Origin of the sequence: Shimia litoralis (genome assembly GCF_005518135.1) — a bacterium.
In the GTDB taxonomy this organism is placed as follows: domain Bacteria; phylum Pseudomonadota; class Alphaproteobacteria; order Rhodobacterales; family Rhodobacteraceae; genus Shimia_E; species Shimia_E litoralis.
Window position 1 is genome coordinate 57,511 of record NZ_SULI01000009.1, and the last position, 54,135, is coordinate 111,645.

Genomic DNA, 54,135 nt, shown 5'->3' on the forward strand with positions numbered 1-54,135 from the left:
GACAGGTTGGCAGCAGCGATCCAAAACATGCCAATTCCCAGACTGATCAAAAGCGGGCGGCGCATGGCGTCCCAATCTGGATCATGCGGATGTTTGATCGCGCCCCAGACGGAACTAGAAACGAGCCAAACGTAAATCACTCCCCAGATGCCGAACGTCCAACCTACGGGCTGGGCTGGCCAGAAATCGACAACGACGGGAAATTGCTCGGGCTTGAACCCTGCAAAATCACGTGTGAGCAGGGGGCTCACAGCGAAAAGGAGAGCCGTCACCGCAACCGCTGACGCAAGATATGGGAAACGGGCCATCATTTTTCCTGATCCCCGCCAACTGTATCCGGCCGCATGGTGGCGACAAGCTCTGCGACTTTAATGCCGAACATTCGCATTTCTGATTTGTTCATGATCACGCCGTTTTCGGTCAGATACATCCAATCGGTGGCATTCAGTGTATATCCGCCCGCATCCTTTGGCAGGGTAATTTTATAGCTCAGACTCGCGGTTGATCCAGAGATCACCCCCCGCGCAACGCCGACGATATCGTCCGCCGTTGCGGTAAAGGTGCTGTTTGGTCCGGCGGTCAGGAACCATTTACGATTTTGTTCCACACCATTGGAATAGCGAAACTTTTCGGTCAGCGTACCCGTATTTCCATCCCATGCGCCGGTCATCTGGGCGACAAAGCTATTTGTGACTTTGCCAGTTGGGCCATAGATCACGCCTTCGGACAGGATGGAGCCCGAGAGGTGCTCTTGGAGGACAAAAAGCGGGCCAGTCTCGGCATAGTCGTGGGCGGATTGGGCGCGAAAGCTAAAAAATATCGACTTTATGAAGATCGCGACAAGTATGAGGATCAGCAAAACGGAGAGGATTTTCATCTGGAACATTCCTGTGTGGGAAGCGTCAGGACAAGGCCCAAGGCAATAAGTTTGAGGAAACATGGGAGGACGGCATACGCCAAAACAAGCGTTGCCAGGGCCTCGGGACTATTGGGCTGACCGGGCACGAAACCTGCGCGGTCGAGCAGTGGTAGCGCCGTGAAGGCGGCAATCGCTAACCCCAGCTTGCCAGCAAATGACCACATGCCAAACGCGGTCGAGGCGTTTAGTCCGGCTTTGGTCAAGGCGACCGAGAACATGGCAGGAAGCACCACCATATCGGCGCCCAATGCGGCCCCGGATGCGACGCAGATGGCTGCGAACCCTACAAAGTTTCCCGAAGCCAGAAAACCAGCGCCCACAAAGCCCAGTATAGAAAGCGGCATGGCACACAGAAGGGTACGTTTGGCCCCAATGCGTCGGCTTGTCCACACCCAGAGAGGAATGCTCGCCCCCGCACAAAGAAAGAACAGAACAAGCAGTAGGCCCGCTTTGCCCGTAAGCTGTAGATGGTCTTCGACGAAAAACAAAAACAGAGTCGAGGTCAATGCGACCGGCAGGCTGTTCACCAGCGCCAAAAGTAACAACCTGAATGCGCCGGCTCTGGCAAGCCCCTTTGAAGACAGTGCGTCACTTGCGATGGGCGGCTTGCGCCACATCGGGCGCGTGATGACTGCGGTGAAAATGGCCAAAGCGCCCAGAACTAGACCAAACATCGGATAGCCTTGGTTGGGCGCACCCAAACCGACAAGCACGGCAGGGACTATCGCTGCGATCACTACTCCGGCCAGCATGCCACCTTCTCGGAACGCTGCGAGTGTCATCAATTCGCGCGCGTCGGGTCGTCGTGCCAATGTGGCGCTGCGTCCATACAGCAATATCATCCCAAGACTGTACGCAGAAAACAGCAGAACCAGAATTACGGTCAGTTCTGCAATTATGTGCGGGCCGGATCGCAGCATGAACAACAGTGGAAACCCAATGGCGAGCCCGCCCGCGGCTGACATTGCAAACAGGCCTTGCGCACGCGGCCAGCGATCGATGGCCCATCCGATGAGAGGATCCTGCACCAGATCAACCATCCGAATGGCCAGCAAAATTGTGCCAATTGTCCCCAATCCGATCCCAAGGTTTACGGACGCAAATCGCGGCAAATGGATGTAAAGCGGGATACCAGCAGCGGCCAGCATCAACGCATAGAGGCTGACGCGTGGATAGATCATCACACCCCCTGCAATCGCCGCGCAAAGCGGGCAGAGCGCGCATTGTCACCCAAAAAGATCGACATGAAATTTCGTGTGATCCGCGGCCCCGCCAAAGTACAGGCGCGCTGGCCATTCCGATAGAAATGGATTTTGCTCGGACCATCTGAGACAGCCAGATAAGTATCGCCGCGGGTGACATCATCAAAGCAAGCTGTGAGCTGGCTTTCTGAGGGTAAGGGCGCGCCAATGCGGTTCATCTCGCGCATCGTTCCTTCGACCAAATCAAATTGCGTGAGGGCGCGTAAATAGGTCAGTTCAAGCCCGAAATCCGTATTCCAGTCAAACGCCGCGCCACCTTTGGTCAATAATCGCGCTTCATAAATCGGCTGGCCAAGAAATCGAAACGTCGCTTCGCCACGCGTTTGAGCGTCAGGAAGGACTGACTCGACCGAAGAGGCGGTTGCGGCGAACGGGCTGAGGCACAGCGCAAGAACAAATGTGATGTTACGCATGGGCCAGCTCGACCTGAACGACATTGGTGTGGCCAATCGCGAAAGATGCCGCGCAAATTTCAAGGTAATACTGCCAATTGCGAAAAAAGGCTTCGCCATGGCCCAGCTCGTTGATTTTACGTTTTTGGGCTGTCAGGCGCTCGGCCCAAATCCGACAGGTTTTCGCGTAATCTTGCCCAAACGCAAAGCTGTCCTGTACTTTTAGGCCGGCCAATTTTGCTTGATCTGCAATGATCTGATCCGAAAGCAACATCCCACCAGGGAATACATATTGGCGGATATAGTCGGAGGATGTCTTGTAACGCTCAAAGAAACTGTCTTTGACGGTGATGGCCTGTAACAACACACGTCCGCCGCTGGATAGATTGCGTTTGAGCGTGTCAAAATAGCTGGGCCAGTAGCGCTCGCCGACGGCTTCGATCATCTCGATAGAAACAATATTGTCATACTGGCCGTCCAGATCACGATAGTCGCGCAACTGAATATCTGCGCGCCCATCCAGACGGCATTCGGCATAGCTGTGTTGGGACCGCGAAATCGTCACACCGGTGACGTCACGCCCTTCAGACGTGGCGTGGTCTGCGAAACCACCCCAACCACAGCCGATTTCAAGCACACGCTCTCCGCTGCCCAATCGTGACAGCGCACGGGCATTCTTGCGCGTCTGGGCTTGGGCCAGATCCTCGTCGCTTCCATCAAACAGGCCTGAAGAATAGGTCATGCCTTCGTCCAGCCAAAGCCCATAAAATTCGTTGCCGACATCATAATGCGCACGGATGTTTTTGCGGGACCCGCGTCGTGAATTCGCCCGCAACACGGTATCGAACATTCGAAACTTGGCTTTGTTAAACTTGCTGGCTTGATCATAGGCGCCAAGGTGGTCGCGGTTTTTCATGGCCAGAGACATCAATCCTTCGACCGATGGGGTGTCCCACATCCCCTGGACATATGTTTCTCCGAGCCCCACCTGACCATGAGCAGCCATTGCAGACACGGCGGCCCAATCATGGATCACCATCTCGGCTTGAGGGCCGGAACTGCCAAAATTATACTGCTCACCCTCGGGCGTGCGCAGGGTCAATTGGCCTTCGCGAAGACGTTCACAGGTCGACAGAAATTCGGTCTTCAGAGCTTTGTTTGTCAGTCGCAAAATATGTTCCTTTTTTGTGAGCAGGGTCGTTGATCATGCGGGTGATGCGCATGGCGCTGGCTATGCCGTCTTCGTGAAAACCGTGCCTGTTCCATGCTCCGGCAAACCATGTATGATGCTGACCTTGCATCGCACGGATGCGTTTTTGCGCATCAAGCGCGGCTTTATCAAACACCGGGTGGGCAAATGACACTTCGTCATAAATCTTGTCACTGGGGATCGGGCGTGACGGATTGAGCGTCACAAACAGCGGGTCCTCTTCGGGGATGCTTTGCAGTTTGTTCATCCAATAGGTCACGCCGATATCACCATCCTGCGATCTGTAGGCCCAGCTTGACCAGCAGGCCTTGCGTTTGGGCATCTGGCTTTCGTCACAATGTAAAACTGCGCGGTTGGGTTGATATCGGATGGCGCCAAGGGCGCTTTGTTCGGCGTCTGTCGCGTCACTGCCCAGAATGCCAAGTGCCTGATCCGAATGGCAGGCAAAGATCACGTCGTCGAAACGCTGTGCTTCGTGACCGGCGACATGAACGGTCACGTCCGATGCGGATCGGGTGACGCCCGTCACCTGTGCGCCGGTGCGCAGCGTGCAACCCCGCGCGATCAAGGCCGTCTCGAGGCGTCGCACGTATTCAATGCTGCCGCCTTTGACGGTCCACCATTGATGTTGCCCGCTGCCTGCCAAAAGCGCGTGATTGCGGAAAAACTGGACCAACGATTTGGCCGGAAAACCGTCGACATCTGAAACTGGGGTGGACCATATCGCGCCACACATCGGCATCAGGTAGTTGGTGCGAAACCAATCCCCAAGGCCCAGTTCATCGACCAATTCGCCAATCGTTTTGTCGTCATCTGTTGCTGCGGCTTCGGCCCTTTTGCCGAACCGCACGATATCGGCAATCATTTTGTAATATTGCGGCCGCAACAGATTGCGTTTCTGGGCCACAATCGCCTTAAGAGAATTCAACCCATATTCAAGGCGACCCTCATCGATGCTCGCGCCAAAACTCATCTCGGCCTTGATGACGGGCACATCGAGATCGCGAAAGAGCCGTGTCAGATACGGGTAAGTCACATAGTTGAAAACGATAAATCCGGTATCCACCGGTTGATCGCCGTTTTTTCCCGCAATGACGGTTCGCGCGTGCCCACCCAGCCGGTGAGCTGACTCAAATAGGGTGACGTCTTGATACGCAGATAGATAATAAGCAGCCGACAGGCCGGAAATGCCGCCCCCGACGATGGCGATCTTCTTTCGCGGGCCTTGGGTCTGATCCAACATGCTATCCTCATATTCTGTGTTATGAAGCGAATACGCGTGTCGGTTTCGTCTGGATCAGAAAAAGATTGAAAAATGTCGAGCGTTGGGTGATCCGACCCCGTGGTCCGCACGTAATACCTCTATGATGATGCAACACATCCAAGCCCAAACCTTTCACGCCCGACGCGGCAGCCTTAAGAACTCCTTTCGGTATGGGGTGGACTATGTCCTGACCGATCTGCGAGATGATGGGCCGCGTCTGATGTCGCGCAACCGATGGAATTTATGGTCCATCTGGGATCACAAACATGGCGGGCCGCGCGGGGCAGGGCACGGCCTTGAATGGTTTGCTAACGTTCTCAGCGAACGTGGCTTTGCTACCGATGGGGCAGACCTCTTGCTGCTGACGCAGCCGAGTTTTCTTGGTTTGCATTTTAATCCGGTGAGTTTCTGGATCGCTACGCGCGATGGGTTGCCGTGTGCGATTGTGGCTGAGGTGAATAACACTTTTGGCCACCGCCACTGCTATTTCTGTGCGCTTCCGGAGTTCGCACCGATGACCCAATCGGCGCAGATCACGGCAGAGAAACTGATGCATGTATCGCCGTTTCAAACGGTTGATGGCGAATACCGGTTTGTTTTTGATGTGACCCAAGAGGCCGTCAACATTCGGATATCGTATGAAAACGGTGATCAAGGTGTGTTGGCGACGCTGACGGGGCGGCGACAGACGGCGACCAACAGATCCCTGATTTGGGCCGCCATTCGACGCCCATTTGGGGCTGCGCGCGTCGTGACGCTGATCTATTGGCAGGCCCTGAAATTGTATCTCAAACGTGCGCCGTTTCGTAAAAAGCCGTCGCCGCCAGAAATGTTGATTTCAGACAGTATACCCAACAGCATATCCGCAGGTGACATATCCAATGATTGACATGACGGGCAAAACCTANCAGCATATCCGCAGGTGACATATCCAATGATTGACATGACGGGCAAAACCTACTGGTTGGTGGGCGCAAGCGAGGGCATGGGGCGCGCATTGGCCCACGAGTTGAACGACGCTGGTGCCCGCCTGATCTTGTCCGCGCGAAATCGGGATCGGTTGACCAGCCTGTGTTCTGAACTAAGAAACGCGCAGGCTGTCCCTTTGGATGTGACCGATTTGGAGGCAGTGCGCGATGCGGCACGTCAACTGGGCCACATTGACGGTGTGATTTATAATGCGGGGGCATATGATCCAATGCCGGCCCAAGAGTGGGACAGCGATGCGGCCCTCCAAATGGTGGACGTGAACTTTGTTGGGGCGATGCGCGTTTTGGGAGAGATCGTGCCAAGGTTCGTCCAGCAGGGCTATGGTGATATTACGCTGGTTGGATCTCTAGCAGGATACCACGGCCTGCCAGCTGCAGTCGGATATGGGGCCAGCAAGGCCGCGCTGCTCAGTCTTGCAGAAACCATGCGGTTTGACCTCAGAGAGAGCGGCGTTGTGGTGCGCATCGTCAATCCGGGCTTTATCAAAACGCGTCTGACCGAAAAGAACGATTTCAAGATGCCGATGCTGATGTCGCCTGAAACAGCTGCCCACCGTGTGTTCAAGGCGATGCGGTCACGCAGGTTTCGCACCGATTTTCCCGCACCGTTTTCATGGGGTATCAGAATTGTTGGGCTCATCCCCGACTGGCTGCTGTATCGCGGCAGTTAGCGCTTTGAGCAGATGTGGATCGCCATCCCCATGAGAGTAATCACCTTGGTCAAACGCGGATATCTACATGAAGAATGTCACTTAAATAACTGAAAAAATGTCAAATATAGGCGTCCGCCTGTTCAGCATATGCCGAGTGAGGATGCCGGTTTTCAGATTCGGAAAAACGGCTGTAACAGGCGTGGTAAAAGCGCGTTAAAACGCAATGGTGCGTCGGTTGCCGCCAGACATATGCAAGGTGCACCCGCACTCGCAACGGGTGTATGTTCCAGATGTTCGTCGCCGATCTCGATATCGCCGACGCCGAAACGGCCTGTTTCATCTTTGAAACTTCCCTGAAGCACCAAAGTGAGCTCCAATCCACCATGACCATGATCAGGCATGGCCTGTCCCGGTGGGATCGACAGCAAGCGAATGCTGCCCTCATCCCCAGATGATAAAACACACTGGCGCACGCCCATACCAACAGACTTCCAGCGTGGTGGCGTGCCCTTCAACGCCTCCATGACGGGCGCAGGATACGCACCAAACCGTTTATACACAGGTGCTGGTGTGAAGGGATCATCCAGCATGTCCAACACATTCGATTTTAAACGATCTGAGACGGTCTTGGTTTCGATGCGGTCCAGCAGAATGCCGCCCACAGCTTCATGGGCGGCTAATGCGCCGCGACATTCCGCACAGAGAGACACATGGCTGGCCACAACCATCGCGAACGGATGTGCAAGAGTTCCCGCAGCATAAGCTGCTAGCATGGCATCCGGAATATGGTGGGTGATTGCCGTCATCTAGCGCAGTCCCTTCAACTCGTGTCTCAAACGTTCCAGCCCCAGCCGGATACGTGATTTGATGGTTCCAAGTGGCTGGCCGATCTGGCTGCTGATCTCTTGGTGGGTCAGCTCGCCAAGGTATGCTTTTTCTATAATCTCGCGCTGGTTTTCATTGAGACGCGCCAAAGCGTGTTTCAATTGTTCCGTTTCTTGGTCCATCGCCAATATCTGAGGTGCATCCGGCTCTGTGGGGGAAACCTCGATCAGAATTTCGGGCACGGGGCGCGACTCCTTTCGGACGACATCTATCTGCCTGTTGCGGGCGATCTGATATATCCAAGCGGAAACCTGCGCCCGATGCGGATCAAACAGTGAGGCCTTGCGCCAAGCCGTCAGCAACACGTCTTGTACGATCTCTTCGGCATGTGCCGTAGAGGTGCCACTACGCATGATGAATCCTTTGAGCCGAGGTGCAAAATAGTCAACCAACTTGGCAAACGCTTTGCGATCCTGCCGGTCGCGTACCGCGATCATCCAGACTGTTTGTTCTGAAAGCTCAGGCAAGCGGTTCTTCACACACGGCGTCCACTCGCTCGAGCACTTAACCGGGCGGGTCGTTTCTTGGGAGCGTTCCAGCGTTTCTATCATCATACATTGTGTACGATCCGTTTTAAAATTTGGATCACCCAAGCCAATTGTTTTTTTCCAAGACGGTAGTGAATCAGTTTTCGGAGTTACAAAGGTCGTAATCACGTTCTGATATGGCAATACGCAGAGCCAAATAGTGGCGCCTGCCAGGTGAAGACCGCGACTGCTGTATTGGCTTTGGGCAACAGAAAAATCCCGCCCGATTTCTCGGAGCGGGATTTTTATTTTCAATCAATACCTTGCGGTGTGATTGGCTCCGGCGGTAGGGATCGAACCTACGACCAATTGATTAACAGTCAACTGCTCTACCGCTGAGCTACGCCGGAATATGTGGCAGGATATAGCGGTGGTTTTTTGGGACGTCCAGAGGCTTTTGTCACATTTTTTTAGTTTTTCGCATTTTTTTCAGATGCGCTCGAAAATTGCTTCGGATTCCAGCTCGTTTTGAGGGCGCACTTTGTTTTTCCCCAATAAATCAATCAGATGCGCAAAGACGTTCCGTGTTGCGGCACCCATGAGGGCCGTTGGCGTTTCTGTGTATATTTGTCGAGCGATATCATAGGCGCGTGCTGGCCCCTTGTTTAATGTGTCAAGAATTTCACGCTCGCGGCCCAGACGATGCTGCACCAGCCAATCAAGCCGTTCGGCGGGGGCCGTAATCGGCGCGCCGTGCCCGGCGTGAAAGACCCGCCATGTTTTTTGGCGCAAGCGTTCACATGATGACATAAAGTCTGTCAAATCCCCATCGGGGGGCGATACCAGTGAACTGGCCCACCCCATGACGTGATCTCCGGTAAAGCACACATCACCCCAACCAAACGCAATGTGGTTCCCAAAATGGCCGGGTGTGCGAATGGTTGTCAGGTCCCAACCGTCGCCATGAATCACTTGGCGGTCCTCAAGACAGACATCAGGCACAAAGCTGCTGTCGATTCCTTCTCCGCCGCCCGCAAGCCCTTTCGCGGCCAATTCGATCATGATGTCGCTGCGTCCGGCAAAGGCATCGCCAAATGCCCAAATCTTGGCCCCAGTCTGTTGCGACAAACGCGCGGCAAGGGGCGAATGGTCCAAATGGGCATGGGTGACCAAAATATGGGTGATGGATTGATCCGGTGCCACGGCAGCCAGAATCGCCGCGAGATGTGCGTCATCGTCTGGACCGGGATCGATAACCGCGAGCCCACCTGTGCCCAACAGATACGTGTTGGTGCCGCGAAAGGTCATCGGTGACGGATTCGGAGCCACAAGCCTGCGCAAGCCGGGCTCGAGCTGTTCCGGGACTCCGATGACGGGGTCAAATTGCAGGATTTCGGGGTCCATGGGCTTTCCTTCCGCTAACTCTCAAGGCATTGTTTAGCCCATGTTCTTTCAATGGCTCAAATGGTATATGCCGCGCAGCCTGTATGGTCGCGCAGCCCTTATCCTTATTCTTCCTGTCATCACGCTTCAGCTTGTGGTGTCCGTCGCCTTTATCCAAAGGCATTTTGAGGGCGTGACCGAGCAAATGACCCAAACGGTTTCTCGTGAAATGGTGTTGTTGATCGACATCTACGAAGATCAAATTGGTCCTGAAACTCTGGGGCTGTCACAAGGAGACCTGTTGGACCGGTTGGGATATACATTGTCTTTCCCCGATGCCGCGATGCCCGACGATCAGATTCGCTGGTATGATTTTTCCGGTTTCGTGGTGTCGCGCACACTTAAGACCTTTGTGCCACAGGTTGTCTCGGTAGACTTACCCGACAGCCGTCAGGTCACAGTTCATATCGACACGACGCGTGGTCCGGTCGCTCTGGAATTGGATCGGTATCGCCTGTCAGCATCAAACCCGCACCAATTGCTGGTCAGTATGGTGTTTTTCGGCGGATTGATGACGCTGATTGCCTATTTCTATCTGAGAAATCAACTTCGGCCCATCACACGTCTTGCGGCGGCAGCCGAGGCCTTTGGTCGGGGACGACATGTGCCGTATTCCCCTGGGGGTGCCATCGAGGTGCGTGCAGCCGGAAGCGCCTTTTTGGACATGCGGGCCCGTATTGAGCGCCAGATCGAACAGCGAACGATGATGCTTTCTGGGGTAAGCCATGATTTGCGCACGCCGTTGACGCGGCTCAAACTGGGTTTATCTTTGCTGGATAGTGAAGACAGCGCGCCGCTTGAACGCGACGTCGAAGATATGCAGCGCTTGCTTGATGAGTTTCTGAGCTTTGCCAAAGGGGCCGCCGAGGGGGAACCGGAAAAGGTTCAACCCTATGATTTTGTGGCACAGATCGTGCAAGACAGTGCGCGCGGCGGCAAAGATGTGACCCTTGCGCCGCAAGATGGCAACGACGAGGTGGCCTTGCATTTGGTTGGGATGCGGCGGGCCCTAGAAAACCTGATTGGAAATGCGGTGCGATACGGCACCAAAGCGCGCGTTTCTGTGCGGCGCACGGACAAATCCCTTCGTATTCGGATCGAGGATGATGGACCGGGCATTCAGGCGGATGTCCGTGATGAGGCGCTCAAGCCGTTTGTGCGTTTGGATCCGGCACGCAACCAAAACAAAGGGACAGGCGTCGGGTTGGGGTTATCCATTGCGGCGGATGTTGCGCGCGCCCATGGCGGAGTCTTGCGATTGGGGGAAAGCGAGGACTTGGGCGGACTGTGCGCGGATATCGTCATTGCGTGTTAAGCTGCGCGCATGCGCCTTGGAAGAGCGCGATCTACCGCTGTGATACGTGAAATGTTTTCAAAGAGTTGTGTAATTCCTAGGGGATGAGGGACTTGAACCCCCAGCCAAAGCGTTATGAGCGCTCTGCTCTAACCAATTGAGCTAATCCCCCAGGAATACCCGATCCCTACATCAAGTTTTCAGCGACGCCAAGTACCGTCCGACATCAAATTTATCCTGTGCATCGCAAAATTATCCGGTGCCACAATCCAAGCCCGCGTCACGGCAGACCGTTGCCTCCTGAGCCGGTTTGGGCTAGTGCCTGCGCAAAGCTTGATGGAGACGGTTATGAGCGACGGCAAAAACGGCATTACCTATGCAGATGCGGGCGTAGACATTGATGCAGGCAATGCACTGGTAGACAGAATTAAACCAGCGGCAAAGCGCACAGCACGATCAGGTGTGATGGCTGGCCTTGGCGGGTTTGGGGCCTTGTTTGATCTGAAAGATGCTGGCTATGTCGATCCGATCCTTGTGGCCGCGACAGATGGCGTGGGAACCAAGCTTCGGATTGCGATTGATACAGGCAACGTCGATGGCGTGGGCATTGATCTTGTGGCGATGTGTGTGAATGACCTTGTCTGCCAAGGCGCTGAACCGCTGTTTTTCCTCGACTACTTCGCAACTGGCAAACTCGAGACAGAGCAGGCCGCACGCATCATCGAGGGCATTGCCGCAGGGTGTTATCAATCTGGCTGTGCGTTGATTGGTGGTGAAACGGCTGAAATGCCCGGCATGTACGAAGCTGGCGATTTCGATTTGGCCGGATTTGCTGTGGGTGCCATGGAACGCGGGGCAGATTTGCCCGCTGGCGTCGCCGAAGGTGACATTCTTTTGGGGCTTGCATCGAATGGTGTGCATTCGAACGGATACAGCCTTGTGCGCAAGCTGGTCGAGGTGTCCGGCCTTAAGTGGGACGATGCATGTCCTTGGGGGGACGACACCTTGGGGGCTGCGCTGCTTGCGCCGACGCGTCTGTATGTCAAACAAGCCTTGGCCGCTGTGCGGGCAGGGGGCGTGCACGCGCTGGCTCATATCACCGGTGGTGGCCTGACAGAAAACTTGCCGCGGGTTCTGCCCGACGATCTTGGGGCTGATATCGATCTGGATGCGTGGCCATTGCTGCCAGTGTTCCAATGGTTGGCCCAAACCGGCGGAATGGATCAGGCAGAGATGCTCAAGACATTCAACTGTGGACTTGGCATGATCTTGTCAGTGTCCCCAGACGAAGTCGACGCACTGGAAACGCTTTTGCAGACCCAAGGTGAATCTGTGTATCGCATTGGCTCTGTTACCAAGGGCGCTGGTGTACGTTATACCGGACGTCTCCTGTGACCAAACGCGTCGCGATTTTTATTTCCGGAGGCGGGTCAAATATGGTCCGCCTTTTGGAAGACATGGTTGGCGACCATCCTGCCCGTGCCGTTTTGGTTCTGGCGAATGATGCCAATGCAGGTGGTCTGAAAAAGGCTGCTGATCTGGGTATTGAAACGGCTGTGGTGGATCATCGCCCGTTCAACGGGGATCGCGCGGCGTTTGAAGCCGCCCTTCAGGCCAAGCTTGATACAGTCGATCCTGACATCCTGTGTCTGGCCGGATTTATGCGCGTCTTGACCGAAGGGTTCGTTGCCCCGTGGGAAGGGCGTATGCTCAATATTCACCCGTCTCTGTTGCCTAAATACAAAGGGCTCCATACCCACGCACGCGCGCTTGCGGCGGGGGATTCAGAACACGGCTGTACCGTGCATCTGGTGACGCCTGCACTTGATGACGGGCCAATTTTGGGACAAGCCAAAGTCGCGGTCCAAAGCGACGACACGCCCGAAACCCTTGCCGCGCGTGTACTGACCAAAGAACACCTGCTTTACCCCGCAGTGCTGCGCCGTTTTGCGGCTGGTGACCCCACGCCTGTGATGCTCTGAAGCCCTTGTGCCCTGGGTTGTTTGCAATTCCGCAAAATTCACCGTAAGTCTGTGGAAAGGGCACCATAAAAACGAATGAAGAAACCCGACGAATGAAAACACTTACCACGACTGAGGACCTCGCGCAGTTTTGCGAAATGGCGCGCACCAAACCTTATGTCACGATCGACACTGAATTCCTGCGCGAGCGTACATATTATTCAAAACTCTGCCTGATTCAGATGGCCGTTCCTGATCATGACGGCGACGACGCTGTTTTGGTCGATCCGTTGGTCGATGATCTATCGCTGGAACCTCTGTACGAGTTGTTCCGTGATACATCGGTGGTCAAAGTGTTTCACGCAGCACGGCAAGACCTTGAGATTTTCTTTGTCGAAGCTGGCGTGTTTCCTGATCCGTTGTTTGATACGCAAGTGGCCGCAATGGTCTGCGGATTTGGCGAACAGGCCGGGTATGAAACGCTGGTGCGTAAGATCGCAAAGCAAGGCATTGATAAAACAAGCCGTTTTACCGATTGGTCACGCCGTCCTTTGACCGACGCCCAACAAAAATATGCCATCGAAGATGTCACGCATTTGCGCAAAGTGTACGAATTCCTTGCTGCCAAGCTTGATGAAACTGATCGCGAGCATTGGGTGCAGGAAGAGCTGCGTATTCTGACGCATCCGGGCACCTATGTGATCCAGCCTGAAGATGCCTGGAAACGTGTGAAAATTCGGACGACGACGCCCAAGTTTTTGGCAATCGTGCGCGAATTGGCCCGTTTCCGCGAGGGATATGCCCAAAGCCGGAACGTGCCGCGCAATCGTGTGTTCAAAGATGATGCGCTGGTCGAACTGGCATCAACCAAGCCTAAGACCATGCAGGATCTTGGCCGATCCCGTTTGTTGTTGCGCGAGGCACGCAAAGGGGAAATCGCTGACGGTATTCTGGCAGCTGTGGCAACTGGGCTTGCGTGCAAACCCGATGACATGCCAAAAGCCGATCGCACGCGCGAAAAGCTTCAGGTCAATCCAGCGCTCGCGGATCTTCTGCGTGTTCTGCTCAAGGCCAAGACAGAAAGCTCTGGCGTGGCACCAAAGTTGATCGCGCCAGCGGCTGATCTTGATGCCATCGCCGCAGGAGAGCGTGACGTTCCGGCCCTGACTGGGTGGCGTCAAGAAGTGTTTGGGGCCGATGCCCTGCGGCTTTGCGATGGTGAAATCGCGCTGGCCGCCAAGGGCAACTCGGTAAAAATCGTCAATCTGTAGCGATTAGCGTCTGACTTGGCGGGCATTGTTGGCCGCCACGATCTTGATGGTGCTAATGCCCGCAAGTTGTTGTTCAGTCAGGCTGTGCGCCACGTGAATTTCGCGCGATTGTTCTGTGCCAACACCCGGGGCAGGGCGCGGATGAATCGCAAGCAGGTTATAGACAAGCACGCCTTTGGTGTTTTGTCCCTCGGACGGAGGCTGAAGCTTGACCGTGTGCACACCCTGAACCGCAGCGACGCCAGCCACGCGAATGATGGCACCCCCAGCGGTTTTTTCGATTTTTACATCGGTGACTTTGTAAACAGGAAGCCCGCCATAGACGGCCTCTGGGCGGGTAACCAACTGACTTTTCTCTGGGATAAGAGGGTTGATTTCACCCTCGGGCACAGCAATTTCTTCGCTATCACCAAACCAGTTCACGGGATTCCACCGTGATTGGCATGCACCAAGTGCCATTGTGACGACGAGCAGAACCCCAAGCGTGTGTTTCATCAATCTGACCTTCTGTATCTTTCCTCTTGAATTAGCCTATTGGCGCGCTGTTGAAAAGCTTGAAGGCAAGGGCTGGACCTTTGGGCCATCGCCGCCTAGGTGAATAAAAAAGGAAAGGGCACAGGTATGGCCACTGAGGCATTTGAAGAAATCGTCGAAGATTTCGAGTTCATTGAAGATTGGGAAGACCGGTATCGCCACGTGATTGATTTGGGCAAGGCGATGGATCCTCTGGATGATGCTCTGAAGGTGCCTTCAACCAAGGTCGATGGCTGTGCATCCCAAGTTTGGCTGCATCCGCGTATCGAAGCCGGCCTATTCTCGTTTGATGGTGATAGCGATGCCATGATTGTGCGCGGTCTGATTGCCGTCCTAAGGTGCCTGTATAACGGCGTGCCTGTTCACGACGTCACAGCGATTGATGCACGTGCTGAACTCGAGCGTCTGGGGCTGAATGAACATCTGTCAGCACAGCGCTCAAACGGAGTGCGTGCCATGATCGAGCGGGTGCGTCTGGTGGCAAGCGAAGCCTGAGGTTTCCGATCTCCTTGGTTCCTCAAGACGAGTCCTTGAGGGCCATGTAATATCTCAGAACATACAATCGAATGGCGGTTGCCAGTCCGGTTTCCAGATCGCGATTTGCATCAACTTCTGCTGCTAATACGTTGATTGGGATGGATCTTTCATTCGCTATGTGGCGAAATGCGATCCAGAAATCGTCTTCAAGAGACACGCTCGTGCGGTGCCCCTTAAGTGTCAAAGAGCGTTTAACTGGGCGCGCACTCATGACTCTGTCTCGTGTCCGTCTAAATCTTTTTTTGCTTTTGACTGCGTCTGTTCGTTCAGCTGCTTTTGCGCTTTGGTCAGGCCGAACTTGACCGCGTTGGTGTCTGCGCGGGCTTTTTCATCAGCCCGCGCTTTTTGTTTTCTGAACCGGTTAAGATTGACCGGCTCGACCATTACTTGGGGCCAACCATATTTTCTGGGCGCACGACACGGTCAAAGGTTTCCGCATCCACAAACCCAAGCGCGATGGCTTCTTCCTTGAGGGTCGTTTTGTTCTTGTGGGCGGTTTTGGCCACCTTGGTGGCGTTGTCATACCCGATTTCCGGTGCCAAGGCGGTCACCAGCATCAGAGATTCACGCATCAGCTTTTCAATGCGGTCCGCATCCGCCTGAAGCCCAACCACAAGGTTGTCGGTGAAAGCAACTGCCGCGTCCCCCATGAGTTGCATGGATTGCAACACGTTGTAGGCCATCATTGGCTTGTACACGTTCAGTTCAAAATGCCCTTGCGATCCGGCGAATCCGACGGCCGCATCATTCCCCATGACATGCGCACAAACTTGGGTCAGGGCTTCGCATTGAGTTGGGTTCACTTTTCCCGGCATGATCGATGATCCAGGTTCGTTTTCTGGCAGGATCAATTCCCCAAGACCACAGCGTGGACCAGAGCCCAACAGACGAATATCATTTGCGATCTTGAACAGGGATGAGGCAACAGTTTTCAGGGCACCCGACATTTCAACCATGGCATCATGTGCTGCCAGGGCTTCAAACTTGTTTGGGGCTGTGATGAAGGGCAGGCCAGTGATATCTGCCATATTGCCCGCTACTTTTTCGCCCCAGCCGACAGGGGTGTTCAGGCCGGTTCCAACGGCTGTGCCGCCTTGGGCCAGCTCATAAATTCGACCAAGCGCGTCTTTGACACGTTGGATGCTCATGGCGATCTGATGGGTATAGCCCGAGAATTCCTGCGACAATGTCAGCGGCGTTGCGTCTTGGGTGTGGGTCCGGCCGATTTTGATGATACCCTCAAATTCTTCGACCTTTTTCGCCATAGCCGCGTGCAGCTTTTCCAAGCCGGGCAGCAGCACATTATGTGCGGTTTCCGCTGTGGCGATGTGCATTGCCGTTGGGAATGTATCGTTTGACGATTGACCCATGTTGCAATGGTCATTGGGGTGCACCGGGTCTTTGGAGCCAATCACGCCACCAAGAATTTCAATCGCGCGGTTCGCAATGACCTCGTTTGAATTCATGTTCGATTGCGTGCCTGATCCGGTCTGCCAGACAACTAAAGGAAAGTTGTCGTCAAATTTGCCTTCATAGACTTCTCCGGCGGCTTGGATGATCGCATTGCCACGCTTTTCATCTAGCTTTCCAAGTTCAAGGTTTGCTTGGGCACAGGCTTTTTTGATAACGCCAAGCGCACGCACGATCGCAATTGGCTGTTTTTCCCACCCAATTGGAAAGTTAATGATCGAACGCTGTGTTTGAGCGCCCCAATATTTGTCGGCTGGGACCTCTAGAGGGCCAAAGCTGTCGGTTTCGGTGCGTGTGTTGGTCATGGGTCAGACTCCGTAACAATGTCAGGACGGGTCATATCGAAATTGATGAAAATTTCAATACTGTGTACAATGGAATACAATGATCTGGCGGCGGCAAATCAGCCCACCGCAGGCCATTAGGGTTTGCGAAAGCTATCAAGACTCACGACGTCGGCGTCCTTGCGTGGCTCTTCGGGAACCTCCAGCGCAGCCTCGGCATCAACGGTCATCTCAATCGGTTCGCCGCCCTCATCGTCGTCATCCTGCGTCTCAAAGCGCAATCCGAATTCGACAGAGGGATCCACGAACGTTTTGATCGCATCGTATGGGATATAGAGCGGCTCTGGTGCATCGCCGAAATTCAGAGTGACGGCAAAACCTTTGTCGGTCACCTCGAGGTTTTCGAACCAATGCTGCATGACCACAGTCATCTCGCCCGGATAGCGGTCAACCAGCCAATCCGCGATATCTACATCTGGGTGATGGGTGTCAAACGTGATGAAAAAATGATGTTCTCCAGGCAATCCATTTGCCTTTACATCGTTCAATACTTCTTGGATCAAACTGCGCATCGCGCGGTGCATCAAGTTGCCGTAGTCAATTGTACGGGACATGCCTTCACCCTTTGTCATTCATATTTTTAGCATAGTGGATTCGGCGGGAAACAAAAGGCGGCTTTCACAAAAAACACCGGTCTCTACAGGAGGCCCGCAATCATCGAAATACCTGCCGTCAGCGCCAAGGTTTTTACAAGTGGAATTTTGCAAAGAATAAGCAGGATCACTCCGATACAGACCATACCAAACGCCGTTGGATCAAAACTCGCAAGATCTGGAACTGCACCAAATCGCGTTGAAACCACGTGCTGAAATATTACGTGCAACGCAAACCAAATACTAAGGTTTGCGATCACGCCAAGAACAGATGCAGAAATCACCTTAAGCGCGCCGGATAGTCGAGGGTTCTCCAAAAGGGTATCGACATACGGGGCACCCGCGAAAATCCATAAAAAACAGGGGACAAAAGTGCACCAGAGCGTCAACAACCCCGCAACAATCGCTAATCCCACACCGCCTTGTGCGTACCCAGCCAAATGGCCGACGAACTGTGTCACCAAGATCAGCGGGCCGGGGGTCGTTTCAGCCAAACCAAGCGCGTCCATCATCTGCGCTGTGGTGAGCCATTCAAAGTCCGTGACGACGGCTTGCACCATATACGCCAGCACCGCATAGGCCCCGCCAAAGGTGACAACAGCCAATTTGGAAAAGAAGACGGCAATTTCGGTCAAGAATGCATGGCCTAAACCCCAAACCAAAACAATCGGCGCGGCCCATAGAATCCCCCAAAAAACAGCCGTCTTTAATGTCCTTCGAGCGAGACCATGCGCAGGCATCGGTGTGGAGGCAACCGCAGTCGACACGGCGGGCGGTCTGGCCGTCACATAACCAGCGACGCCCGCACCTAGGATTAGGGCAGGGAACGGCAACACCCCCATGTACAAGATGCAACAGGCTGCAACCGCAAAGCTGATGTTCAGCGGGGGTGTGAGAACTTTGGGGGCCAAGCGAAACATCGCCTGCAACACCACGGCAACAACGGCTGCTTTAACCCCGAGAAACGCCGATTGCACAATCGGAATTTGCCCAAATGCCACGTACAGACCTGCAAGCAGGGTGATCAGAATTGCACCGGGGAGGACAAACAGCAGGCCGGCGATCATCCCGCCAAGCGTCCCGCGCAATTTCCATCCGGTGAATGTCGCCAGTTGCATGGCTTCTGGGCCGGGAAGCAGCATGCAGAACGACAGTGCACCGAGAAACTGTTTTTCTTCCAGCCATGCCTGTTCTTCTACAAGCGCACGATGCATCAAGCTGATCTGTGCGACTGGTCCCCCAAAAGACATGAGACCAATGCGACCAAACACACGGAAGAGATCGGAATATGAAGGGCTGGCTGTCATGCCGTCAGGCACCACACCCCTAAACGCATTGCAAGCAGGAATTTCACATTTTGGTCAGCCGATTTTTTGGCCTGTCAGGCACAGAGCCAGAGATTGTTCTGGCAGCAATCCAATTTGCTCAAAGAACCCCATGAAATCAAAGCTGTTATACGTCTCTACCATCTTGTCGCCAGAAAAGCGCACAAATAGCTGACCCGCGCCCATGACCGGTTTGCCAGAGTTTGAGTCGGTGACATGCATTGAATAGAGCGCAGACACCCAATCGCCGTCTTCCATCACCTTGTCCAACGTTACAACAGGGGACTCTACAAGTGTGAGAAACATCGGGACAAGCTCGCGAAACTCGTCCGGTCCCATCTGCATTTCAGGGATCAACCCTGCGGCCTGTGTGTCGGGTCTAAACATGTCGTCAATCGCATCAAGATCGCCTTCAACCCAGACGCGTTGATACCATGTCTCAAGAATTTCTCTCTTTTCCAATGGACTATCCTGTCATGTTGATGAGTGCTTAAATCAGCATACTCAGACACACATGGACAAAAGATTAACAGCGGAATGTGAAAGTGTAGGCTTCTGTTGCCAGGTGCCTACGAACCCCGCCTTAGGTCGCTAAACCCAAGGAGTTAGTTTCGGCGACATTTACAGCTTACGCTGCAACTGCCATTGCCGGAGCACGATTGTCATTTGCAATTGTACAGTTTTCGCCGATAACGGTGGCAGACAGCCGAGACAAAGCTAACCCCTTTAGGCGTTCGTCGATCCTATTTCGACCCCATGATCCCCAAATGAAGGATGTTTGGTGGAGTCGCCGGGTACCGCCCCCGGGTCCGATCCGTTTATTACGAGCGCATTTATGTCCATAGTCCCCGAGGAGACATAAAGAATATATGGCGACCGCACGGGGGATGCAAGGGGTAGTTGTCAATCTCTCAATAGTATGCGGTCGGGCGTATACGTATAAAATACATTATATATCAATATCTTAAAGTGGCTTATGAATGCACTTCAATATTGACGAGACAACAAGATTGAACTTGCTTGGGTAATCGGACGACCTGATGCATGACAATTGTGAATGACCTGTAGCACCGCGTCGAATTTGCGCGTCAGGCTATCGCGTCTTTCGAACGATTGGCGCGGGCCGCCAGCGCGGCTCTGCCCAATTTCAACGTGTAAGAGGCCAGTTCTTCCAAGGCTTCGTCAATTGAAGCTGCATTATGCGCCTCTATTGAATTCGCAATGCGCGTATGAAGGCCAACAATGATCTCGCGATTCCTTTGGCTGAACGTAATCATATTCATCAACGGCTGCATCGCCTCGACGGCACCCGCCAACTGATAGGACAATACCGGGTTTTTAGCTCCATCCACCAAGGCGCGGTGAAAGGCGACATCACTGTCGCAAAAATGTTCGTCAGACAGGTCAGCCTGTTCCTGACGCTGGATTTCAGCCCGCATTGTGGCCACCTGTTGTGCAGAGCGTCGCTTGGCCGACAAGGGCGCACACGCCCGTTCCAACGTAAAGCGGGCCTCGCAGGCGGTCTCAAAGGTGACATCATTCATCGACAACAAAAGCGTCGAGGTCGTCACGTGTTGTGCATAGGCGTCTTGGTATCGAAGACGGCGGACAAATGCACCGCCAGTGGCGCCGCGCTGAGTTCTGATTAAATTCTGTGCTGCCAGACGCTTAAGGGCTTCTCTTACTGTTGGTCGCGACACATCGAATTGGTCGGCGAGCTCGGATTCCGAAGGCAGGCGTTCATCGACAATCAGATCGCCATTGATGATGGAGTCACGAATGGATTTTGCAATTTGCGCGGACAGGTTTGCTGGATTTTTTGGATCAATTTTCATTTGTCTGACATTTATGATTTGATCCGATTTTAAATGTCTGACAATTTACTTTCAAGATATGATTCTCAAAAATAGTTGCGCGGAGCACACCCGATGATCTCTCCTGAATATTGCCAGATGATGGCGCAATATAATGCGTGGCAGAACTCTCAGATGAAGTCCGTGTTGGAAAAGCTGACAGAGGCCGATTTACGCGCAGACCGCGGGGCCTTTTTCGGGTCGATCATGGCAACGGCAAATCATCTTTTGTGGGGGGATTTGCTCTGGATGGCACGTTTTGATGGCGGCGAGGCTCCGACAGCGCAACTGGCCGATAGTGGGCAAACAACGCCGACAATGGCTGTTTGGGGGGCCGAGAGATTTCGTACAGATGGCCGGATTAAGCAGTGGGCGAGTGCGCTCACACAGGATCAGATGTCTGGTGATCTCTCTTGGATGTCGGCGTCGCTTGGCCGCGAAGTAAGCCGTCCGATTTCCCAATGCATCGTGCATTTTTTCAACCACCAAACCCATCATCGGGGACAAATCCATACCATGGTGACGTCGCTGGGGATGACAACAGGGGATACCGATTTGGTATTTATGCCGGAGGATTAAACATGGCTCAGATTTCCCTATCAAGACGTTTGCGACGCACACCGTTTTCCGACGGTGTCGAGGCTGCAGGGGTCAATGGCTATACAGTCTATAATCATATGCTGCTGCCAACTGTGTTTGAAAGTGTTGAGGCGGATTATCACCATCTGAAACGCCATGTTCAGGTGTGGGATGTATCATGTGAACGCCAAGTTGAACTGCGTGGGCCTGATGCCGCGCGCCTGATCCAGATGCTGACGCCACGTGATTTGCGCGGCATGATGCCAGGCCAGTGTTTTTATGTGCCGATTGTGGATGAAACCGGCGGGATGTTGAATGATCCGGTAGCAGTGAAGTTGGCCGAGGATCGGTGGTGGATTTCCATCGCAGACAGCGATTTATTGTTCTGGATCAAGGGTATAGTTAACGGATGGCGCCTGGATGTTTTGGTCGACGAACCTGATGTGTCACCTTTGGCGATCCAAGGCCCCAAAGCAGACGACCTGTTGGCGCGCGTGTTTGGCGATAGCGTCCGCGATATCAAATTTTTCCGGTTTGGCGTATACCAGTTTCAAGGCAAAGATCTGGTGATCGCGCGCTCGGGGTATTCAAAACAGGGTGGGTTCGAGCTTTATGTCGAAGGCAGCGAGCTTGGCATGCCATTGTGGCGCAAGCTGTTTGAGGCAGGCGAAGACCTGAATGTGCGGGCAGGGTGCCCGAACCTGATCGAACGGATCGAGGGTGGGTTGCTGAGCTATGGCAACGATATGACAGACGACAATACTCCGCATGAATGCGGCTTGGGGCGGTTTTGTAACACGCATACGGCCATCGGGTGTATTGGTCGCGATGCCTTGCTGCGTGTGGCCAAAGAGGGTCCGGTTCAGCAAATTCGCGCTCTTGCGATCGAAGGCGCCCCGGTGCCGCCATGTGATCGGGTGTGGCCTGTCTATGCCAATGGCAAACGGGTCGGCAAGGTGACATCCGCTGCATGGTCGCCCGATTTCAACACAAATGTGGCCATCGGAATGATCCGCGTGACCCATTGGGATGATGACACAAAAGTCGAGGTGCAAACCCCCGACGGTACCCGCGCAGCCGTCGTGCGCGAGAAGTTTTGGATTTAAAGGAGAATACACATGTTTGATGCATTGGTGGTCAACAAGGACGCAGACACAGGAAAAACCAGCGCGGCCGTTCAGCAATTATCGCTCGACGATCTGCCGGATGCCGAGGTCACGGTCGCTGTTGAGTATTCTACGGTGAACTACAAAGATGGCTTGTGCGTGGGACCCGGTGGCGGCTTGGTTCGTCATTACCCACACATCCCCGGCATTGATTTCGCAGGCACTGTCGAGGCGTCTTCGGATGACCGGTATGCACCAGGCGACAAGGTTGTCCTGACCGGATGGCGTGTTGGAGAGGCCCATTGGGGCGGATATTCGCAAAAGGCCCGCGTCAAGGCGGATTGGTTGGTGCCCTTGCCAAAAGGTCTGGATACACGCCAAGCCATGGCCGTGGGGACGGCTGGGTTCACGGCAATGCTGGCGGTGATGGCGCTTGAGGATCACGGGCTTAAGCCGGGGCAAGGGCCCGTGTTGGTCACAGGCGCCGCGGGCGGTGTTGGGTCCGTGGCCACGGCCATTCTGGCGAACTTGGGGTATGAGGTTGCAGGTGTGACAGGACGCCCAGAAACAAGCGCCTATCTTGCGTCGCTTGGTGCCACCCAGATTGTGCCGCGCGAAGACCTGAACGAAACCACCAAGCGGCCTCTGGAAGGCGAAACTTGGGCGGGCTGTATCGATGCCGTTGGCGGGGACATGTTGGCGCGTGTCTTGGGCCAGATGAAATATGGGGCCTCGGTGGCAGCGGTCGGCTTGGCTGGCGGCGCGGGGCTTCCTGCTACTGTGATCCCGTTCCTGCTGCGTGGTGTGAACCTGTTGGGGATCGATTCCGTTATGCAGCCCTATGACAACCGCCTGCGCGCATGGGAGCGCATTGCCACCGACCTGCCTATGGACAAGCTCGAGTCGATGGTCAAACCCGCAACCCTGTCTGATTTGCCCCAGTTGGGCGCGGATATTCTTAAGGGTCAGGTGCAGGGCCGCGTTGTGGTTGACGTGAACGCCTGATCAGCGGACAAACACAGTCGGCAGGGGGGCATCCTTCTGCCGACGATATGATCAAAACGGAGCATCCGCACGATGGCCTATGAGACCGACAACATTTTTGCCAAAATCCTGCGCGGCGAAATTCCCAGCGAAAAGCTCTATGAAGATGACGACACATATGTGTTCATGGATATTATGCCGCGCGCAGACGGGCATATGCTTGTGATTCCCAAAACTCCTTGCAGAAACATGCTTGATGCCACGCCGCATCAACTGGCCTCTTGCATGAACACCGTGCAAAAAATGAGTCACGCCGCCATGACGGCTTTTGATGCGCAAGGCATCACGCTTCAGCAGTTCAACGAGACCGAAGGCGGCCAAGAGGTGTTTCACCTGCATTTCCATATCTTGCCCCGCCACGAAGGTGTGCGGCTGCGTCCCCCCGGCGTGATGGCGGATTTTGCCGATCTGAAGCGGATCGCTGACAAGGTGCGTGCCGTGTTGGATCAATAAATATTCCAAATATGGAATTTAATTGATCCAGATCAAACTGCGACCTTGGCTCTTGTGGCAAAACACACATTGTAAGGTGCATCCTAAAGTCATGTTTCCTCCGCAATCCTTACGTGATGACGGGGTGCACCTTGCGAGTAATGTGATTTTGCAAGGTAGACCCATGAAAATGCTCCTAAAATCTGTGGCCCTGGCCGCATCGTTGATCGCGCCGGCCGCATTCGCTGAAGATGCAAAATCTTTGGTCACAATCCTGACCGAAGAAAACCCGCAGACCCAGTTGATGGCGATGGTTCTGACGATGCAGGCGACCAAACAGGGTGCTGCGCCGCACATCCTGCTGTGTGGTCCGGCTGGTGATCTCGCTTTGAAAGACGCGCCAGAAGCTGCGACCGCTCCGCAACCGCCAATGGGCATGAGCCCGCAAAAGCTTATGGGCATGATTATGCAGCAACCTGGTGCCAAGGTGGAAGTCTGCGCGATCTATCTGCCTGCCAAAGGTGCTGACGCAACTGTTTTGATGGACGGTGTGGGTGTTGCCGCTCCTGGTGCCATGGCCAAAGCCATGATGCAAGCCGATGCGCGCATGAGCTTCTAGGCTGAATATCTAGCGTTGTGCATTTTGATTTGGGGCGGTCGGTGATACCGATGCGCCCCAAAATCATTGACTGATTTTCGTGAACGCGCACAGCGTGCTTGACCCGGCTGAAATTCATGACAAAGCTGTGCTCATGGACATGAATATTGACTTTGTGCGGGCTCAGTTTCCCGCGTTTGAGCAACCTGCGCTGCAAGGGCAGGCCTTTTTCGAAAATGCAGGCGGATCGTATACGTGCAAACCTGTCATTGACCGGCTGACGCGGTTCTATAAGGAGCGCAAGGTTCAGCCCTATGCCCCTTATGAAGCCTCCCACCTTGGCGGGGCTGAAATGGACGAGGCCCGCCAGAGGTTGGCCGCGATTATGGGGGTCGACACCGACGAGCTGAGCTTTGGGCCTTCGACCACGCAAAATACCTATGTGCTTGCGCAGGCGTTTCGGCAGTGGCTTAAACCTGGTGATGCGATCATCGTGACCAATCAGGATCACGAAGCCAACACCGGACCATGGCGTCGGTTGGCCGAAAGCGGCATTTCGGTCCGTGAATGGAAAATTGACCCTGAAACCGGGCTGTTGAACCCGAGTGATCTATCGGACTTGCTTGATGATGACGTGCGTTTGGTGTGCTTTCCGCATTGCTCAAACGTTGTTGGTGAAATCAACCCCGTGGTCGAAATCACCGCATTGGCACATGCTGCGGGGGCATTTGTCTGTGTCGACGGCGTCAGCTATGCCCCGCACGGGTTGCCGGATGTTGGTGCGCTTGGGGCCGACATCTATCTGTTTTCAAGTTATAAAACCTATGGCCCACACCAAGGTTGCATGGTGATCCGGCGCGCATTGGGAATGCTGTTGCCCAATCAAGGTCACTATTTCAATGCGGACAGCCTGTATAAACGCTTTACTCCTGCGGGTCCCGATCATGCCCAAGTTGCGGCCTGTGCCGGGATGGTCGATTACATTGAAGCCCTCGCCAGCCATCACGGAATTACAGGTACAACCCCTGCTGCCACGGGCGAAGCGGTACATGACCTGATGCGCGCGCATGAAATCAAATTATTACAGCCCGTCTTGGATTACGTCAGCAGCCGCAATTCTGTGCGACTTTTGGGCACAACAACCGCAGAGACCCGCGCCCCAACCGTGGCATTGGCCTGTGAAAAGTCAGGAGAAGCGTTGGCAGCTGACCTCGCACCGCTTGGCATCATGGCGGGCGGTGGCGATTTTTACGCTGTGCGGGCGCTGGAAGGGCAAAATATCGATCCACGCAAAGGAGTCTTGCGATTGAGCTTTGTGCATTACACGTCGCAAGAGGAAATTCACAAACTTCTTAACGCACTTGATGCGGTTCTATAGCGGCTGAGTATCACACATCTTGCGTGGACAATCAGAAGGTTGGCCGCGCAATCTACGCGCACAGTCGCCCCCTATGGTCACTCAAGGGGCTGTTTTTACGGTATTTTTATTGATTTCAACTAAGACTTGCTGAAACAAGAACTTCTAGTTTAGCATTTTGTCAGATCGCACGCTGAGGAGACGTGGATGATCCTGACATCGACAAAAGCGCAAGAGGGGTTGCCTCGGTACTTCGCGGCCGTGTTCGAACTGGCCTCTAAAATCAATCGGGGGCAGTTGGATTTTGAATTACCCGACGGTCGGGTGTTTCGTGCACAGGGCGCACACACGGGGCCGATTGCCCATCTGAAAATTCACCATCCAGATACGTTTTCACGTTTGATGCGCGAGGGGGAACTGGGATTCAGTGAATCCTATATGGACGGCGACTGGAGCACGCCTGACTTGCAAGCCTTCATGGATCTCTTGCGTGCGGACAATGATGTGCTGTTTGACGGTTTCCCCGGTGCGGGGTTGGTGCGGTATTACGAGCGCATGCGGCATTGGATGAATCGAAATACAGTCGGGCAGGCCAAGAAGAATATTTCTTACCATTATGATTTGGGAAATGCGTTTTACGCTCTTTGGCTTGATGACACGATGACTTATTCCTCGGCGTTGTTCGCGCCGGACCAGCATGACCTTAAGATCGCGCAATTGGCAAAGTACCAATCCATAATTGAGCATCTTGGCGTGAAACGCGGAGATCATATTCTTGAGATCGGCTGTGGGTGGGGAGGGTTTGCACACTACGCCGCAGGCACTTGCGGGGTAAATGTGACCGGCTTGACCATATCACAAGAACAGTTGAGCTTTGCAAGGCAACGCATTGATAGAAATGGGTTATCTGATTTTGTGAACTTCAAGTTACAAGACTATCGTGACGAAGAAACCCAATATGACGGCATCGTCAGTATCGAAATGTTCGAAGCCGTCGGCGAGAAATACTGGCCGGTATATTTTGACACAGTTCACAGGTGCCTCAAGCCCACTGCAAAGGCTACGTTACAGATTATCACGGTTCACGAAGACAGGTTTGCACAATACAGGAAAGGTGTTGATTTTATACAGAAATTCATCTTTCCTGGGGGCATGCTTCCCAGTCCAAGTGCGTTGAAAACCCAAATCCAGAACGCTGGCCTTCAGGTCGAGCATATCCATGATTTTGGTGAAAGCTACAGCAAAACCTTGCGCGATTGGTACAAGCGATTCAATGCGCGGTGGCCCGACGTCAAAGCGCTTGGATTTGACGAGAGATTTCAACGCATGTGGAACTTTTATTTGACCTCTTGCGCTGCCGCATTTCACAGCGGAAACTGTGACGTATCACAAATCACGATTTCAAGGTCTCACTGATGCCCACAGCCAACCGTCTTGTCGCCGCGATATGTCTGGCCATTATCGGTGCTATTGTGGCCGAATTGGTGAAGCCGCTGATGCCCGAGGGGGCATATTTCGGGCCATTTACTTATGTTTCGGCTGCGATCGGGCTTGGTGTGGGCTGGGTCAATCTGGGCCCAAGGGCAGGGGGCGGAACCGCCGTTGCAATCAATAACGGCCTGACCTCTGTGATTGTTCTGGTTGTTGTTGGATTGCTTGGATTTGGGTCACGCGAGATGCTGCGCCAAGCTTTGCGACATCGATATACCGAACCGATGGAGGCCCTGCGCGGTGTGCTTGAAATTGCGATGGGCTATGGATCGTACTTGTTGGACATAAAGATCATTGCAGTGCTGATCATTGGCGGGATAGTGTCCGGCCTAGCAACTGAGACGGCCTTTCGGCGCTGGAGATAACACTATGAAATCGCTATTTTTCTACGGCACATTGCGGCATGTGCCCTTGCTCTCTATCGTTTTGGGCCGTGCACCCGAGGACCTGTTGGTCGCCGAGGCCACACTTGACGGGCATCAGGTCTTGGCCGTTGTGGATCATCCGTTTCCAACGCTGGTTTCTGGCGCGGGCACTGCAAAAGGGGTGTTGGTGCGCGGATTGTCAGACGATGACATCGCACGACTGAATTACTATGAGGCCGGATTTGAATATGCGTTGCGCGATATTCAGGTCGACGTAGATGGCCAGAGTGCGGCGGCACAAGTGTATTTTCCGGCGCCGGATTTATGGCGGGCAGGGGACGCATGGTCGCTGGAGCATTGGGTTGAGCTTTGGGGCGAGATGAGCTGCTTTGCTGCGCAAGAAGTCATGGAATATTTCGGCCACCTTGATGCGCAACAGGTCGTGCGAATGTTTCCAATGATCCGGGCACGGGCGCAGGCCAAGGTGAATGGTCTGCATCATAATCGCGCCCACAGCCCGTCAGGGTTGGATGCGTCTGCGGTTCAGGTCTTGGGCAAACAGCGCCCGTATGTGAATTTTTTCGCCATCGATGAATATGATTTGACGTTCCAACGATATGATGGCGGTCGCAGCGACATGGTGCGTCGCGCGGTGTTTCTGGCGACGGATGCGGTGATTGTGTTGCCCTATGATCCGGTGCGTGATCGCGTGTTGCTTGTCGAGCAATTCAGACCGGGGCCATTTGCCCGAAATGATCAAAAGCCGTGGCAGCTTGAACCGATTGCCGGGCGGGTCGACGCGGGGGAAACCCCCGAACACACCGCACGGCGTGAGGCGATGGAAGAAGCAGGGCTTGAGTTGCGGGACCTGCATGATGTGGCGCATTGCTATGCCTCGCCGGGGTGCTCCACAGAATATTATGACATCTATGTGGGGCTGGCCGATCTGCCGGATGGCACGGCAGGCGTCGCGGGGTTGGCATCTGAAGCAGAAGACATTCAGTCTTACCTCTTTAGTTTCGATGATCTGATGGCGATGATTGACGACATGTCCGCCGTGAACGCACCTTTGGTTTTGGCGGGCCTATGGTTGGCAAGACATCGCGACAGGTTGCGCGCCGACGCTTGAGTTCCGCCCGCCACGGCCTTACACATTAAGATAAGATATTTAGAAGGAACGCATCTATGCGAATTGCATCTGATCTGGCCCAAGCGGTCGGTAACACACCCTTGATCCGACTGCGTAAGGCGAGCGAAGAAACGGGATGCGAGATTTACGGCAAAGCCGAATTTATGAACCCGGGCCAATCTGTCAAAGATCGCGCCGCCCTGTTTATTATTCGGGATGCAATCGCACGCGGTGATCTAAAGCCAGGTGGAACGATCGTCGAAGGTACTGCAGGCAACACCGGCATTGGTCTTGCGCTGGTTGGGGCTTCTCTTGGGTTCAAAACGGTTATAGTGATGCCGGAAACCCAGAGCCAAGAAAAGAAAGATATGCTGCGGCTCGCAGGTGCGGAATTGGTTCTGGTTCCTGCTGCCCCTTATAAGAATCCAAACAATTACGTGCGATATTCGGGTCGTCTGGCCGAAAAGCTTGCCAAAACCGAACCAAATGGTGCAATTTGGGCCAACCAGTTTGACAATATCGCCAACCGTCAGGCGCATATTGAAACCACAGGTCCAGAGATTTGGGAACAAACCGGTGGCAAGGTTGACGGCTTTGTCTGTGCGGTTGGGTCTGGTGGAACGCTTGCCGGGGTAGGCGAGGCGTTGCAGTCCAAGAATGTCAAAGTCGCGCTGGCCGATCCAATGGGATCTGGCATGTTCACAATTTACCGCGACGGGGCCGCCAAAGCCGAAGGCGGGTCCATCACCGAGGGCATCGGGCAGGGTCGTATTACCGCCAACCTTGAAGGGTTTACACCAGATATGTTGTATCAGGTGCCCGACGAAAAAGCGCTGCCGGTTGTCTTTGATTTGCTCAGCGAAGAAGGCCTGTGCCTTGGGGGATCGTCGGGGGTCAACGTGGCGGGTGCGATGAAAATGGCTCGTGAAATGGGGCCCGGCCATACGATTGTGACGGTGCTTTGCGACTATGGAACGCGGTATCAATCTAAACTGTTCAATCCAGATTTCCTGAAAGAAAAAGGCCTGCCGACGCCAAGCTGGTTGTCGCAAGGACCGTCGAGCATCCCCGGAGTATTTGAGGACTCGTAATGATTCACCTTTCTGCTGCGCTGCGCATCGTTTTCGTTGTGGTGTTGATGGCCTTGCCTGGATTTGGCGGGGTCGCAGCACAAGAAACGCTTGATTACGACAAATGGCGGCTACAGGCGGATCGTGCCGAAGAGGCCATCGAATTTGGCCGCGCGTCTGATATGGCCATGGAGGCGCTGCGCTCGCATCTTGTGCAGTGGCGCGGCACCTTTGACCAAGCACGGACCAAACAACAAATTTCCACAGATACGCTTGAGGCACAGCTTAAGGCACTGGGCCCCGTACCCGAAGACGGGGAACCCGAAGATGCTGCGCAACTGCGCGTCGAGCTCACCGAGCGTCTGGCCAAATCTCGGGCCCCGACACGGAGAGCCGAATTAGCCTTTGCAGAAGCCGAAGAGCTGATTCATGCCGTGGACGGCGTGTTGCGCGCGCGTCAAACCGACGCCTTGATGCAAAAGGGTCCGTCACCACTGAATCCACTACATTGGACAGGGGCATTTCAGGAATTTTCGAACACGTTTATGCACGTCGTAAACGAGGTGAAAACATCATGGGCGTACCAAGCCAGACGGTATGAAATCGTCGAGAACTTGCCAAAGATGGTGTTCTATTTGGTGTTGGCCGCAGTTTTGCTATGGCGCGGGCGGTTCTGGACCGAGCGATTGATGCGACAGGTCCAGCAGACAGAAATGTCTGCAGGGCGTTGGCTGGTGGCATTTGCAGTGTCACTTGGCTATATATTACTGCCGTTGGCGGGGGTCTATGCGCTGATCGAAGCCATCTATGCGACGGATTTGGCGGGCTTACGTGGGGATCGGTTGCTCTCGAAAGTGCCAGAGGCGGCATTGATCTTTCTCCTGACCGTGTGGCTTGGGCAGCGGATGTTTCCCAAGGTCGTACAGTCCAATCATTTCTTGCGCTTGTCCGAAGCACGCCGTGCAGAGGGGCGTTTTGATACGTTCTTAATCGGCTTGGTTCTGGCGACCAACGAAATTTTCAAAATTCTCGGGCGCTTTGACATTTGGTCGGTTGAAGCGCGCGGCATCATCTTTTTTCCGTTGATCGTCCTTGCGGGCCTGTTGATGTTGCGAATTGCATCCTTGCTTGGTGCGTATCTGACGCAAGAACGTGAAGAAGAGCGCCCCGATCGCAGCTATGGTTATCAAGTCATTCAGACCATTACCCGCTTTTATCAAATATGCGCGGTGGTGGGCATTGCTTTGGCAATCACAGGGTTCACGCGCGCTTCCGAAGCCATAATTTTCCCTGCCATTTTGTCGGTACAGTGGATTGCTTTTGTCTTTATGCTGACGCGGTTTCTGTCGCATATCGCGGCACTTTTACAGGGCCGCAAAGACAGCAGTGAATCGTTGATCCCCGTGCTGATTGCCCTTGTTCTTGCAACCATCAGTTTGCCGATATTGGCGTTGATCTGGGGCGCACGCGTCGCAGACATCACCGAAATCTGGACCAAACTGGCAAGGGGATTGTCGATCGGACAGACCACAATCTCCCCACAAGATTTTGTCATATTTCTGGCCGTGTTCGGATTGGGATACGGGATTACGCGGCTTTTGCAAAAAACCATGCGTGTGACCATTCTTCCCAAAACACGTCTGGATATTGGCGGGCAGAATGCGGTTGTGTCTGGGATCGGATATGTCGGGATCTTCCTTGCCGCGATGATTGCAATCAACAACGCCGGGATCGACTTGGGCTCCATTGCGCTTGTGGCAGGGGCCTTGTCAGTGGGCATCGGGTTTGGGCTTCAGACCATCGTGTCTAACTTTGTCAGTGGCATCATTCTATTGGTGGAACGCCCTGTCTCCGAAGGGGACTGGATCGAGGTTGCGGGTCAAATGGGATATGTGCGCGACATTTCAGTGCGCGCCACACGGATCGAAACCTTTGATCGCACGGATGTTATTGTACCCAACGCGGATTTGGTCACGGGGCAGGTGACCAACTATACCCGTGGCAACACAGTAGGGCGTGTGATTGTCCCTGTCGGAGTGGCCTATGGCACTGATCCGCGGCGTATCGAAAAACTTCTGTTAGAAGTCGCCAACGCTCACCCTATGGTTTTGGCAACTCCGGCGCCTTACGTGGTATTCCAAGGCTTCGGTGCCAGCTCATTGGATTTCGAGATCAGAGCCATCCTGCGTGATGTCAATTGGGTGCTCTCTGTACGGTCTGATATGAACTTTGAAATCGCGAGACGGTTCGCAGAAGAAGATATCGAAATTCCGTTTGCACAAACCGATATTTGGCTCCGTAATCCTGAAACTCTTGCTCGTGGTCGTGCCGAGACTAAGCCCTCCAACGAGCCAAAACACAAAGTCAGGGTTGTCCCCGAGATTTTGTCACAGGAGACTGACCCGATGGCCATGTCGGTCGCTGATATGGATGGGGGCGACAGCGATGCAGGCGGCGATGGCGGGGACGGCGGCGACAGATGACGTATCTCAAGTTTCGCGATGATGCATATATTCGGGAAGACACCGCGACGGTGATTGCCCATACGCCCGAGGGCGGCATTGTTTTGGACAAAACCATCTTCTATCCCACAGGCGGGGGGCAACCCGGCGATAGCGGATATCTGACGTGGTCTGGCGAAACACTCAAGATTGCCACCACCGTGAAGTCCGACGGGGATGCCATTGCGCTTGTGCCAGCAGAGCCTGCTGGTCTGCCACCCATCGGGTTTGTCGTGATGCAGCATCTGGATTGGGATCGCCGACACCGACATATGCGCGTTCACACCGTGTTACACTTGCTTTCGGTTGTTATTCCCTTGCCCGTAAGCGGGGGTGCCATCAGCCTGGAGAAAGGCCGGCTTGATTTTGATATGCCTGATGCGCCCTCTGACAAGGCGGCACTTGATGCACAATTGAACGCGTTGATCGAGCAAGATCTTGTTGTTGGAGAAGACTGGATCAGCGCGCAGGACCTTGCCGCAAATCCCAGCTTGGTCAAGACCATGTCAGTCATGCCTCCTATGGGCAAAGGGGACGTTCGATTGGTGTACATTGGTACGGGCGCCGCACAAATTGACCTGCAACCATGTGGGGGGACCCATGTGGCCCGTACTGGTGAAATCGGGCGCGTGCGCGTCGGAAAGATCGAGAAAAAGGGTCGTCAAAACCGACGAGTTTATGTGCATTTGGACGATTAAGCACCTGCGATAGCCCCTTACCATTTTGGGATTTGATATCGGGTATCTAGATGTGAAAAATTGTAGAATGGGTGCACGCAAAACCCCCTGAAATTCTGGACATCTTTGACCACTTCAAAGGTCTTAATCGACCGCCTGAAAGAAAAATGCCTCCTCGTGAAGATTTCGTGCCAAGACCTCTTGCAAGTGGCCACGAACCAAGGGTAGGAAGGCGCCTAACGGAGCGGTGGCCGAGTGGTCGAAGGCGCACGCCTGGAAAGTGTGTAGGCGGGAGACCGTCTCCAGGGTTCGAATCCCTGTCGCTCCGCCACCAACCATTCGCAAACCCGAGACGAGGCCCCAGCGTGGGCCTTTTTTCTTTTTGTTTCAAAGGGGTTTAGCGAAGCTATCCGACTTTCGGAGACTGGCCTCTGGCCCGAAATCGGTCTCCGAACGCCCCGCGTCTCTTTCCACCCGCCCTTCACCCAAATCGAGACGCATTCAAAAATGATTTTCTTTTCAGTTGCTTGCCGAAAATAGGTTGCGCCGCAGTTGAAGCGGGCTCGACCGCTATCAATGCGAACAGAGACACCCGAAGGCGGCGTGGTTGTGCGCGTTGGTGCGAAGTCTTGATGGGAACAGGACCCGATCGCCATGCCAAGCGCGATTGGCGGATTGACGCCTGAGTATCGAGGAGCCGACATTCGCTGCGGCCTGAACGAACGACTGGGGTGCGGACGAAGGCGACATTGGATTTCGCAGCTTCGCTGCTGCAGCATTCCTTCGCGCTTGCAGTGGAACTTTTGCCGCGATGCAGCGCACATCATCGAAGCAACCATTGCAATCAGTGATCAGGCGCTAATTACAAACCACCCTTTCGCTGTGCGTCTGTCTGAGGCGCCTTATGTGGACCAATGTCCTTCACCGTTAATCTTTACGAAAACCTCATCAAGATTCCATCTACAGGCGAGCGGCACCGTATCCGGTTGATCCTCTTTCGGCGGATTTCAGACGCGAACAATGGGCCAAATTTTTTTAACCAGAAACGGATCGTTTCATGGCTGACATCGATACCCCGCTCGTGAAGAAGATCTTCGACATTCCTCAGCGACAGCGGATACGCAAAAGATATCAGATGGTCTGTCAAAGTAGCGTTTTTCGGGGCGCGATGGCGATCGGTTGATTGCGCGTGAAATCGGATTGAGGCCGCTTTTGATTTTAGGATTGGATGTTTGATTGATCCAGATTGTCCTCTTCACCGTAACCAAATTACAAAGGAGATTAGCAATGACTGGAAACAACACAATTAAGCAAAACTGGGATGCGGTGATGGACGAAAGACAAAGCCCTCTCAAAAACCTTTCCTTGCCCACCGCGCACATGGTGATGCAACTGCTTGCATGGATGTGGAGTGCGATCTTCTCTCTCTCTCTTGGCAGTTATTTGGTTTTTGGCGTAACTGCCGTGTTTCATGTCTTGGTCATTGCCGGCATTTTTATAACTTTGATGGTCTTTCAGAAAGCCGATGAAAAATCGACGACATGACCAAAACCCCTCAAATTACTGACCAATAGCTCTGAGATGTTTTGCCCGAGGCAAAAATACCCGGGTTCTCATATCTAACTTTAAAGCACGATACGCTTTAGGCTTTTTTGGTCAGTTTTCAACAAATCGCCGTAAGCATATCACACGAAACGACATAAAGGATCGACACCGGCAAGCATGGCAAAGTTGCCGGTGACCATCAGGCGCTGAATGTGGTGTGCATACCAAACACGCCAACCTGTTGCTTCAAGGTCTTTGGCAAAATGGCGGATGGCAGAGAAGACAAATGCGATTTTCTTTTTGTGATGCGGGGCATATGTGGCCTCGTCTCGCACCTCTGCAATCAGAACAATGTCTGTTTGTGGATCTGCGTGCCTCAGCGAAGCCAGATCAGTGGAAAGTTGATCCCCAAGTATCAAGATGATGCGCGGTGGCTTGGTGCTCGAAAACGCGGTCACCACGGGACCCTCTTTCCCTTCCAATCATAGAACTGACCACTGTCTTCAGGCGTAAGGCTATCGAGGACACTCAGCATATGGCTTGCAGCTTTTTGCGACGGAGCCGCCTGATGTTGCGGATAGTTTTTCGTGAACTCCGTTGCGACTGTACCGGGGTGCAAAGCCACGCAGATCAAATGCTTATGTGTCCGCTTGAATTCAATCGAAGACGTCTTGATCACCTGATTGAGGGCCGCTTTGGAGGCGCGGTACGAGTACCAGCCCCCCAAATGGTTATCACCAATAGACCCAACACGAGCAGAGAGCGCCGCAAAGACGCAGCGCTTATTTTTCGGCAGCAAACGTTTGACATGTTTCAACACCAATGCGGGGCCTATCGCATTTACCGCGAATAGATTTGCCATCTCGTCTGAGGATAACGACAGCAGCGATTTTTCTGGTCCTCGAGTGCCCGAAAGGATGCCAGTGGCAACGAAAATCAAATCGAATACGGTCTCTAGGTTTTCCAATTGTTCCGAAACGCTGTGTTCGTCGGTTATGTCCAGAGAATCCTGCACCCGAGAAAGACGCGTGACTTGATCGCCTCTGGCCTCCAGCTCTAATGCCAACGCCTGCCCAATGCCCCCTGAAGCACCAATGACCAATGCATGTTTTTGCATGACCGATCCCTGCCTAGTTAAGATATACGATTGATGCGTTCAGGGTCGAAGCAAAACCAACCCAAGCAGCGTACGGAAAAAATAACACAGCGGATTGTCGGTCAATGTGCCACGCTGCTCGTATGAAAGCCGCAACGCTCAGCAGAAGACAAAGAACCACAAACAGCGCCATTGCAGGTTTTTGGGCAACAAAAAATACCGGCGACCACAGAAAGTTCAAAGCCATCTGCAAAATCCAAAGTGGCACCAACAATCCAGTACTGTCAAAAAGCCAAACGCGCCAACCTACGTAGGCAATAAACAGATACAAGACGCTCCAAACTGGCCCGAATATCCAGTTTGGGGGATTGAAAAACGGTTTGTTCAATGATGCGTACCAATCACCCGGAATAGTAAGCGTCCCGATTGAAATACCGGCACCCATCACAATAACTAAAAAAATCATAAAGGAAGGTATATTTTTCATAATCACCAATCTCATTTCAAACGTGCGAAATTTCCGCGGGTTAACACGGATCTGATTTTCCAAAGGTCCCTTGAAACCGTTTAAAACCGCGAACGACACACGGGCGAGCGCGAAGAAACAAGCGGTAGAGCATTTCCAGCATGGGGACGGCGCCGGGTATGCTTTCTACTTTTGCCATCCACCGCCAGGAAGGTAGGACTCGCCAGATTTCGACAAAGCTCTGAGCACCTGAGACTTGACGCCCATCATCAAAACGCACATGCAACCTTGCCATCGCATCCGACCGGTTGATGAACTCGTCGCCAGAGAAAGACGCGGATGACACGTCGACAAGGACAAGAGCGTTGTCAGTGTCAGCACGTTCGTAAACACCAAGCTCCGATGTGCAAAGTGGACAAGACCCATCGTAAAAGATGGTGAGCTTTTTTGCAGCGTCGCTCAATTCAAAAGACTTTCTATATCGCGTTTTAAACGCGATGATTGAGGTTTGACCTTTGAGCTATAAGTGGCCACCAGCTCACCGTCTGGCCCGATTAAAACTTTGTTAAAGTTCCACGCTGGCTCGAATCCAGCGTCCGCCTTCAGAGATGCAAAGAACGGATGTGCCTGAGGGCCTATAACCGCCGAAATGCCTGTCATCGGCATGTCGATATCGTACCGCAATTCGCAAAAGTCCTTGACCTCTGCATTGCTGGCCAACTCTTGTCGGAAGTCGTTTGATGGAACGGCCAGAACGACTAGGCCGCTATCGCGGTAAAGATCGTACAAGTCCTGCAAGCCACCGTACTGTTTGGTGTAGGAACATCTTGAGGCTGTATTGACGACAAGTATCGGCTGCCCTCTCCAGTCTGACAATCTCAACGTACCGCCATCAATGGAGTCGAAAGGTGCCTCTAGCTCCAGCGCCTTCACCTGAAAGCCAATCAATATCAACATCAGTATCAACAGTGGTCTGAACATTTTGCAGCTCCTTTATTAAGATTACGATGTCAGGCCATTTTTGGATCACCCTTTTGCTGATGTGAGACGAAATAGAAGATCAGCCCACATTGATGAGTGGACAGCACAAATACCTTCTTCTGTCAGAGTTCTTGAAACACCAGAGCGCAGTGCACACTTTCGTTCAATAACGCAGGAACTGAAATTGATCGGACAAGCTTACGATGAAAAAATTGTTGTCAACGTTAGGCTTTTGCATCTCGGTTGGTTGGTTCGCAACAGCTTCTGTTGGAGAGCAAACAATGTTGGACACGTTCGACAACAATCCTCAAAGCCGTTGGGAGTTTTTAGCAGACACTGTCATGGGCGGTGTCTCAAACGGCAAAGTAAGCTACTCACAGGAAAATGGGTCCGCATATGCAAGATTAACCGGAACCGTGAGTACCCAGAACCGGGGCGGCTTCATACAATTCCGTTCGGAACTCGAAGAAAAACTGCCTGACAACGCCAAGGGGATACGTCTAGTCGCACGGGGCAACAACCAAATGTACTTTGTGCATTTGCGTACCAGCGGGACACTCTTACCTTGGCAGTACTACCAAGGAAGTTTCGATGCGACGCAAGACTGGACAGAGGTGCGCATACCCTTTTCGGCCTTCAAAGCCTCTGGTCGGATGCTGAGATCTGAACCGCGCCCAACTCAGGTAAACTCGATCGCAGTTGTAGCTTTTGGAAGAGACCACCAAGCTTTGGTCGATGTACAGGAAATTGGCTTCTATTGATCAAATCGGTGCTGCCAGGCCAATTCGAACCCGTCTTTGCCCTGCCAGAGAAGCTGCCTTTTATGCCGCGCAAAGCTCGCGCCACTCGGCCAGAGCAGCGGGTTTGTCCGCAACTCGCGCATAGACGCTCGAAAACTTGCTGCGGTCGCGACAAATGTCCGCTTTGTTTGCTGCGGCGCGGGGGGTGTATCAAGTTACTTGGCATTGCTGCATCTGCGAGCGTCAGCACTGATCACTTCCGGTATTGGGCTTGAAGAGCCATTAGCTGCAGATTGCACGAACGTCCGCTCCATCTAAAAACAGGCCTGGGTCATGCTTCTTTGAGGGCGAGGCATCAGCGATCAATCGAACACGCGCTCAAACTGTTCCCCCCAAGCCTCCCCGGCGAGAAAGCACAGATCGTACAGGCTGACCGATGACGCCTCGCGCCCGCAGGTCAGGCGCTTCAGCACCTCCGGCGCGAGGTATGCCAGCCGTAACTGGCGGCTGACATGCCGTTCGGCCAAACCGACGGCTTCGGCCAATTCTTGGATCGTGCTGAATTCACCGGCGTCCATTCGCCGCCGCCACCCCCACGCGCGGCCAATGGCGCGCAGGATGTGCGGGTCCTGTGTCTGGTCCTCGCTCGGCAGATAGTCGGCGGGTGGCAGAATTTTGGGTCGACCGTTCTTCTTGCGAACCTTCAACGGGATCAAGACGCGGATTGTGTCATCGGCATGCGTCATTCGGCGGCCTCAAGTTTACGTGGTGCGACCATCTCGCGGGTGACGCCGGCGATGCCTTCTTTCCGGATGTCCACCTCAAGCCCTGCTGCCGTGACGGTGACGCGCCGAACAAGAAGCTGGATGATCCGTGCTTGCTCGGCTGGGAACAGCTGCGACCAAAGGGTCTTGAACTCATGCAAAGCCGCGATGGTGTCGGCCTCTGAAGCTGCACCCTTTTCTTTTTTCGGAGCTGCCATCACCAGCGACACTACCTCCGGCGTCTGCAGAATGCGCCGAACCTCGGCCACTACAGCGTCCTCAACCATACCAGCCGCAAGCCGTGTTGGGGCAGTCTCCTCGCCGGTTTCGCGATTCCGGATCACATCCATGGAAACGTAGTATCGATAGAGCTTCGCCCCCTTCTTGGTGCTGGTGGGCGTCATGGCCGCACCAGTGTCGCTGAAGATCAACCCCTTCAGAAGAGCGGGGGTCCGCGACCGGCTGTTGTTGGCACGCTTGCGGGGGCTTTCCTGCAGGATGGAGTGCGCCCGATCCCAGAGGTCGTCGTCGATGATGGTGTCGTGCTCGCCGGGATAAGCCGTGCCCTTGTGGACTGCCTCTCCTCGGTAGACCCGGTTCTTGAGCAACCGATAAAGATAGCCCTTATCGATCAGGGTGCCCTGTTTGTTGCGGAAGCCGTCGCGGCGAAGTTCGCGTGCCAAAACCGTGGCGGAGCCGAGTTCGACAAAACGACCGAAGATGCGCCGGACCGATGCGGCCTCGGCTTCGTTCACGACCAACTTGCGATCCTGCACATCATAGCCGAGGGGCACGTAGCCCCCCATCCAGATACCGCGTTTGCGCGATGCGGCCACCTTGTCGCGGATGCGTTCACCGATCACCTCGCGTTCAAACTGGGCAAAACTGAGCAGGATGTTCAGAGTCAGCCGTCCCATCGACGTTGTCGTGTTGAATGACTGCGTGACCGACACGAAGGTCACGCCGTTGCCGTCGAAGATGTCGACCAGCTTGGAGAAATCCATCAGCGATCGCGATAGACGGTCGATCTTGTACACCACAACTACATCGACCAACCCATCCTCGATGTCCGTCAGAAGCTGCTTGAGACCGGGTCGTTCAAGGTTACCACCTGAGAACCCGCCATCGTCATAGCGGTCGCGGGTGGCGACCCAGCCCTCAGACCTTTGACTGGCGATATAGGACTCGCAGGCATCTCGCTGGGCGTCGAGGGTGTTGAACTCCATCTCGAGCCCTTCTTCGGTCGACTTGCGGGTGTAGATGGCGCACCTCAACTTGCGAGGGATTGGGTTTGTCATGTCCGTCCCCTGTGGTTTTGCAGCCCAAAGAACGTCCAGCCATTCCACCGTGTGCCAGTGATCGTGCGGGCCACGGCCGAAAGTGATTTGAACTTCTGGCCTTGCCAATCAAAACCGTCTTTCAGGACAGTGACTGTGTGCTCAACCCCGCCCCATTCGCGGATCAGCTTGGTGCCCATGACAGGCGTGCGTGGATCGGCGATCTGGTGTTTCCGACGCGTGACACCTTCGACCTCGTCAGCCAAAAGATTTAGCATTCGCCGCGTAGTCTGATCTGGGCCGCCATAGGTAAGCTCCTGGATGCGATAGGCGATCCGAAATGTCAGAAAGTTACGGCTGTTGTTTGGTGCTGCGGTATTGAACAGCGTTTCCCATTCGGCTTTCAACTCCTTGACGGACATAGCCCTCAACGCCGTTAGGCGGGTCAGAACGGTTTGGTCAATCCTTGGATCTAGATCCGGCTTTGCAGGTGTTATCCTATTGTGATGCTTCATCAATTCCTCCTAGCAGCAAACGTTTTGCACGACGACCACCGCTCGTTTGGGGCGAGAAGTCCACGAAACTGTCTCCGGTGTTGGCAGATAAAGAACTGGACTGTGCGGTGTTCAGGCGATGGACGCCTGCGGCTAGGATGCGACCGAGTTCTTCGAAGCGTGCACGGGCTGACATCTTGTCTGCGCACAAGGGATTGGGCCCCGAAACCGGGGTTGAGACATCATTAAGCATTGGAGCGCCTTTCGGGTTGTTGCCCTATCTGGGCTGCAAGCGGCGCTGGTATTCAAGTTAAAACAATGGGTTGCGGGGGTGGTGCGGGATGCTGCGTGTAGGATCGGGTTTGCGTCGCATGGCCGTTCAGTGCCGTGTTGCGGATCCCACCATCGCATCCGTTTCGAGTTTCAGGGCAGCTTTCCAAAGCGGCGTCTTTGTGAACAGGCTGCGCTCAGTGCTCTGGAAACCCTTGGCCCGATCCACATGCAACAATCCAGCCCAACAGAGCGGCCGTAGTATGTTGATGTACAAGCTGCCCAGAATGTCGTCATAGCGCGGGCCCGGGCCTTGATCGGGGTCGCCGTAGAGCGTGCGGCGCAGATCCGCACCGGTGATGCCGTCTTCGGCTTCCACGTTCAGAATATTCATGAACATGTCCCAATTGCCAAGTAGGGGCTCGTCACTGAAGCGTGTGTATCCTGTGTGGTTGAGCTCAAAGAGGTAGAACGGCGTGATAATCCCAAACAGACGCCCGGGTTGGTCGATCAATTCTGACCCTGCTTTAGTCAGTTTGAAATCTCCCTTGTAGTGCCGGCCCATCTTCAGGGTGGTCAGCAGAAAGTGAATATCCCCAACCGGCATAAAGTCATGTTCGTTCAGAACCTTGTTGACGGCGAAGAGATCCGCCTCGGTATGCCCGGGCCAGTCAAACTCGGCTGCGGCCCAGTGCACGAAATTACGTTTGAAAGCTTTTGACGGGGTTAGCCCGATGGAGCCATGTTCCTGGACGTAGGCGAAGGTCTTCTGAACCCCGCGCAAAAGTGGCGAGAAGTTCAAAGCTGGCTCATCGTCAGCGACAGTGCGAAACTCGATCATCCTAAATCTCCCGCGCAAACCAGCGAATCCGTCCAATGATATTAATCTCATCAGCGGTGCGTTCATACTCAGGGTAATGCTTGTTGTCGGAGATGACACGCACTGCCGGCGGGTCGCTGTTCGGCACGTGTTGTAGGCGCTTGGCGACGAGCCCCATGCCGTCATCGAGCACAAAGATGCCGGGAGGATTGGGAGAGCGCCTTGTCATGTCGACCAGAACCGTGTCGCCATCGAATAATGTCGGCTCCATGCTGTCGCCTTCGACGGTCATTATTCGCAACTGGGATGGCGAGGCTTTCAGCCCCTGTTTGATCCAGGACCTCCGGAAGTGGTAGGCGCGGCCTGGGGCTTCGTGCTCATCTAAGACCACAGCGCCTCCGCCCATGGACGGTCGGACGCCAGCATGTGCGATGGCGACGAAGCTGTCGTCAGGGTTTTCGATGAAAGGGGACGCGCCTTCCACGCTTCCAATCCCATGAATGAGCCAGTCCAGCTCAACCTTCAGCACCCGGGAGACTTCCGTGAGACGGTCCAGCCCTGGGCGCGTCGAGCGCCCGCGCAGTATGTCATAGACAAAGGACCGGTTCACACCGGCCATTTCAGCAACATGCGCGGGGCTGAGCCCTAGCTGGTTCGCGCGAGCCTGCAGGCGATCCGCAAGCGTGTGGTGTTCGGTCATGTTATCCCCAGAAGGATGTGGATTAGATAGGATAAGATTGGATTGATCCGACTTCGTCAAGGGGGTAGAACAAATTTAGAACATTTGGCGAGGGGAATCGGAGGAAAGATGGAAATTGAAAAAGCATATTTTGCACTCTCCGAGATCCTTGAGCGCTGGTCGATTGCAGAAGATGACCTGATCTATCTTGCGGAAAACGACGAGGTGCGCCTCTCCATACGTGTGTTTGGACTGCCGCTGGAGTTTGGTGATTTCGAAGAGGACGTGGACGGGCGACCATTCCGCATCCCGACAGATCGCTTGTCGTTCAGCGGTGTTGTGGACCTGCATGCGCGTGATGTCTTTCAGCTGTTTCGGTGTGGAGAGGCGCACATAGGAGAGTTCCGGTCTGTTCAGTCCGACTATGCGTCACTCTGGGGCTCTGTCGATGCCGTCTATGTTGTGATCGGTGACCTTTTGATGCGGCGTGATGAGCGCGATCGCTATGAAATCATGAAGGGATTCTCTACAGGTGGCCGCCTGGAGGAGCCGACATTCATCGTATCGCGCGACTATTCTGAGGTGCGCTGCAATGGCCACCGGTTTCAGCTTGGTCCCATTCAGGCCGCCGTCGTTCGTTCCCTACATCGAGCGGCTCAAGCTGGGCAGCCTTGGCAGAATGGCAAGAACATTCTGTCAGAAGCGCGCTCGCGAAGCCTGCGGATGTCGGATGTCTTCAAGTCGAAGGATAACTGGCGTGAGTTGATTCGCTCTGATCGTCGAGGCAACTACAGGCTCAACATCGAATGATTCGATCTTCGGCCCCTCATGGTGGGGGATCGGAAGGGGATATGCTGGGGGATAGAGGGGGATGGTCATCCCCCTCTTTGCATTTTGGGCGTTGAATTTAAGGGATCCATCATCCCCTTTCGTATCCCCCATCGATCCTGACGACATCCCACAGATCAATTTTGCATCTTGGCTCCAAGAACTGAACTGGAGACCACGATGCACGATAAGATTTGCTTCACGCAAAAGGAGCTCGCCCGACGTTGGACGCTGTCTCATCGCACACTTGAGCGGTGGCGGTGGGAGGGCAAGGGACCTGCCTTCATGAAAATCGGGGGGCGCGTCGTCTATCGGCTGGAAGACATCCTCAATCATGAGAAAGAGCAACTGCAGCTGAGTAACTGCATCCGCACCCCGAGGGTGTCGTGATGTCTGTGGCTGCCTCTGAAATCACGCTGATGGCGTGGGTTGATGTGGCCGAGCCCGGCGCGCGCCTCGTTTATCACCGCGGCTTTCTGGTGGTCGACACGACGCCCAATGTCTCGACACTCGGCAAACCTGCGCTTGAGGATCTGCGGGCCACGGCAAACGCAGCATACCGGCTTTCTGAGCTCGGACGCCTCCACCTTGTCCAGGAACGCCTCGGTCCGGACCGGTTCGCCTATCTCGCCATCGCCCGCCCGCACAAGGGCACCGTTTCCACCGCTTCAGTGAAGCAGCTGGCGGAAGCTGCCTGACCCATCCCTCGAAAAGGAGCCCCTATGACTTATCCCGAAAACACCCCGAGCGTGGACGACATGCTCAACATGCCCACTGGCGAGCTGGCGCAGATGCCCGTGGACCTGCTGGCCGCCCTTCAAGGCGAGCTTGATCACGCGAGCAAACAACTGAAAGCCGCGACTGCCCGGTTCAACACCGCCCTTGAGGCGCGCTACGCCACCCGCGCTGCCGAGGCGCGGCGCGCCTGCGGTAAGGATACCGGCACGGTCCGCCTCGCCGATGGCGACTACACCGTGGTCGCCGATTTGCCCAAGCGCATCGACTGGAACCAGGAAAAGCTGGCGCAGATTGCCCGGAACATTGCCGACAGCGGCGAGGATCCAGCTGAGTTCATTGACACCAAACTTACCGTCTCAGAACGCAAGTACGGGGCGTTGCCTGGCGCCTGGCGTGACGGTTTCGAGCCTGCGCGCACCGTGAAGGTGGGAGCACTGAAGATCTCTCTCATAAAAGGAAACGCAGCATGAGCCTTCGCATTCTCTCCGCCGATGAGCGTCTGGCCGAGGCGCAGGGCAAAACGACTCTGGCCATCTTCGGTCCCAGCGGTGGTGGCAAAACAACCCTGCTGACCACCATGCCTGAAGAAAAGACCGTCTGCCTGGATTTCGAAGCAGGGCTCAAATCCGTCCAGAATTGGCGCGGGGACAGCCTGCCGATCCGTCGCTTCGCCGACGCCGTCGATATCGCCTGCATGATTGGAGGTGCCAACCCCGCCGCGCAGCCCGATGAGCATTTTTCCGAGGCGCATTACGCGCATCTGCGCGCGCAGCACCCCGAACTTGCAGCGCGCCTGGATGCCAAAAGCATCGTCTTTGTCGACAGCATCACAGATCTGACCCGTCAGGCGATGGCCTGGGCCAAGACCCGGCCAGAGGCGCTGTCGGAACGCACCGGCAAGCCGGACACGCGGGGGGCTTATGGGCTGCTGGCCCGAGAAGTCATCGGGCTCCTGAAGCATCTGCAGCATGCACCCGGTAAAACGGTGATTTTCGTCGGCATCCTCGAGCGGCTGACCGATGAGATGAACCGTACCATCTGGCAGCCGCAGATGGAGGGCGGCAAGGCCGCGCGCGAGCTGCCGGGCATCGTCGATCAGGTGATGACGCTGAGCCTGTTCAGCCGGGAAGAGGCGCCCGACGGAGGCGTTACATGGCGCCATGATCCGGACAAGGGCCAGGAGCGCCGCCTTGTCTGCCGTTCCGGCAATCCCTGGGGCCTGCCCGCCAAGGACCGCTCTGGACGCCTCGACATGACCGAGCCGCCTGACCTGGGCGCGCTTCTCTCCAAAATCAATCAACCCCTGAAAGGATAATCCGATGACCTTTGACATGAATGATGTGGCGCCGCAGCAATCCGGCGATCTGATCCCTGACGGCACCTTCGCCAAGGTGACCATGTCCATCCGCAAAGGCGGCGTGGACGGCATGAGTGAGGTCGATCGTGGCCTCCTCAAACCCTCGAACCAGCCCGGAAGCGATGTGCGGATGGTGGATGCGGAGTTCACGGTGGCCGAGGGGCCATTTGCCCGGCGCAAATTCTGGCAGAATTTCACAGTGCAGGGCGGCAAGCTTGACGAGCAGGGCCAGTCTGTTGGCTGGAAAATCTCGAAAAGCCAATTCCGCGCGATGATCGACAGCGCGCTTGGGCTGAACCCGGAAGACATGAGTGACGCTGCCAAGGCGAAACGCGTGCTGCGGGGTCTTGCCGATCTCGATGGCATCACCTTCGTGGCCAAGATCCAGGTCGAGCCAAACCGGAATCCGGCCTACAAGGACGCCAACAAGCTCGACCATGTGATCCTGCCCACCGCGCCAGAATGGCAAAAGCTCATGGCAGGGGAACAGGTCCCGGCGCAGCCCTCGAACCGTCCACGCCCTGCAGCTGCGGCACCAGCATCTGCAGCGCCGGCTTGGGGACAATCGCAGTCTGCCAGCAGTGCGTCGACCCCTGCATGGTCGACCGGGTCATCTCAATCCAGCGGTCAGTCTGCGGCACCTTCTGAAGCAGCCAAACCCGCTGGTGGACCTGCCTGGTTGAACCCGTGAGCCCGGATGACTGGCAGACGCATGTCACCACGGAAGCGGCTTTTGCCATGGGGCGTTGGTTGGAAGCGCGGGGGCGGCTTGACCGCCCCATCGCCAGCCTCACGCGAAAGGATCTCGAATGCATGGCGTCAAACGCGATCAGCCGCTTCATCGTGCTGGCCTCGGAGCGGCGGACACAAGCGCCCGAGCCGGAGGAACGCGCAGCACTCGACCTGCTGCTCATGGGGTGAGCCGGGCAAGTCTAGCTCGCCGCATGCCCTGCGCAATCTGCGGCCGGGAAGCCCGGGGCTTCGGCTTCTGCCACCAACTGCGATGGGACCGCAATCCCCATCACCGATTTTGTTCGATGTCCTGCCTCACAGTGGGCAGCGCCATTGCCCGGAGGAATTTTGGAATGATTGACAAGACCGACATGGAAATCCGCGCAATCCGCGAGGCGCGGCGCGATCTGGCTGAGGCGCTGACGGAGATGGGGCTGATGGAGGCCTTCTTCGACCGCTCGGCCGAGGACATCGATCGGCTGATCGAGGCCTGCGTGGACGGGTTTCAGGGGGCGATGCAGCGCCAGTCTGACGCCGGCCAAATACCGTTTTGAGGATACGACGATGCTCGACCTGAACCACAAATCTGGCTTCGTCTATGGGCGGAGAAGCACTGCCCCTGTGCCACTCGGGGCGAGGATCAATGCCCATATCGATGCCGCCCTTGTAGCCGAACGCGATGCCCAACGTCCCCGCGATTATCTTGGCGCCAGCCGTATCGGTGAACCCTGTGCGCGTCGGCTGGTCTATGAGTTCACCAAGACCCCCGTTGATCCCGGCAAGGAATTCGCGGGGCAGACATTACGCATCTTCGAGGCAGGCCATGTCTTTGAGGATTTGGCCATCCGGTGGCTGCGGGCGGCTGGGTTCGATCTGCGCACAGAAAAGCGCGGTGGTGGTCAATTTGGTTTTGAGACCGCGGGTGGGCGCATCCGTGGCCATGTCGACGGGGTCATCGTTGGCGGCCACAACGTTGAAATTTCCTGGCCGGTGCTTTGGGAGCACAAGGCGCTCAAAGCCTCAAGCTGGAACGACACTGCCCGAAAGGGCGTGCGGGTCTCGAAACCAGTTTATTTCGCGCAGATGCAGATTTACATGGCCTACATGGCGCTTGATGGCGCGCTGTTCACTGCGTTGAACAAGGACACCTGCGAGCTTTACCACGAATATGTGCCGTTTGACGCCGCTGAGGCACAGGCGCTCTCGGATAAGGCTGTCCAGGTTCTGCGCGCGGCCGATGCAGGTGATCTGCTGCCGCGGATCGCATCCCATGCCGATTTCTACCTTTGCCGCTTCTGTCCCTTCAGTGCGCGCTGCTGGTCGGAGGGTCAGCGATGAGCATAACCGTGTCAGAGGCGCAAGCGAAGGCCATTTCCACAATTCGGGACTGGTATCTCAACCGCCGGCATCAGCAGCAGATCCTGCGGGTGTTTGGGTATGCCGGGACCGGAAAAACCACGATCACGAACTTGGCCATGCAGGCACTCGGCCTGGAGCCGATGACCCCGGGCGGTCTTGGCGGCGTGCTCTTCGCCGCCTTCACCGGCAAGGCGGTCCTTGTGATGACGCGCAAGGGCACGCCGGCGCAGACTATTCATAGCCTGATCTATCGCGTGTCCGAGGCAACGCCGGAGGAGATCGAGCGTGTGACCGCGGAACTGGCGGCGCTTGAGCGCGACCTACCGCGCATGGCGCCGGCGGAGCGTGGCTTTGCTCAAGCGCAAATCGCGCAGCTGAAGCTTCGGCTCGACCACATCCATGAGCCGCAATTTGTTCTGAATCCGCAATCGGACCTGCGCGATGCCGATCTCTTGGTGCTCGACGAGGTATCGATGGTCGGCCGACAGATGGCCGAGGACCTACTGGCCTTTGGCAAGCCCATTCTCGTCCTCGGCGATCCCGGGCAGTTGCCACCTGTCGGTGAGGAAAGTTTTTTCACCGATGCTGAGCCGGACGTCATGCTGACGGAAATCCATCGTCAGGCTGCGGATAGCCCGATCCTGCGGCTGGCCACCATGACACGGCGCGGTGAGTCCATCCCATTCGGCGCCTTCGACGAGAATGTCTGGAAGATGTCACAACGCGACGTGATGCCGGGACAGCTGCTCAACGGGGGGCAGGTCATCTGCGGTAAGAACGCGACGCGCCGCCGTCTCAATATGGCCATGAAGCAAGCCGCCGGTTTTGGCACGGACTACCCCACGGGGGCGGGCGAAAAGATCATCTGCCTGCGCAATCGTAACGATCTCGGCCTAATCAATGGGATGTTCCTGACGCTCACCGACGTGCGGGCTCATCCGCACAATCCGCGGGCATTTCGTGCCGAAGTCCAGACCGAGGACGGGCTCGCGATCCCGGGCGAGCAGGAGTTCTGGCGCGGTGAATACGATGACCATGTTCTCTTCGACCCAAACCGTAACCGCCATGAATGGGCAACGCGCCGTGGTCTGATCGAGAGCAGCTGGGGCTACGCGATCACCTGTCACAAGGCCCAAGGATCCTCCTTCGGCACGGTGGTTGTCTTTGACGAAGGCTTCGGTCGCAGCGCCGAGGATTACAACCGCTGGCTCTATACCGCCATCACCCGGGCCGAACATGGCCTGCTGATCTTGTCATGAAAGGAGTGTCTCAAATGCAAAAGCCATCACGCGATCCGCGTTCGCCAGCAGAACAAGAGGCGAGTCTGCAAGCCATCGCCACCCGAACCGGTACCTCTGTCGAAGAATTGTGCCGACTTGAACAGGCCTTGCGAGAGATTCCCATCAATCGCTACCTCGAAGGGTGTTTTGGCGAAAACCACGGAGCGTTTTACGATCCGCGCGAGGACCTCTGGATTGTTCCCAACCACGCGCATGATGGGCCTGGGTTTGCGTTCACCGCAATCCGGAGCGACCGCAGCTGGTTTGCTGGCGTTGTTCCCCCGGGGGCATTCCAATGAGTGCGGTGGTTATCGATCTCAACGATGTGATCCCAAACTATACAGAGGCGCCGCGCTTTGATCTCGACCTGATCGTGCAGCGTTTGCGCGAAACCGCCGAGACCTGGGTGCCGCGTCTGTTTCCGAACGGCAAACGTGTCGGTGATGAATGGCGGCTGGCCAATATCCGAGGCGATGCCCCGCGCAACACAGGCTCCTGTGTCATCGCCCTGCGCGGTCCGCATGCCGGCGACTGGATCGATTTTGACGGGAATGCAGGTGGCGGGCCGATCAGCACGATCGAAGAAGGGACAGGTCTGACTGGGCGTGATCTGATCGTTGAGGCCGCCGATACAGCAGGCGTTTTGCCAGGGGCCCCCTCTCGTCAGGCACCCGTATCCAAACCGGCGCCGAAACGTGATGTTGCACAGGACATTGCCCACATTCTTTCGCGCGCTGTGCCCATCAGGGAAACGCCTGCCGCGCAGTACCTGCAAGGGCGTGGTTTGGCTTTGCCGGCGGACAGCGATCTCCTGTTCCATCCAGATCTGACCCATTGGGAAACCAAGACCGGCTTCGCTGCGTTGCTGGGCCAAGTGCGGGATCGCAGCGGCGAGGTCATCGGTCTCCATCGCACCTACCTCGTTACGGATGGGAACGAGGTGCGCAAAGCCCCGATTGCCAAGCCCAAGATGATGCTGGGCCGAATTGCAGGCGGCGCGGTCAGGTTGGCATCGATCGGTAAAGACGGTCGCCTCGCACTCTGCGAAGGCATCGAAACGGGCCTTGCGGTGATGACGGCCTGCCAAGACCTGCCGGTCTGGGCCACGCTCTCCACCTCAGGGCTTGAACAGGTGGAATTGCCGCCGGCGGCTCAGCGCGTGCTTATCCTCGCCGATCACGATGCATCCGGGGCCGGTCTGCGTGCCGCCGAGGCGAGTGCTCGCCGCCTGCGGGCTCAGGGCCGCGATGTGGCGATCGCGATACCCCCCGAGGAGGGCGAGGACTTCAACGATATGCTATTGCGGGCGGGGGCATCATCCATTGCCCAGTTGATCTCGGCCACTGAACAGGAGGTCGATGCCGACGCAGTACTGCAAATTGGCCAGCACCGGCCGCTGAACTACCAAGGCAGCGGTAATGACATCCCCGTCCTGCGCGCTGATGAGGGTGATCTTGGCCGTGCCGTGGCGCAGGTTTGGAGCGTGGTCATGGCCTCGAACCGAACACCCTGGGTGTTCCGCTTCGCCGGTCAGCCCACCTGGGTGGTGCCCGATGACGAAGGCCGACCCGTCGCCACCATCCTCAATGAAGAGCGTTTGCGGCACATGCTGGCGCGACTGGCCCGGTGGGTGCGCGAAAACGCCAAGGGAGATTTGCTGCCAGCGCCGCCGCCAGTGGCCACGGTCAAATCCGTACTCGCTACGCCTGACCCTGCGCTGCCTGTGCTCACCGGCATCGTCAACACGCCCGTATTCGGGCGGAGCGGTACGCTGATCACGGCGCCTGGCTATCATCCTGATGCGCGGCTGCTCTACGTCCCGGCACCGGGCTTCATTGTGCCAGATATCCCGAAGCGGCCCACCGAGGCGGAGATTGTTGCGGCACGCGAACTGATCTGTGAAGACCTGTTCGGTGACTTCCCCTTCACAGGTGAGGCTGAACGTGCCCATGTCGTGGCACTTCTGTTGCTCGGCTTCCTGCGCGGCATGGTCGACGGGCCCACGCCGCTGCATCTGATTGAAAAACCCACGCCCGGCACCGGGGCCACGCTGATGGTCGATGCCGTGGCCACGATCCTGACCGGCACCGGTGCCAGCGTCATGACCGAGGGCCGTGACGACGAGGAATGGCGCAAGCGCGTGACCGCCAAGCTGCGCCAGATCCCCTCGATCATTCTGATCGACAACCTCCGCGCCAAGCTCGACAGTTCTGCAGTAGCGGCGGCACTCACTGCGCCCTTCTGGGAAGACCGCGTGCTCGGGCAGTCCGAGATGACCCGGCTGCCGATCCGCTGTCTCTGGATCGCCACGGGCAACAACCCCGAGTTCTCAAACGAGATGGCGCGCCGCCTCGTGCGCATCCGGCTCGATGCCAACGTCGAGCGCCCCTGGCAGCGTGAAGGCTTCCGTCATCCAGACCTCATGGTCTGGATCCGAGCCAACCGCGCGCGCATCGTGGCCGCCTGTCTGACGCTTTGCCAAGCCTGGATCGCTGCCGGCAAGCCGCGCGGCAGCAAGACCATCGGCTCCTATGAAAACTGGGCACAGGTCATCGGGGGCGTTTTGGAAACCGCAGGGATCCCGGGTTTCCTAACCAATCTCGAGGACATGATGGCTGCCTCCGACAGCGAGGGTGCCGGCTGGAGCGCCTTCATCGCCGCTTGGTGGGATCGGTTTGGGACGGCATCGGTCGGGGCGGCGGACTTGTTCGATGTCGCGGCATTCTGTGATCCAGCGCCACCGATGAGTGGCGGGACGGAGCGAGCACAAAAAACCGCCTTCGGGATATCGATTTCGAAGATGCGTGATCGGGTGTACCGGTTGGAAACACGCGCGGTTCGCGTGCGCAAAGCTGGTGTGTTGCACAAAACAACACGGTGGCAACTCGAGATGTGTGAGGCTGAAACCGATTTGAATACACCCATTCAACCTGGGGCTGGGGGACCTCTGGCCTCAGGTGGGGACCTCGAAAACAAAGGTCCCCACCACCAACATGCTGAAAATAATGACAAATGGGGACCTTGGGGACCTGGGGGACCTATTTTGGCCCCTTCGCACACGCGCATGCGCGCGCACGCGCACTATAGGGATGACCCGGAAAAAGGTCCCCAAGGTCCCCCAGGTCCCCAAATCAATTTAAAAACAGATGCTTACACATGGGGACCTCGGTGGGGACCTCAAAATGAAAGTCCCCAAAGGTCCCCACGCCCCGATTGGCGGAAGGATCTCGACCCATGAGGCCCCCAGCCTTCCAATTCAATCCGACGACGGCGGCCCGCACCTCCAAGCACATGACCGCCGTCATCTTCCACCCGAGCAGCCCACCAGAAAAGGAGACCACCCATGGCTGACCTGACTCTCTCCAGTGCCGATGTTGGCGCAACCCCGAAAATACCGATGCCGGCCGAGCCAACGCGCACAATCCTTGCCCTCGATCTCGGCACGACAACCGGCTGGGCGATCCGCGGCTTCGATGGCCCCATCACCAGCGGCACTGTCAGCTTCAAGCCTGGCCGCTACGATGGCGGCGGCATGCGCTACCTACGTTTCACGAACTGGCTGACCGAGATCGACCGTCTGTCAGGGCCGATCGAAGCAATCTATTTTGAAGAGGTGCGTCGGCACGCAGGCACCGACGCAGCCCATGTTTTTGGAGGTCTGCTGGCGGTTTTGACCAGCTGGGGCGAATTGCGCGGTGTGCCGTACCAAGGCGTACCAGTTGGCACGATCAAGAAATTTTTGACGGGCCTGGGCAATGCGAACAAGCAGGCCATGATCGATGCCGCCCGCAAGCGCGGCTTCAGTCCCACAGATGACAACGAGGCGGACGCCATTGCCATCTTGCTCTGGGCGATCGAAACGCAGGGAGGGTTGGCCTGATGGGTATGCGCTTCACTCCCAAGGGCTACGGCGGCAATCGCCGTGACCCTGAACAGGTCAAGCGTGAGGGTTGGCACGAACAGCGCATGCTGGCAGTCTCGCTCGACGATCATCGGCTGACTTGGCCCGAACGCGAACTGGTTCGCCAGCTGGGCGAGAAACTCTATGGCAAGCTGCCAGCCGTGAGGGAGGTACGTCATGGCCGATGAATGGACACGGGCAATGGTAGCCGACCGGCTGGACCTCGCGGCAGACGTCATGCGGTCCATGCCGCCGGTCCGCCCACAGGGTTACGTCAGCGCTTGGCCGGAATACGTTTCCACCTTCGCCGATCAAGTCGAGCAAGAGCCAAGGATGAAAAAGCCGCTGCCATCGCCGCGGATGATCACGCAGGCTGATGAGGCGATGCTATGGCTACGGTGGGTCGACAAGGACATCGGTCAGATCCTCTGGGCTCGAGCCAATCGCAAAGCGTGGAAGGGGATCAGTTGGGAACATGGGATCAGCAGGGCCACTGCGAACAGGCGGTATGAATATGGTCTGGCTGTGATTGTTTGGCGATTGCATGGCAAAGCGTTGCCGCGCCAGAGGTCCATGAAATATGTTGTCGATCGGACGGCATGATGATTGGCGTCGTGCTGACCGGGTGCGGTGCCCAATCTACCGGTGTTTGACGACAAAGTTAACTGCATGTATATACGGATGTATTCACCAGGGAGATTGAGATGTTTGAAACCCGTATTCGCAAAGTTGGCAACTCAGCGGTTGTTACGCTGTCCGCTGAAATGCTCGCGGCACTTGATGCGCGGGAAGGGGATACAGTCTATCTGGTACGTGGCGATGATGGCAGTTTGAAAATCACGCCGCAGAATCCCGAATTGGCGGAGGCATTGGCTGCGGCACAGATCGTCATGGATGAAAACCGTGACATGCTGCAGGCGCTTGCGTGAGCACTCCCATTTGGGTGCCGTTGCAGGCTGTGCTCATCATTCATGACAGACAAATTGCTAGGCATGGCGGGGCTGCGGGACTTCGGGATCTGACGTTGCTGGAAGCGGCAATGGAGCGACCTCGCAACAAGTTTGCCTATGGTGAAACGGATCTGGATTGGCTCACTGCTGCCTATGCATTTGGCGTTGCGAAAGCCCATGCTTTTGTCGATGGTAACAAACGCACGGCTTTTGTGACCGCGGCGACGTTTTTACGGCTGAACGGATTTGGTTTGCACCCAGAGGCTTTGGAAGGTGTTTCAGTAATGGAGAACCTGGCTTCAGACACGCTGTCCGAAGAGGAATTTGCCGCTTGGATTGCAAAATTGAAAATACCGATTGGTCGGTAGATTGCCGACTGCCGTGTCAATCCCTTTCGAGCGCCTGAGACATTTTTTGGTGAGACATCAAATGGTGTGACAAACTTCCGATGAGAGCTTACAAAAGCGATAAGATGAGCGTCGTGCGGCTGGGAGAAGCAAGCGGATTTCTTTTGATTTTTCGATGCACTTGGCGATCGGGAAACCAAAAAAAACCGTCTCCGGCCAAAATGGTGAGACACTTAAGTCATTGAAATTAAACGGGTCCTTCCTGCGGCTAACCGTATATGGGGGGGCTTGGCGCGCGGGTTTCCCAGTGACAAATGCAAAAACACCCGTTTCGTTTCGTTTTGAGCGCAGCGTCAAATAAACAAGGGGTTTGCGGGTCTCGCACCCCCACCTGAAACGAAACGGCCCTCAGGGGGCATTTCGTTTTGCCCCGATTTCCAAGGATATGAATATGGATGTTGTTGAACTGCCTCTTGGGCAGATCATTCCCTATGCG

At 55.4% G+C, this 54,135-nt stretch carries 65 protein-coding genes, 3 tRNA genes, 1 other RNA gene and 2 pseudogenes (2 of these 71 cut by a window edge); 40 read left to right on the forward strand and 31 right to left on the reverse strand.

The window, feature by feature from the left end:
• The 6 genes in view from FAP39_RS09410 to FAP39_RS09435 are tightly spaced (each overlapping or abutting the next) and all read right to left on the reverse strand, a layout consistent with a single transcriptional unit that may run on beyond the window.
• Positions 1–311: the 5' end (the start) of a hypothetical protein gene (locus FAP39_RS09410; protein ID WP_171006819.1), read on the reverse strand. 400 nt of this gene lie to the left of the window's left edge; 311 of the gene's 711 nt are visible here — the first part of the coding sequence; its start codon is at positions 309–311; its stop codon lies beyond the left edge, outside the window.
• A complete protein-coding gene (locus FAP39_RS09415) occupies positions 308–877 on the reverse strand; it encodes a DUF3833 family protein (RefSeq protein WP_138016146.1) in 570 nt (189 codons plus the stop codon). The genes FAP39_RS09410 and FAP39_RS09415 overlap by 4 nt, the downstream gene beginning before the upstream one ends.
• On the reverse strand, positions 874–2,100 hold the full coding sequence (locus FAP39_RS09420; protein WP_138016147.1) for an MFS transporter: 1,227 nt from the start codon (positions 2,098–2,100) through the stop codon (positions 874–876). Before FAP39_RS09420 ends, FAP39_RS09415 begins: the two co-directional genes overlap by 4 nt.
• Positions 2,100–2,594, reverse strand: a complete 495-nt coding sequence (locus FAP39_RS09425; protein WP_138016148.1) for a hypothetical protein — start codon at positions 2,592–2,594, stop codon at positions 2,100–2,102. The genes FAP39_RS09420 and FAP39_RS09425 overlap by 1 nt, the downstream gene beginning before the upstream one ends.
• A complete protein-coding gene (locus FAP39_RS09430; protein ID WP_171006820.1) occupies positions 2,587–3,744 on the reverse strand; it encodes an SAM-dependent methyltransferase in 1,158 nt (385 codons plus the stop codon). Before FAP39_RS09430 ends, FAP39_RS09425 begins: the two co-directional genes overlap by 8 nt.
• The gene (locus FAP39_RS09435) at positions 3,695–5,026 is read right to left on the reverse strand and encodes an NAD(P)/FAD-dependent oxidoreductase (protein ID WP_138016150.1); all 1,332 of its coding nucleotides are present in this window, start codon (positions 5,024–5,026) and stop codon (positions 3,695–3,697) included. Before FAP39_RS09435 ends, FAP39_RS09430 begins: the two co-directional genes overlap by 50 nt.
• Positions 5,027–5,150: 124 nt before the next feature.
• Here FAP39_RS09435 and FAP39_RS09440 point away from each other — a divergent pair, with 124 nt between their 5' ends.
• Both FAP39_RS09440 and FAP39_RS09445 read left to right on the forward strand, forming a co-directional pair.
• Positions 5,151–5,936: a DUF1365 domain-containing protein gene (locus FAP39_RS09440; protein ID WP_138016224.1), complete on the forward strand. Its 786-nt coding sequence runs from the start codon at positions 5,151–5,153 to the stop codon at positions 5,934–5,936.
• A 45-nt stretch (positions 5,937–5,981) separates the two neighbouring features.
• Positions 5,982–6,707: an SDR family NAD(P)-dependent oxidoreductase gene (locus FAP39_RS09445; RefSeq protein ID WP_171006821.1), complete on the forward strand. Its 726-nt coding sequence runs from the start codon at positions 5,982–5,984 to the stop codon at positions 6,705–6,707.
• A gap of 152 nt (positions 6,708–6,859) precedes the next feature.
• Here FAP39_RS09445 and FAP39_RS09450 read toward each other — a convergent pair whose 3' ends face one another.
• The 4 genes from FAP39_RS09450 to FAP39_RS09465 form a co-directional block, all read right to left on the reverse strand.
• Positions 6,860–7,495, reverse strand: coding sequence for a ChrR family anti-sigma-E factor (locus FAP39_RS09450; protein WP_138016151.1), 636 nt, complete (start codon positions 7,493–7,495; stop codon positions 6,860–6,862).
• A complete protein-coding gene (locus tag FAP39_RS09455; protein ID WP_138016226.1) occupies positions 7,496–8,011 on the reverse strand; it encodes a sigma-70 family RNA polymerase sigma factor in 516 nt (171 codons plus the stop codon).
• A 365-nt stretch (positions 8,012–8,376) separates the two neighbouring features.
• Positions 8,377–8,451: transfer RNA gene (locus FAP39_RS09460), tRNA-Asn, on the reverse strand.
• 79 nt (positions 8,452–8,530) lie between these two features.
• A complete protein-coding gene (locus tag FAP39_RS09465; protein WP_138016152.1) occupies positions 8,531–9,445 on the reverse strand; it encodes an MBL fold metallo-hydrolase in 915 nt (304 codons plus the stop codon).
• Positions 9,446–9,485: 40 nt separating this feature from the next.
• Between FAP39_RS09465 and FAP39_RS09470 the strand changes: the two genes are divergently transcribed.
• Positions 9,486–10,799, forward strand: coding sequence for an ATP-binding protein (locus FAP39_RS09470; protein ID WP_138016153.1), 1,314 nt, complete (start codon positions 9,486–9,488; stop codon positions 10,797–10,799).
• A gap of 77 nt (positions 10,800–10,876) precedes the next feature.
• Here the strand turns inward: FAP39_RS09470 and FAP39_RS09475 are convergent.
• Positions 10,877–10,950: transfer RNA gene (locus FAP39_RS09475), tRNA-Ile, on the reverse strand.
• Between the two features lie 176 nt (positions 10,951–11,126).
• Between FAP39_RS09475 and purM the strand changes: the two genes are divergently transcribed.
• The 3 genes from purM (at position 11,127) to rnd (ending at position 14,010) form a co-directional block, all read left to right on the forward strand.
• Positions 11,127–12,173 (forward strand): phosphoribosylformylglycinamidine cyclo-ligase, encoded by a 1,047-nt coding sequence (gene purM / locus FAP39_RS09480; protein ID WP_138016154.1) that lies wholly within the window; start codon positions 11,127–11,129, stop codon positions 12,171–12,173.
• Positions 12,170–12,760 carry a phosphoribosylglycinamide formyltransferase gene (purN, locus tag FAP39_RS09485; protein WP_138016155.1) on the forward strand — a complete coding sequence of 197 codons (591 nt, stop codon included), beginning with the start codon at positions 12,170–12,172 and terminating at the stop codon, positions 12,758–12,760. Before purM ends, purN begins: the two co-directional genes overlap by 4 nt.
• Before the next feature lie 92 nt (positions 12,761–12,852).
• Positions 12,853–14,010, forward strand: a complete 1,158-nt coding sequence (gene rnd / locus FAP39_RS09490) for a ribonuclease D (protein ID WP_138016156.1) — start codon at positions 12,853–12,855, stop codon at positions 14,008–14,010.
• 3 nt (positions 14,011–14,013) lie between these two features.
• Here the strand turns inward: rnd and FAP39_RS09495 are convergent, their stop codons facing one another.
• Entirely contained in the window at positions 14,014–14,505 is a 492-nt protein-coding gene (locus tag FAP39_RS09495) for a hypothetical protein (RefSeq protein WP_138016157.1), read from the reverse strand.
• Positions 14,506–14,631: 126 nt separating this feature from the next.
• Between FAP39_RS09495 and FAP39_RS09500 the strand changes: the two genes are divergently transcribed.
• The gene (locus tag FAP39_RS09500) at positions 14,632–15,039 is read left to right on the forward strand and encodes a SufE family protein (protein ID WP_138016158.1); all 408 of its coding nucleotides are present in this window, start codon (positions 14,632–14,634) and stop codon (positions 15,037–15,039) included.
• Positions 15,040–15,061: 22 nt separating this feature from the next.
• Here FAP39_RS09500 and FAP39_RS09505 read toward each other — a convergent pair whose 3' ends face one another.
• From FAP39_RS09505 to FAP39_RS09540, 8 genes are all read right to left on the reverse strand, one after another.
• Positions 15,062–15,292, reverse strand: coding sequence for a ribbon-helix-helix domain-containing protein (locus FAP39_RS09505; protein WP_138016159.1), 231 nt, complete (start codon positions 15,290–15,292; stop codon positions 15,062–15,064).
• A complete protein-coding gene (locus FAP39_RS09510) occupies positions 15,289–15,465 on the reverse strand; it encodes a DUF4169 family protein (protein WP_138016160.1) in 177 nt (58 codons plus the stop codon). The genes FAP39_RS09505 and FAP39_RS09510 overlap by 4 nt, the downstream gene beginning before the upstream one ends.
• Positions 15,465–16,856, reverse strand: a complete 1,392-nt coding sequence (gene fumC / locus FAP39_RS09515) for a class II fumarate hydratase (protein ID WP_138016161.1) — start codon at positions 16,854–16,856, stop codon at positions 15,465–15,467. Before fumC ends, FAP39_RS09510 begins: the two co-directional genes overlap by 1 nt.
• 116 nt (positions 16,857–16,972) lie before the next feature.
• The gene (locus FAP39_RS09520) at positions 16,973–17,449 is read right to left on the reverse strand and encodes an SspB family protein (RefSeq protein WP_138016162.1); all 477 of its coding nucleotides are present in this window, start codon (positions 17,447–17,449) and stop codon (positions 16,973–16,975) included.
• Between the two features lie 83 nt (positions 17,450–17,532).
• A complete protein-coding gene (gene chrA / locus FAP39_RS09525) occupies positions 17,533–18,795 on the reverse strand; it encodes a chromate efflux transporter (RefSeq protein WP_138016163.1) in 1,263 nt (420 codons plus the stop codon).
• A 54-nt stretch (positions 18,796–18,849) separates the two neighbouring features.
• Positions 18,850–19,275, reverse strand: a complete 426-nt coding sequence (locus FAP39_RS09530) for an ester cyclase (RefSeq protein ID WP_138016164.1) — start codon at positions 19,273–19,275, stop codon at positions 18,850–18,852.
• Positions 19,276–19,357: 82 nt separating this feature from the next.
• Positions 19,358–19,710, reverse strand: a transfer-messenger RNA (tmRNA) gene (gene ssrA, locus FAP39_RS09535).
• Positions 19,711–19,901: 191 nt separating this feature from the next.
• A complete protein-coding gene (locus FAP39_RS09540) occupies positions 19,902–20,648 on the reverse strand; it encodes a FadR/GntR family transcriptional regulator (RefSeq protein ID WP_138016165.1) in 747 nt (248 codons plus the stop codon).
• A 93-nt stretch (positions 20,649–20,741) separates the two neighbouring features.
• Between FAP39_RS09540 and FAP39_RS09545 the strand changes: the two genes are divergently transcribed.
• From FAP39_RS09545 to FAP39_RS09605, 13 genes are all read left to right on the forward strand, one after another.
• Complete coding sequence (locus tag FAP39_RS09545; RefSeq protein ID WP_138016166.1) at positions 20,742–21,245, forward strand: DinB family protein; 504 nt, start codon at positions 20,742–20,744, stop codon at positions 21,243–21,245.
• Positions 21,246–21,247: 2 nt separating this feature from the next.
• Positions 21,248–22,351, forward strand: a complete 1,104-nt coding sequence (locus FAP39_RS09550) for a dimethylsulfoniopropionate demethylase (RefSeq protein WP_138016167.1) — start codon at positions 21,248–21,250, stop codon at positions 22,349–22,351.
• 12 nt (positions 22,352–22,363) lie between these two features.
• Positions 22,364–23,356: an acryloyl-CoA reductase gene (gene acuI / locus FAP39_RS09555; protein ID WP_138016168.1), complete on the forward strand. Its 993-nt coding sequence runs from the start codon at positions 22,364–22,366 to the stop codon at positions 23,354–23,356.
• 72 nt (positions 23,357–23,428) lie between these two features.
• The gene (locus tag FAP39_RS09560) at positions 23,429–23,848 is read left to right on the forward strand and encodes an HIT family protein (protein WP_138016169.1); all 420 of its coding nucleotides are present in this window, start codon (positions 23,429–23,431) and stop codon (positions 23,846–23,848) included.
• A 163-nt stretch (positions 23,849–24,011) separates the two neighbouring features.
• Entirely contained in the window at positions 24,012–24,446 is a 435-nt protein-coding gene (locus FAP39_RS09565) for a DsrE family protein (protein ID WP_138016170.1), read from the forward strand.
• Between the two features lie 133 nt (positions 24,447–24,579).
• A complete protein-coding gene (locus FAP39_RS09570) occupies positions 24,580–25,803 on the forward strand; it encodes an aminotransferase class V-fold PLP-dependent enzyme (protein WP_138016227.1) in 1,224 nt (407 codons plus the stop codon).
• Positions 25,804–25,989: 186 nt separating this feature from the next.
• Positions 25,990–27,198 (forward strand): SAM-dependent methyltransferase, encoded by a 1,209-nt coding sequence (locus tag FAP39_RS09575; RefSeq protein WP_138016171.1) that lies wholly within the window; start codon positions 25,990–25,992, stop codon positions 27,196–27,198.
• Positions 27,198–27,638, forward strand: coding sequence for a TrgA family protein (locus FAP39_RS09580; protein WP_138016172.1), 441 nt, complete (start codon positions 27,198–27,200; stop codon positions 27,636–27,638). Before FAP39_RS09575 ends, FAP39_RS09580 begins: the two co-directional genes overlap by 1 nt.
• Before the next feature lie 4 nt (positions 27,639–27,642).
• Positions 27,643–28,767 (forward strand): NUDIX domain-containing protein, encoded by a 1,125-nt coding sequence (locus tag FAP39_RS09585; RefSeq protein WP_138016173.1) that lies wholly within the window; start codon positions 27,643–27,645, stop codon positions 28,765–28,767.
• A gap of 56 nt (positions 28,768–28,823) precedes the next feature.
• Positions 28,824–29,858: a cysteine synthase A gene (locus tag FAP39_RS09590; protein WP_138016174.1), complete on the forward strand. Its 1,035-nt coding sequence runs from the start codon at positions 28,824–28,826 to the stop codon at positions 29,856–29,858.
• Positions 29,858–32,320, forward strand: a complete 2,463-nt coding sequence (locus tag FAP39_RS09595; RefSeq protein ID WP_138016175.1) for a DUF3772 domain-containing protein — start codon at positions 29,858–29,860, stop codon at positions 32,318–32,320. Before FAP39_RS09590 ends, FAP39_RS09595 begins: the two co-directional genes overlap by 1 nt.
• Positions 32,317–33,036: an alanyl-tRNA editing protein gene (locus FAP39_RS09600; protein ID WP_138016176.1), complete on the forward strand. Its 720-nt coding sequence runs from the start codon at positions 32,317–32,319 to the stop codon at positions 33,034–33,036. The genes FAP39_RS09595 and FAP39_RS09600 overlap by 4 nt, the downstream gene beginning before the upstream one ends.
• A 220-nt stretch (positions 33,037–33,256) precedes the next feature.
• Positions 33,257–33,346 (forward strand) — tRNA-Ser (locus FAP39_RS09605).
• A gap of 580 nt (positions 33,347–33,926) precedes the next feature.
• Here the strand turns inward: FAP39_RS09605 and FAP39_RS17780 are convergent.
• Positions 33,927–34,135 (reverse strand): annotated as a pseudogene (locus FAP39_RS17780) (IS6 family transposase); the annotation flags it as partial.
• 167 nt (positions 34,136–34,302) lie between these two features.
• On the opposite strand from FAP39_RS17780, the gene FAP39_RS09615 reads away from it, so the two are divergent.
• Positions 34,303–34,560, forward strand: coding sequence for a hypothetical protein (locus FAP39_RS09615; RefSeq protein ID WP_138016177.1), 258 nt, complete (start codon positions 34,303–34,305; stop codon positions 34,558–34,560).
• Positions 34,561–34,718: 158 nt separating this feature from the next.
• On the opposite strand, the pseudogene FAP39_RS09620 reads toward FAP39_RS09615, so the two are convergent.
• The 5 genes and pseudogenes from FAP39_RS09620 to FAP39_RS09640 all read right to left on the reverse strand — a co-directional run.
• Positions 34,719–35,021, reverse strand: a pseudogene (locus tag FAP39_RS09620) (cryptochrome/photolyase family protein); the annotation flags it as partial.
• Positions 35,015–35,677, reverse strand: a complete 663-nt coding sequence (locus FAP39_RS09625; protein ID WP_138016179.1) for an SDR family NAD(P)-dependent oxidoreductase — start codon at positions 35,675–35,677, stop codon at positions 35,015–35,017. The pseudogene FAP39_RS09620 and the gene FAP39_RS09625, both read right to left, overlap by 7 nt.
• Positions 35,678–35,690: 13 nt before the next feature.
• The gene (locus FAP39_RS09630) at positions 35,691–36,143 is read right to left on the reverse strand and encodes a TspO/MBR family protein (protein ID WP_138016180.1); all 453 of its coding nucleotides are present in this window, start codon (positions 36,141–36,143) and stop codon (positions 35,691–35,693) included.
• A 40-nt stretch (positions 36,144–36,183) separates the two neighbouring features.
• Positions 36,184–36,585, reverse strand: coding sequence for a thiol-disulfide oxidoreductase DCC family protein (locus FAP39_RS09635; protein ID WP_212743415.1), 402 nt, complete (start codon positions 36,583–36,585; stop codon positions 36,184–36,186).
• Positions 36,582–37,103 (reverse strand): glutathione peroxidase, encoded by a 522-nt coding sequence (locus FAP39_RS09640; RefSeq protein ID WP_138016181.1) that lies wholly within the window; start codon positions 37,101–37,103, stop codon positions 36,582–36,584. The genes FAP39_RS09635 and FAP39_RS09640 overlap by 4 nt, the downstream gene beginning before the upstream one ends.
• Positions 37,104–37,306: 203 nt before the next feature.
• On the opposite strand from FAP39_RS09640, the gene FAP39_RS09645 reads away from it, so the two are divergent.
• Entirely contained in the window at positions 37,307–37,864 is a 558-nt protein-coding gene (locus tag FAP39_RS09645) for a CIA30 family protein (RefSeq protein ID WP_246059048.1), read from the forward strand.
• A gap of 341 nt (positions 37,865–38,205) precedes the next feature.
• Here the strand turns inward: FAP39_RS09645 and FAP39_RS09650 are convergent, their stop codons facing one another.
• The 5 genes from FAP39_RS09650 to FAP39_RS09670 all read right to left on the reverse strand — a co-directional run bounded on the left by FAP39_RS09650 (position 38,206) and on the right by FAP39_RS09670 (position 42,168).
• Entirely contained in the window at positions 38,206–38,589 is a 384-nt protein-coding gene (locus FAP39_RS09650; protein WP_138016182.1) for a hypothetical protein, read from the reverse strand.
• Complete coding sequence (locus FAP39_RS09655) at positions 38,586–39,905, reverse strand: recombinase family protein (RefSeq protein ID WP_138016183.1); 1,320 nt, start codon at positions 39,903–39,905, stop codon at positions 38,586–38,588. Before FAP39_RS09655 ends, FAP39_RS09650 begins: the two co-directional genes overlap by 4 nt.
• Entirely contained in the window at positions 39,902–40,399 is a 498-nt protein-coding gene (locus FAP39_RS09660; protein ID WP_138016184.1) for a DUF2924 domain-containing protein, read from the reverse strand. The genes FAP39_RS09655 and FAP39_RS09660 overlap by 4 nt, the downstream gene beginning before the upstream one ends.
• Before the next feature lie 358 nt (positions 40,400–40,757).
• The gene (locus tag FAP39_RS09665) at positions 40,758–41,489 is read right to left on the reverse strand and encodes a hypothetical protein (protein WP_138016185.1); all 732 of its coding nucleotides are present in this window, start codon (positions 41,487–41,489) and stop codon (positions 40,758–40,760) included.
• A 1-nt stretch (position 41,490) separates the two neighbouring features.
• The gene (locus FAP39_RS09670; protein ID WP_138016186.1) at positions 41,491–42,168 is read right to left on the reverse strand and encodes an XRE family transcriptional regulator; all 678 of its coding nucleotides are present in this window, start codon (positions 42,166–42,168) and stop codon (positions 41,491–41,493) included.
• Between the two features lie 108 nt (positions 42,169–42,276).
• Here FAP39_RS09670 and FAP39_RS09675 point away from each other — a divergent pair, with 108 nt between their 5' ends.
• From FAP39_RS09675 to FAP39_RS09760, 18 genes are all read left to right on the forward strand, one after another.
• On the forward strand, positions 42,277–42,957 hold the full coding sequence (locus FAP39_RS09675) for a hypothetical protein (protein WP_138016187.1): 681 nt from the start codon (positions 42,277–42,279) through the stop codon (positions 42,955–42,957).
• Positions 42,958–43,155: 198 nt separating this feature from the next.
• Positions 43,156–43,365 (forward strand): helix-turn-helix transcriptional regulator, encoded by a 210-nt coding sequence (locus FAP39_RS09680; RefSeq protein WP_138016188.1) that lies wholly within the window; start codon positions 43,156–43,158, stop codon positions 43,363–43,365.
• Positions 43,365–43,673 (forward strand): hypothetical protein, encoded by a 309-nt coding sequence (locus FAP39_RS09685; protein ID WP_138016189.1) that lies wholly within the window; start codon positions 43,365–43,367, stop codon positions 43,671–43,673. The genes FAP39_RS09680 and FAP39_RS09685 overlap by 1 nt, the downstream gene beginning before the upstream one ends.
• Before the next feature lie 24 nt (positions 43,674–43,697).
• Complete coding sequence (locus FAP39_RS09690; protein WP_138016190.1) at positions 43,698–44,183, forward strand: hypothetical protein; 486 nt, start codon at positions 43,698–43,700, stop codon at positions 44,181–44,183.
• A complete protein-coding gene (locus FAP39_RS09695) occupies positions 44,180–45,028 on the forward strand; it encodes an ATP-binding protein (protein ID WP_138016191.1) in 849 nt (282 codons plus the stop codon). Before FAP39_RS09690 ends, FAP39_RS09695 begins: the two co-directional genes overlap by 4 nt.
• Before the next feature lie 4 nt (positions 45,029–45,032).
• Positions 45,033–45,761 carry a hypothetical protein gene (locus FAP39_RS09700; protein ID WP_138016192.1) on the forward strand — a complete coding sequence of 243 codons (729 nt, stop codon included), beginning with the start codon at positions 45,033–45,035 and terminating at the stop codon, positions 45,759–45,761.
• Complete coding sequence (locus tag FAP39_RS09705; protein ID WP_138016193.1) at positions 45,758–45,991, forward strand: hypothetical protein; 234 nt, start codon at positions 45,758–45,760, stop codon at positions 45,989–45,991. The genes FAP39_RS09700 and FAP39_RS09705 overlap by 4 nt, the downstream gene beginning before the upstream one ends.
• Positions 45,992–46,155: 164 nt before the next feature.
• Positions 46,156–46,356, forward strand: a complete 201-nt coding sequence (locus FAP39_RS09710) for a DUF6511 domain-containing protein (protein WP_246059051.1) — start codon at positions 46,156–46,158, stop codon at positions 46,354–46,356.
• Positions 46,357–46,366: 10 nt separating this feature from the next.
• Complete coding sequence (locus tag FAP39_RS09715; protein ID WP_138016195.1) at positions 46,367–47,140, forward strand: PD-(D/E)XK nuclease family protein; 774 nt, start codon at positions 46,367–46,369, stop codon at positions 47,138–47,140.
• Positions 47,137–48,420, forward strand: a complete 1,284-nt coding sequence (locus FAP39_RS09720) for an ATP-dependent DNA helicase (RefSeq protein ID WP_138016196.1) — start codon at positions 47,137–47,139, stop codon at positions 48,418–48,420. The genes FAP39_RS09715 and FAP39_RS09720 overlap by 4 nt, the downstream gene beginning before the upstream one ends.
• A 14-nt stretch (positions 48,421–48,434) precedes the next feature.
• Positions 48,435–48,740 (forward strand): hypothetical protein, encoded by a 306-nt coding sequence (locus FAP39_RS09725; RefSeq protein ID WP_138016197.1) that lies wholly within the window; start codon positions 48,435–48,437, stop codon positions 48,738–48,740.
• Positions 48,737–51,679, forward strand: a complete 2,943-nt coding sequence (locus FAP39_RS09730; protein WP_138016198.1) for a DUF7146 domain-containing protein — start codon at positions 48,737–48,739, stop codon at positions 51,677–51,679. Before FAP39_RS09725 ends, FAP39_RS09730 begins: the two co-directional genes overlap by 4 nt.
• Positions 51,680–51,784: 105 nt before the next feature.
• Positions 51,785–52,321 carry a crossover junction endodeoxyribonuclease RuvC gene (locus tag FAP39_RS09735; RefSeq protein ID WP_212743416.1) on the forward strand — a complete coding sequence of 179 codons (537 nt, stop codon included), beginning with the start codon at positions 51,785–51,787 and terminating at the stop codon, positions 52,319–52,321.
• On the forward strand, positions 52,321–52,530 hold the full coding sequence (locus FAP39_RS09740) for a hypothetical protein (protein WP_425471418.1): 210 nt from the start codon (positions 52,321–52,323) through the stop codon (positions 52,528–52,530). The genes FAP39_RS09735 and FAP39_RS09740 overlap by 1 nt, the downstream gene beginning before the upstream one ends.
• Complete coding sequence (locus FAP39_RS09745) at positions 52,520–52,945, forward strand: DUF6362 family protein (protein ID WP_246059052.1); 426 nt, start codon at positions 52,520–52,522, stop codon at positions 52,943–52,945. Before FAP39_RS09740 ends, FAP39_RS09745 begins: the two co-directional genes overlap by 11 nt.
• Before the next feature lie 101 nt (positions 52,946–53,046).
• Positions 53,047–53,271 (forward strand): AbrB/MazE/SpoVT family DNA-binding domain-containing protein, encoded by a 225-nt coding sequence (locus FAP39_RS09750; protein WP_138016199.1) that lies wholly within the window; start codon positions 53,047–53,049, stop codon positions 53,269–53,271.
• Entirely contained in the window at positions 53,268–53,660 is a 393-nt protein-coding gene (locus FAP39_RS09755) for a type II toxin-antitoxin system death-on-curing family toxin (protein ID WP_138016200.1), read from the forward strand. Before FAP39_RS09750 ends, FAP39_RS09755 begins: the two co-directional genes overlap by 4 nt.
• Positions 53,661–54,090: 430 nt before the next feature.
• Positions 54,091–54,135 carry the start of a DNA modification methylase gene (locus FAP39_RS09760; protein WP_138016201.1) on the forward strand. The gene runs 1,209 nt beyond the window's last position, so the window shows 45 of its 1,254 coding nt (coding positions 1–45); the start codon lies at positions 54,091–54,093; the stop codon falls past the right edge of the window.

Coding starts and splice junctions, on each gene's coding strand:
- FAP39_RS09415 (WP_138016146.1), bottom strand. CDS start 877: ATGAAAATCCTCTCCGTTTTGCTGATCCTCATACTTGTCGCGATCTTC.
- FAP39_RS09420 (WP_138016147.1), bottom strand. CDS start 2,100: ATGATCTATCCACGCGTCAGCCTCTATGCGTTGATGCTGGCCGCTGCT.
- FAP39_RS09425 (WP_138016148.1), bottom strand. CDS start 2,594: ATGCGTAACATCACATTTGTTCTTGCGCTGTGCCTCAGCCCGTTCGCC.
- FAP39_RS09435 (WP_138016150.1), bottom strand. CDS start 5,026: ATGTTGGATCAGACCCAAGGCCCGCGAAAGAAGATCGCCATCGTCGGG.
- FAP39_RS09440 (WP_138016224.1), top strand. CDS start 5,151: ATGATGCAACACATCCAAGCCCAAACCTTTCACGCCCGACGCGGCAGC.
- FAP39_RS09445 (WP_171006821.1), top strand. CDS start 5,982: ATGATTGACATGACGGGCAAAACCTACTGGTTGGTGGGCGCAAGCGAG.
- FAP39_RS09450 (WP_138016151.1), bottom strand. CDS start 7,495: ATGACGGCAATCACCCACCATATTCCGGATGCCATGCTAGCAGCTTAT.
- FAP39_RS09455 (WP_138016226.1), bottom strand. CDS start 8,011: ATGATCGCGGTACGCGACCGGCAGGATCGCAAAGCGTTTGCCAAGTTG.
- FAP39_RS09465 (WP_138016152.1), bottom strand. CDS start 9,445: ATGGACCCCGAAATCCTGCAATTTGACCCCGTCATCGGAGTCCCGGAA.
- FAP39_RS09470 (WP_138016153.1), top strand. CDS start 9,486: ATGTTCTTTCAATGGCTCAAATGGTATATGCCGCGCAGCCTGTATGGT.
- purM (WP_138016154.1), top strand. CDS start 11,127: ATGAGCGACGGCAAAAACGGCATTACCTATGCAGATGCGGGCGTAGAC.
- rnd (WP_138016156.1), top strand. CDS start 12,853: ATGAAAACACTTACCACGACTGAGGACCTCGCGCAGTTTTGCGAAATG.
- FAP39_RS09495 (WP_138016157.1), bottom strand. CDS start 14,505: ATGAAACACACGCTTGGGGTTCTGCTCGTCGTCACAATGGCACTTGGT.
- FAP39_RS09500 (WP_138016158.1), top strand. CDS start 14,632: ATGGCCACTGAGGCATTTGAAGAAATCGTCGAAGATTTCGAGTTCATT.
- FAP39_RS09505 (WP_138016159.1), bottom strand. CDS start 15,292: ATGAGTGCGCGCCCAGTTAAACGCTCTTTGACACTTAAGGGGCACCGC.
- FAP39_RS09510 (WP_138016160.1), bottom strand. CDS start 15,465: ATGGTCGAGCCGGTCAATCTTAACCGGTTCAGAAAACAAAAAGCGCGG.
- fumC (WP_138016161.1), bottom strand. CDS start 16,856: ATGACCAACACACGCACCGAAACCGACAGCTTTGGCCCTCTAGAGGTC.
- FAP39_RS09520 (WP_138016162.1), bottom strand. CDS start 17,449: ATGTCCCGTACAATTGACTACGGCAACTTGATGCACCGCGCGATGCGC.
- chrA (WP_138016163.1), bottom strand. CDS start 18,795: ATGACAGCCAGCCCTTCATATTCCGATCTCTTCCGTGTGTTTGGTCGC.
- FAP39_RS09540 (WP_138016165.1), bottom strand. CDS start 20,648: ATGAAAATTGATCCAAAAAATCCAGCAAACCTGTCCGCGCAAATTGCA.
- FAP39_RS09545 (WP_138016166.1), top strand. CDS start 20,742: ATGATCTCTCCTGAATATTGCCAGATGATGGCGCAATATAATGCGTGG.
- FAP39_RS09550 (WP_138016167.1), top strand. CDS start 21,248: ATGGCTCAGATTTCCCTATCAAGACGTTTGCGACGCACACCGTTTTCC.
- acuI (WP_138016168.1), top strand. CDS start 22,364: ATGTTTGATGCATTGGTGGTCAACAAGGACGCAGACACAGGAAAAACC.
- FAP39_RS09560 (WP_138016169.1), top strand. CDS start 23,429: ATGGCCTATGAGACCGACAACATTTTTGCCAAAATCCTGCGCGGCGAA.
- FAP39_RS09565 (WP_138016170.1), top strand. CDS start 24,012: ATGAAAATGCTCCTAAAATCTGTGGCCCTGGCCGCATCGTTGATCGCG.
- FAP39_RS09570 (WP_138016227.1), top strand. CDS start 24,580: ATGGACATGAATATTGACTTTGTGCGGGCTCAGTTTCCCGCGTTTGAG.
- FAP39_RS09575 (WP_138016171.1), top strand. CDS start 25,990: ATGATCCTGACATCGACAAAAGCGCAAGAGGGGTTGCCTCGGTACTTC.
- FAP39_RS09580 (WP_138016172.1), top strand. CDS start 27,198: ATGCCCACAGCCAACCGTCTTGTCGCCGCGATATGTCTGGCCATTATC.
- FAP39_RS09585 (WP_138016173.1), top strand. CDS start 27,643: ATGAAATCGCTATTTTTCTACGGCACATTGCGGCATGTGCCCTTGCTC.
- FAP39_RS09590 (WP_138016174.1), top strand. CDS start 28,824: ATGCGAATTGCATCTGATCTGGCCCAAGCGGTCGGTAACACACCCTTG.
- FAP39_RS09595 (WP_138016175.1), top strand. CDS start 29,858: ATGATTCACCTTTCTGCTGCGCTGCGCATCGTTTTCGTTGTGGTGTTG.
- FAP39_RS09600 (WP_138016176.1), top strand. CDS start 32,317: ATGACGTATCTCAAGTTTCGCGATGATGCATATATTCGGGAAGACACC.
- FAP39_RS09615 (WP_138016177.1), top strand. CDS start 34,303: ATGACTGGAAACAACACAATTAAGCAAAACTGGGATGCGGTGATGGAC.
- FAP39_RS09625 (WP_138016179.1), bottom strand. CDS start 35,677: ATGCAAAAACATGCATTGGTCATTGGTGCTTCAGGGGGCATTGGGCAG.
- FAP39_RS09630 (WP_138016180.1), bottom strand. CDS start 36,143: ATGAAAAATATACCTTCCTTTATGATTTTTTTAGTTATTGTGATGGGT.
- FAP39_RS09640 (WP_138016181.1), bottom strand. CDS start 37,103: ATGTTCAGACCACTGTTGATACTGATGTTGATATTGATTGGCTTTCAG.
- FAP39_RS09645 (WP_246059048.1), top strand. CDS start 37,307: ATGAAAAAATTGTTGTCAACGTTAGGCTTTTGCATCTCGGTTGGTTGG.
- FAP39_RS09650 (WP_138016182.1), bottom strand. CDS start 38,589: ATGACGCATGCCGATGACACAATCCGCGTCTTGATCCCGTTGAAGGTT.
- FAP39_RS09655 (WP_138016183.1), bottom strand. CDS start 39,905: ATGACAAACCCAATCCCTCGCAAGTTGAGGTGCGCCATCTACACCCGC.
- FAP39_RS09660 (WP_138016184.1), bottom strand. CDS start 40,399: ATGAAGCATCACAATAGGATAACACCTGCAAAGCCGGATCTAGATCCA.
- FAP39_RS09665 (WP_138016185.1), bottom strand. CDS start 41,489: ATGATCGAGTTTCGCACTGTCGCTGACGATGAGCCAGCTTTGAACTTC.
- FAP39_RS09670 (WP_138016186.1), bottom strand. CDS start 42,168: ATGACCGAACACCACACGCTTGCGGATCGCCTGCAGGCTCGCGCGAAC.
- FAP39_RS09675 (WP_138016187.1), top strand. CDS start 42,277: ATGGAAATTGAAAAAGCATATTTTGCACTCTCCGAGATCCTTGAGCGC.
- FAP39_RS09680 (WP_138016188.1), top strand. CDS start 43,156: ATGCACGATAAGATTTGCTTCACGCAAAAGGAGCTCGCCCGACGTTGG.
- FAP39_RS09685 (WP_138016189.1), top strand. CDS start 43,365: ATGTCTGTGGCTGCCTCTGAAATCACGCTGATGGCGTGGGTTGATGTG.
- FAP39_RS09690 (WP_138016190.1), top strand. CDS start 43,698: ATGACTTATCCCGAAAACACCCCGAGCGTGGACGACATGCTCAACATG.
- FAP39_RS09695 (WP_138016191.1), top strand. CDS start 44,180: ATGAGCCTTCGCATTCTCTCCGCCGATGAGCGTCTGGCCGAGGCGCAG.
- FAP39_RS09700 (WP_138016192.1), top strand. CDS start 45,033: ATGACCTTTGACATGAATGATGTGGCGCCGCAGCAATCCGGCGATCTG.
- FAP39_RS09710 (WP_246059051.1), top strand. CDS start 46,156: ATGATTGACAAGACCGACATGGAAATCCGCGCAATCCGCGAGGCGCGG.
- FAP39_RS09715 (WP_138016195.1), top strand. CDS start 46,367: ATGCTCGACCTGAACCACAAATCTGGCTTCGTCTATGGGCGGAGAAGC.
- FAP39_RS09720 (WP_138016196.1), top strand. CDS start 47,137: ATGAGCATAACCGTGTCAGAGGCGCAAGCGAAGGCCATTTCCACAATT.
- FAP39_RS09725 (WP_138016197.1), top strand. CDS start 48,435: ATGCAAAAGCCATCACGCGATCCGCGTTCGCCAGCAGAACAAGAGGCG.
- FAP39_RS09730 (WP_138016198.1), top strand. CDS start 48,737: ATGAGTGCGGTGGTTATCGATCTCAACGATGTGATCCCAAACTATACA.
- FAP39_RS09735 (WP_212743416.1), top strand. CDS start 51,785: ATGGCTGACCTGACTCTCTCCAGTGCCGATGTTGGCGCAACCCCGAAA.
- FAP39_RS09740 (WP_425471418.1), top strand. CDS start 52,321: ATGGGTATGCGCTTCACTCCCAAGGGCTACGGCGGCAATCGCCGTGAC.
- FAP39_RS09745 (WP_246059052.1), top strand. CDS start 52,520: ATGGCCGATGAATGGACACGGGCAATGGTAGCCGACCGGCTGGACCTC.
- FAP39_RS09750 (WP_138016199.1), top strand. CDS start 53,047: ATGTTTGAAACCCGTATTCGCAAAGTTGGCAACTCAGCGGTTGTTACG.